The sequence below is a fragment of the Pseudomonas sp. OV226 genome (assembly GCF_003148705.1).
Classification (GTDB): domain Bacteria; phylum Pseudomonadota; class Gammaproteobacteria; order Pseudomonadales; family Pseudomonadaceae; genus Aquipseudomonas.
Map to the genome: position 1 here is coordinate 3,195 of NZ_QGGS01000020.1, position 56,017 is coordinate 59,211.

Genomic DNA, 56,017 nt, shown 5'->3' on the forward strand with positions numbered 1-56,017 from the left:
CGCCAGAAGAAAAAGCTCGCGGTATCACCATCAACACCGCGCACGTTGAGTACAACTCGAAGATCCGTCACTACGCTCACGTTGACTGCCCAGGTCACGCTGACTATGTGAAGAACATGATCACCGGTGCTGCTCAAATGGACGGCGCTATCCTGGTTTGCTCGGCCGCTGATGGTCCGATGCCGCAAACCCGTGAGCACATCCTGCTGTCTCGTCAGGTAGGCGTTCCGTACATCGTGGTTTTCCTGAACAAGGCTGACCTGGTAGACGACGCTGAGCTGCTGGAACTGGTTGAGATGGAAGTTCGCGACCTGCTGTCCACCTACGACTTCCCGGGCGATGACACTCCAATCATCATCGGTTCGGCTCGTATGGCGCTGGAAGGCAAAGACGACAACGAAATGGGCACCACTGCCGTTCGTAAATTGGTTGAAACTCTGGACAGCTACATCCCAGAACCAGTTCGTCTGACCGACAAGCCGTTCCTGATGCCAATCGAAGACGTATTCTCGATCTCCGGTCGCGGTACTGTTGTGACTGGTCGTATCGAGCGCGGTATCGTTCGCGTTCAGGATCCGCTGGAAATCGTTGGTCTGCGTGACACTACCGTCACCACTTGCACCGGCGTTGAAATGTTCCGCAAACTGCTCGACGAAGGTCGTGCTGGCGAGAACTGCGGCGTTCTGCTGCGTGGCACCAGGCGTGACGACGTTGAGCGTGGTCAGGTTCTGGTTAAGCCGGGTTCGGTTAAGCCGCACACCAAGTTCACCGCAGAAGTTTATGTTCTGAGCAAGGAAGAAGGCGGTCGTCATACTCCGTTCTTCAAAGGCTACCGTCCACAGTTCTACTTCCGTACTACTGACGTGACTGGTAACTGCGAGCTGCCAGAAGGCGTTGAAATGGTAATGCCAGGTGACAACATTCAGATGACTGTTACCCTGATCAAAACCATCGCGATGGAAGATGGTCTGCGTTTCGCTATCCGTGAGGGCGGTCGTACCGTCGGCGCTGGCGTCGTAGCCAAAATCATCGAGTAAATTGTTGTAATGTCTTTTTCGGGCCGGCATAATGGTCGGCCTGATTTTGTTTTAGGTCAGTAGCTCAATTGGCAGAGCGACGGTCTCCAAAACCGTAGGTTGGGGGTTCGATTCCCTCCTGACCTGCCAGATTCACTTGGTGTATCTGGCTTTCTTTTCACAGGATCTTCATAGATGACTCCTAAAGCTGAAGCTCAAGGCTCTCGCTTCGATCTACTTAAGTGGCTTGTAGTAGTCGCCTTGGTGGTTGTTGGCGTTGTTGGCAATCAGTATTACTCTGCTTCGCCGATCCTGTACCGCGTACTCGCATTGCTTGTCATTGCTGCTGTAGCTGCCTTTGTAGGCCTGCAGACGGTGAAGGGCAAGTCTTTCTTTGTACTGGTTAAGGAAGCTCGCACCGAGATTCGTAAAGTCGTATGGCCAACTCGCCAAGAAACCACGCAGACCACGCTGATAGTTGTGGCTGTTGTACTGGTTATGGCGTTGCTGTTGTGGGGGCTCGATTCCCTGCTCGGCTGGCTTGTTTCCTTGATTGTCGGCTAAGGGTGTCCCGTGGCTAAGCGTTGGTACGTTGTGCATGCTTACTCCGGTTACGAGAAGCATGTCATGCGCTCTTTGGTCGAGCGCGTAAAGCTGGCTGGCATGGAAGATGGCTTCGGCGAAATTCTGGTTCCCACTGAAGAAGTGGTTGAAATGCGTAATGGCCAGAAGCGCAAAAGCGAACGCAAGTTCTTCCCTGGCTATGTGCTGGTGCAGATGGATATGAATGAGGGTACTTGGCACTTGGTCAAGGACACTCCTCGGGTGATGGGCTTCATTGGCGGTACTGCTGACAAGCCTGCACCGATTACAGATAAAGAGGCAGAAGCAATTCTGCGTCGTGTTGCTGATGGTAGCGACAAGCCGAAGCCGAAGACGTTGTTCGAGCCGGGTGAGTCAGTACGTGTCAATGACGGGCCGTTTGCCGATTTTACCGGCACGGTTGAAGAGGTTAACTACGAAAAGAGCCGGATCCAAGTGGCGGTGCTCATTTTCGGTCGCTCTACTCCGGTAGAGCTAGAGTTCAGCCAGGTCGAAAAGGTCTAGCTGATCAAGCATCCCAACCCCGCAGCCCCAGGCTGTGGGGTTTTGTCGTCACTGGGATAAACGCGCAAGTAACCGGGGAGCCTTTCGAGGCGTTTGAACCCGTAATTGGAGTGCCTCATGGCCAAGAAGATTACCGCTTACATCAAGCTGCAAGTGAAGGCCGCTCAGGCTAACCCAAGCCCACCTGTTGGTCCTGCTTTGGGTCAGCACGGCGTGAACATCATGGAATTCTGCAAGGCTTTCAACGCCCGTACCCAGGGTCTTGAGCCAGGTCTGCCGACTCCAGTGATCATCACTGTCTACAGCGACCGTAGCTTCACTTTCGAAACCAAGTCCACCCCTGCTTCGGTTCTGCTGAAGAAGGCTGCTGGTCTGACTAGCGGTTCCGCTCGTCCGAACACCGTTAAGGTTGGCACCGTGACCCGTGCTCAGCTGGAAGAAATCGCGAAAACCAAAAACGCGGATCTGACTGCAGCTGATATGGAAGCAGCCGTGCGTACTATCGCCGGTTCTGCTCGTAGCATGGGCCTTAACGTGGAGGGTGTGTAATGGCTAAGCTGACCAAGCGTCAAAAGGCTATCGCCGGCAAAATCGAAGCAGGCAAGTCCTACAACTTTGTAGACGCTGCTGCCCTGCTGGCTGAGCTGTCGACTGTCAAGTTCAGCGAGTCGTTCGACGTTGCTGTGAACCTGGGCGTTGACCCGCGTAAATCTGACCAGGTTGTTCGTAGCGCTACTGTGCTGCCACACGGCACTGGCAAGACCGTTCGCGTTGCTGTGTTCACCCAGGGTCCTGCTGCTGAGGCCGCTCTGGCTGCCGGCGCTGACCGTGTAGGTATGGACGACCTGGCTGCCGAAATGAAAGGCGGCGACCTGAACTATGACGTAGTTATCGCATCCCCGGATGCAATGCGCGTTGTTGGTCAGTTGGGTCAGATCCTCGGCCCGCGCGGCCTGATGCCTAACCCTAAAGTTGGCACCGTAACTCCAGACGTAGCTACCGCGGTTAAAAACGCCAAGGCTGGTCAGGTTCGTTATCGCACCGACAAAAACGGCATCATCCACACTTCCGTTGGCAAGATTGGCTTCGACGCCGTCAAGCTGAAGGAAAACGTTGAAGCCCTGATCGCTGATCTGAAGCGTATCAAGCCAGCTTCTTCGAAAGGCATTTACGTCAAGCGCGTTACCCTGAGCACTACCATGGGCCCAGGTCTGGTTATCGACCAAAGCTCGCTCGACGCGTAAGACACAGGTTGGCGCAAGCGATTGCGTCAATTGAAAGATTGGGGTCCCTGCCTGGCGGGGGCTATCCAAGACCGTAGGCGACGCAAGTCTTAAACCTAAAGCCTACGCAGATGGTGCTCCCGGTTCCTTACCGAATCAGACACCAAAACGACATCCGACTCCGGTTGGATGAAACGGTAACAAGCAGGAGTTAAACCCGTGGCAATTAAACTCGAAGACAAGAAGGCCATCGTCGCTGAAGTCAACGAGGCTGCCAAAGTCGCTCTGTCCGCTGTCGTGGCTGATGCCCGTGGCGTAACAGTAGGCGCAATGACCGGACTCCGTAAAGAGGCTCGTGAAGCTGGCGTTTACGTACGTGTCGTACGTAACACCCTGCTCAAGCGCGCTGTTGCTGACACTGAATACAGTGTTCTCAACGACGTGTTCACCGGCCCGACCTTGATTGCGTTCTCCAAAGAACATCCGGGCGCTGCTGCTCGTATCTTCAAAGAGTTCGCCAAAGGTCAGGACAAGTTCGAGATCAAGGCAGCTGCGTTCGAGGGCAAGTTCCTCGCAGCTAATCAGATCGACGTACTGGCAACCCTGCCGACCCGTGACGAAGCAATTTCTCAGCTGATGAGCGTGATTCAAGGCGCTACCAGCAAATTGGCTCGTACTCTGGCGGCAGTTCGCGACCAAAAAGAAGCAGCTGCAGCCTAAGGCTCGTCTCCTTCTCGCGTTTTTTGTTTATTTCGATGGTCGCGTAGGCCGTCCCCAATATCAGGAATTAGATTCATGTCTATCTCTCAGAACGATATCCTTGAAGCAGTTAGCAACATGTCCGTAATGGAAGTTGTTGAGCTGATCAAAGCTTTCGAAGAAAAATTCGGTGTTACCGCTGCTGCTGCATCGGCTGGTCCAGCTGCTGCTGCCGCTGTTGTTGAAGAGCAAACTGAATTCAACGTCATGCTGACCGAAGCTGGCGAGAAGAAAGTTAACGTGATCAAGGCAGTACGTGAACTGACCGGTCTGGGCCTGAAAGAAGCCAAGGCTGTAGTTGACGGCGCTCCTGCCATGGTTCTGGAAGCTGTTTCGAAAGACGCAGCTGACAAAGCCAAAGCTACTCTGGAAGAAGCAGGCGCTAAAGTCGAGCTGAAGTAAGCATCGACTTTGCTCCTCCAGCCCAAGCGTAAAGCGAAAGGCTGATGGCTGGTGGCTCTTGCCACCGGCCTTTTTCCGTTATTGGCAGCCGACTGGGTCGGTGTTGATAACGAGCTGTAACCACCCGATGTGGTGGCGCAAACCATGGGGTTTGCACGATTTTCTGGCTGCTCCCGTCGGGAGGGGCCAAACAAGCAGGTGACCAAGCTGGGGAACGCTGATGGCTTACTCATATACTGAGAAAAAACGTATCCGCAAGGACTTTAGCAAGTTGCCGGACGTCATGGATGTGCCGTACCTCCTGGCCATCCAGCTGGATTCGTATCGTGAATTCTTGCAAGCGGGAGCGACTAAAGATCAGTTCCGCGACGTGGGCCTGCATGCGGCCTTCAAATCCGTTTTCCCGATCATCAGCTACTCCGGCAATGCTGCGCTGGAGTACGTCGGTTATCGCCTGGGCGAACCGGCATTTGATGTCAAAGAATGCGTGTTGCGCGGTGTAACTTACGCCGTACCTTTGCGGGTAAAAGTGCGCCTGATCATTTTCGACAAAGAATCGTCGAACAAAGCGATCAAGGACATTAAAGAGCAAGAAGTCTACATGGGTGAAATCCCCCTGATGACTGAGAACGGTACTTTCGTAATCAACGGTACCGAGCGTGTAATCGTTTCCCAGCTGCACCGTTCCCCGGGCGTGTTCTTCGACCACGACCGTGGCAAGACGCACAGCTCCGGTAAACTGCTGTACTCCGCGCGCATCATTCCTTACCGCGGTTCGTGGCTGGACTTCGAGTTCGACCCGAAAGATTGCGTGTTCGTGCGTATCGACCGTCGTCGCAAGCTGCCTGCATCGGTACTGCTGCGCGCGCTGGGCTATACCACTGAAGAAGTGCTCGACGCGTTCTACACCACCAACGTTTTTCACCTGAGCGGCGAAACCCTCAGTCTGGAACTGATTGCTTCGCGTCTGCGTGGTGAAATCGCTGTTCTTGATATTCAGGACGAGAAGGGCAAGGTCATCGTTGAGGCTGGTCGCCGTATTACTGCGCGCCACATCAACCAGATCGAAAAAGCCGGTCTCAAGACCCTGGAAGTGCCTCTGGACTACGTCCTGGGTCGCACTACCGCCAAGGCCATCGTGCATCCGGCAACCGGCGAAATCCTGGCAGAGTGCAACACCGAGCTGAACACCGAGATCCTGGCCAAAATCGCCAAGGCTCAGGTTGTTCGCATCGAAACTCTGTACACCAACGATATCGACTGCGGTCCGTTCGTCTCCGACACACTGAAGATCGACTCCACCAGCAACCAATTGGAAGCGCTGGTCGAGATCTATCGCATGATGCGTCCAGGCGAGCCGCCAACCAAGGATGCTGCCGAGACTCTGTTCAACAACCTGTTCTTCAGCCCTGAGCGTTATGACCTGTCTGCGGTCGGCCGGATGAAGTTCAACCGTCGTATCGGTCGTACCGAGATCGAAGGTTCGGGCGTGTTGTGCAAAGAAGACATCGTCGCGGTCCTGAAGACTCTGGTCGACATCCGTAACGGTAAAGGCATCGTCGATGATATCGACCACCTGGGTAACCGTCGTGTTCGCTGCGTAGGCGAAATGGCCGAGAACCAGTTCCGCGTTGGCCTGGTACGTGTTGAGCGTGCGGTCAAAGAGCGTCTGTCGATGGCTGAAAGCGAAGGCCTGATGCCGCAAGACCTGATCAACGCCAAGCCAGTGGCTGCGGCAGTGAAAGAGTTCTTCGGTTCCAGCCAGCTGTCCCAGTTCATGGACCAGAACAACCCGCTCTCCGAGATCACCCACAAGCGTCGTGTGTCTGCACTCGGCCCTGGCGGTTTGACTCGTGAGCGTGCAGGCTTTGAAGTTCGTGACGTACACCCGACTCACTACGGTCGTGTATGCCCGATTGAAACGCCGGAAGGTCCGAACATCGGTCTGATCAACTCCCTGGCAGCTTATGCGCGCACCAACCAGTACGGCTTCCTCGAGAGCCCGTACCGTGTGGTGAAAGACGCTCTGGTCACCGACGAGATCGTGTTCCTGTCCGCCATCGAAGAAGCTGATCACGTGATCGCTCAGGCTTCGGCCACGATGAACGACAAGAAAGTCCTGATCGACGAACTGGTAGCTGTTCGTCACTTGAACGAGTTCACCGTCAAGGCGCCGGAAGACGTCACCTTGATGGACGTTTCGCCGAAGCAGGTAGTTTCGGTTGCAGCGTCGCTGATCCCGTTCCTCGAGCACGACGACGCCAACCGTGCGTTGATGGGTTCGAACATGCAGCGTCAAGCTGTACCAACCCTGCGCGCTGACAAGCCGCTGGTCGGTACCGGCATGGAGCGTAACGTAGCTCGTGACTCCGGCGTTTGCGTCGTGGCTCGTCGTGGCGGCGTTATCGATTCCGTCGACGCCAGCCGTATCGTGGTTCGTGTTGCTGATGACGAAGTTGAAACCGGCGAAGCTGGTGTCGACATCTACAACCTGACCAAGTACACCCGCTCCAACCAGAACACCTGCATCAACCAGCGTCCGCTGGTGCGTAAAGGTGATCGGGTTCAGCGTAGCGACATCATGGCCGACGGTCCGTCCACCGATATGGGTGAGCTGGCTCTGGGTCAGAACATGCGCATCGCGTTCATGGCATGGAACGGCTTCAACTTCGAAGACTCCATCTGCCTGTCCGAGCGTGTGGTTCAGGAAGATCGTTTCACCACGATCCACATTCAGGAACTGACCTGTGTGGCTCGTGACACCAAGCTTGGGCCAGAGGAAATCACTGCAGACATCCCGAACGTGGGTGAAGCTGCACTGAACAAGCTGGACGAAGCCGGTATCGTTTACGTAGGTGCTGAGGTTGGCGCAGGCGACATTCTGGTTGGTAAGGTCACTCCGAAAGGCGAGACCCAACTGACTCCGGAAGAGAAGCTGTTGCGTGCCATCTTCGGTGAAAAAGCCAGCGACGTTAAAGACACTTCCCTGCGCGTGCCTACCGGCACCAAGGGTACTGTCATCGACGTACAAGTCTTCACTCGTGACGGCGTTGAGCGTGATGCTCGTGCACTGTCGATCGAGAAGACTCAACTCGACGAGATCCGCAAGGACCTGAACGAAGAGTTCCGTATCGTTGAAGGCGCCACTTTCGAACGTCTGCGTTCCGCTCTGGTTGGCCACAAAGCCGAAGGCGGTGCCGGTCTGAAGAAAGGTCAGGAAATCACCGACGAAGTTCTCGACGGTCTTGAGCATGGTCAGTGGTTCAAACTGCGCATGGCTGAAGATGCTCTGAACGAGCAGCTCGAGAAGGCTCAGGCCTACATCGTTGATCGCCGCCGTCTGCTGGACGACAAGTTCGAAGACAAGAAGCGCAAACTGCAGCAAGGCGATGACCTGGCTCCAGGCGTGCTGAAAATCGTCAAGGTTTACCTGGCAATCCGTCGTCGCATCCAGCCGGGCGACAAGATGGCCGGTCGTCACGGTAACAAAGGTGTGGTCTCCGTGATCATGCCGGTTGAAGACATGCCGCACGATGCCAATGGCACCCCGGTCGACGTCGTCCTCAACCCGTTGGGCGTACCTTCGCGTATGAACGTTGGTCAGATCCTTGAAACCCACCTGGGCCTCGCGGCCAAAGGTCTGGGCGAGAAGATCAACCGGATGATCGAAGAGCAGCGCAAGGTTGCTGAGCTACGCACCTTCCTGGACGAGATCTACAACCAGATCGGCGGTCGTAACGAAGATCTGGATAGCTTCTCCGACCAGGAAATCCTGGATCTGGCGAAGAACCTGCGTGGCGGCGTTCCAATGGCCACTCCAGTGTTCGACGGCGCCAAGGAAAGCGAAATCAAGGCCATGCTGAAACTGGCAGACCTGCCAGAAAGCGGCCAGATGCAGCTGACCGACGGCCGTACCGGCAACAAGTTCGAGCGCCCGGTTACTGTTGGCTACATGTACATGCTGAAGCTGAACCACTTGGTAGACGACAAGATGCACGCTCGTTCTACCGGTTCGTACAGCCTGGTTACCCAGCAGCCGCTGGGTGGTAAGGCGCAGTTCGGTGGTCAGCGTTTCGGGGAGATGGAGGTCTGGGCACTGGAAGCATACGGTGCCGCTTACACTCTGCAAGAAATGCTCACAGTGAAGTCGGACGATGTGAACGGCCGTACCAAGATGTACAAAAACATCGTGGATGGCGATCACCGTATGGAGCCGGGCATGCCCGAGTCCTTCAACGTGTTGATCAAGGAAATTCGTTCCCTCGGCATCGATATCGATCTGGAAACCGAATAACACGTGACGCGAATCGAGAGCGGGGCAGGATTGCCCGCTCTCTGCTCCGCCAGGAGGAAAGGCCTTGAAAGACCTACTGAATTTGCTGAAAAACCAGGGTCAAGTCGAAGAGTTCGACGCCATCCGTATTGGATTGGCATCGCCTGAGATGATCCGTTCGTGGTCGTTCGGTGAAGTTAAAAAGCCGGAAACCATCAACTACCGTACGTTCAAACCTGAGCGTGACGGCCTGTTCTGCGCCAAGATCTTTGGCCCGGTAAAGGATTACGAGTGCCTGTGCGGTAAGTACAAGCGCTTGAAGCACCGTGGTGTGATCTGCGAGAAGTGCGGCGTTGAAGTCGCGCTGGCTAAAGTTCGTCGTGAGCGCATGGCGCACATCGAACTGGCCTCGCCAGTTGCCCACATCTGGTTCCTGAAATCGCTGCCGTCGCGTATCGGTTTGCTGATGGACATGACCCTGCGTGATATCGAACGCGTTCTCTACTTCGAGAGCTATGTCGTTATCGATCCAGGCATGACCACCCTTGAAAAGGGTCAGCTGCTGAACGATGAGCAGTACTTCGAAGCGCTGGAAGAGTTCGGCGACGATTTCGATGCCCGCATGGGTGCCGAAGCTGTCCGTGAACTGCTGCACGCTATCGACCTGGAACACGAGATTGGCCGTCTGCGTGAAGAAATTCCGCAAACCAACTCCGAAACCAAAATCAAGAAGCTGTCCAAGCGTCTGAAGTTGATGGAAGCCTTCCAGGGTTCCGGCAACCTTCCAGAATGGATGGTGCTGACCGTTCTGCCGGTTCTGCCGCCAGATCTGCGTCCACTGGTCCCGCTGGATGGCGGTCGCTTCGCGACTTCCGATCTCAACGATCTGTATCGTCGAGTGATCAACCGTAACAACCGCTTGAAGCGCCTGCTTGATCTGTCCGCTCCGGACATCATCGTGCGCAACGAAAAGCGTATGTTGCAGGAAGCCGTCGACGCACTGCTCGACAACGGTCGTCGTGGCCGCGCTATCACCGGTTCCAACAAGCGTCCTCTGAAATCCCTGGCTGACATGATCAAGGGTAAGCAAGGTCGTTTCCGTCAGAACTTGCTCGGTAAGCGTGTTGACTACTCCGGTCGTTCGGTAATTACCGTAGGTCCGACCCTGCGTCTGCACCAGTGCGGTCTGCCGAAGAAAATGGCTCTCGAGCTGTTCAAGCCGTTCATTTTCGGCAAGCTGGAAATGCGTGGTCTCGCGACCACCATCAAGGCTGCCAAGAAGATGGTCGAGCGCGAGCTGCCGGAAGTTTGGGACGTTCTCGCTGAAGTGATTCGCGAACACCCGGTACTCCTCAACCGTGCACCGACCCTTCACCGTCTGGGTATCCAGGCGTTTGAACCGGTACTGATCGAAGGTAAGGCTATCCAGCTGCACCCGCTGGTCTGCGCCGCGTACAACGCCGACTTCGACGGCGACCAAATGGCCGTGCACGTACCGCTGACACTGGAAGCCCAGTTGGAAGCGCGCGCGTTGATGATGTCGACCAACAACATTCTGTCGCCAGCCAACGGTGAGCCAATCATCGTTCCGTCGCAGGACGTTGTATTGGGTCTGTACTACATGACTCGTGAAGCGATCAACGCCAAGGGCGAAGGTCGTGTGTTCGCGGATCTGCAAGAAGTTGACCGTGTGTTCCGTGCCGGCGAAGCCGCACTGCACGCCAAGGTCAAAGTGCGGATCAACGAAACCGTCAACGACCGTGATGGTGGCAGCGTGAGCAACACCCGTATCGTCGACACTACTGTCGGTCGTGCGCTGTTGTTCCAGGTTGTGCCAAAAGGTCTGTCGTACGACGTCGTCAACCTGCCGATGAAGAAAAAGGCGATCTCCAAGCTGATCAACCAGTGCTACCGCGTGGTTGGTTTGAAAGAGACCGTGATCTTCGCCGACCAGTTGATGTACACCGGTTTTGCTTACTCGACCATTTCCGGCGTTTCCATCGGTGTAAACGACTTCGTTATCCCGGATGAGAAAGCCCGCATCATCAGTGCAGCTACCGATGAAGTGAAAGAGATCGAAAGTCAGTACGCCTCCGGCCTGGTAACCCAGGGCGAGAAGTACAACAAAGTGATCGACCTTTGGTCCAAGGCGAACGACGAAGTTTCCAAGGCGATGATGGCCAACCTCTCGAAAGAGAAAGTCATCGACCGTCATGGTGTCGAAGTCGACCAGGAATCGTTCAACTCGATGTACATGATGGCCGACTCGGGCGCACGGGGTTCTGCTGCGCAGATCCGTCAGCTCGCCGGTATGCGTGGCCTGATGGCCAAGCCGGATGGCTCCATCATTGAAACGCCGATTACTGCGAACTTTCGTGAAGGTTTGAGCGTACTCCAGTACTTCATCTCCACTCACGGTGCTCGTAAAGGTTTGGCGGATACCGCGTTGAAAACTGCGAACTCCGGTTACCTGACTCGTCGTCTGGTAGACGTAGCGCAGGATCTGGTTGTGACCGAGATCGACTGCGGCACCGAGCATGGCCTGGTAATGACTCCGCACATTGAAGGCGGTGACGTTGTTGAGCCGCTGGGTGAGCGCGTATTGGGTCGTGTCATTGCCCGTGACGTGTTCAAGCCGGGTACTGAAGAAGTTATCGTTCCTGCCGGTACGCTGGTAGACGAGAAGTGGGTCGAGTTCATCGAGCTGAACAGCATCGACGAAGTGATCGTGCGTTCGCCGATCAGCTGCGAAACCCGCTATGGCATTTGCGCCAAGTGCTACGGCCGTGACTTGGCTCGTGGTCACCAGGTGAACATCGGTGAAGCGGTCGGCGTTATCGCTGCCCAGTCCATTGGTGAGCCAGGTACCCAGCTGACCATGCGTACGTTCCACATCGGTGGTGCGGCAAGCCGGACCTCCGCTGCTGACAGCGTTCAGGTGAAGAATGGCGGTACCGTCCGTCTGCATAACCTGAAGCACGTTGAGCGAGTGGATGGTTGCCTGGTTGCTGTGTCCCGTTCCGGTGAGCTGGCGATCGCTGACGACTTCGGTCGTGAGCGTGAGCGTTACAAGCTGCCGTACGGTGCTGTGATTTCGGTTAAAGAAGGTGACAAGGTCGACGCTGGCGCAATCGTGGCCAAGTGGGATCCGCACACTCACCCAATCGTTACCGAAATGAAAGGTACCGTGACCTACGTGGGCATGGAAGAAGGCATCACGATCAAGCGTCAGACTGACGAATTGACCGGTATGACCAACATTGAAGTACTCGACGCCAAAGACCGTCCAGCTGCCGGTAAAGATATCCGTCCTGCTGTGAAGATGGTTGATGACAACGGCAAGGATCTCTTGCTGCCGGGTACCGACGTAATTGCTCAGTACTTCCTGCCTGCTAACGCCTTGGTCGGTGTAGCGGACGGTGCGAAAATTGCGATCGGTGACGTTATCGCTCGTATTCCGCAAGAGACTTCGAAGACCCGTGACATCACCGGTGGTCTGCCGCGTGTTGCCGACTTGTTCGAAGCTCGTCGTCCGAAAGAAGCCTCGATTCTGGCTGAAGTCAGCGGCACCATCGCGTTCGGTAAAGAGACCAAAGGCAAGCGCCGTCTGGTCATTACCCCGAACGACGGTAGCGATCCGTACGAAGAGCTGATTCCGAAGTGGCGTCACCTGAACGTCTTCGAAGGCGAACAGGTAAACCGCGGCGAAGTTATCTCCGACGGCCCGAGCGATCCACACGACATCCTGCGTCTGCTGGGTGTGAGTGCGCTGGCCAAGTACATCGTGAACGAGATCCAGGACGTTTACCGTCTGCAAGGCGTGAAGATCAACGACAAGCACATCGAGACCATCCTGCGTCAGATGCTGCGTAAAGTTGAAATCGCTGAATCCGGCGATTCCAGTTTCATCAAGGGCGACCAGATGGAATTGACTCATGTTCTGGTAGAGAACGAGCGTCTGGCTGGCGACGAGAAATTCGTTTCCAAGTTCACTCGCGTACTGTTGGGTATCACCAAGGCGTCGTTGTCCACCGAATCGTTCATCTCGGCGGCTTCCTTCCAGGAAACCACTCGAGTACTGACCGAAGCGGCAGTCACCGGCAAGCGCGATTACCTGCGCGGCCTGAAAGAAAACGTAGTCGTGGGTCGCCTGATCCCGGCGGGTACCGGTCTGGCTTATCACAGCGAGCGTAAGCGCCGTCGTGATGCTGACAAACCGTTGCGCGTAAGCGCCAGTGAAGTGGAAGCTGCACTGACCGAAGCGCTGAACTCGAGCGGTAACTGAGTTCTGCGATAAATGAGCGTAAGGCCCTGGTCGCTCCGTTCATCGAATCGAGACAATTTGTCGAGGTTCGATGGGCGGGGAGGTCGGGGCCTTGCCTTGACTGGGGGCAAGATCCTCTTTAGACTCTTGTACCCCTAAATTTGGCGGGAATTCGTTCCTGCCATTTTGCTTTTCTTGCAAGACAATAGCGTCGCAAGACAACAGTGGAGCTAGTAGATGGCAACTATCAACCAGCTGGTACGTCAGCCGCGTAAGCGTATCGTCGAGAAATCCGACGTGCCTGCGCTGCAGAACTGCCCGCAACGTCGTGGCGTATGCACCCGTGTGTATACCACCACGCCGAAAAAACCTAACTCGGCACTGCGTAAAGTATGCCGTGTGCGCCTGACCAACGGTTTCGAGGTTTCCTCGTACATCGGCGGTGAAGGCCACAACCTGCAAGAGCACAGCGTGGTACTGATCCGCGGCGGTCGTGTAAAAGACTTGCCAGGTGTTCGTTACCACACCGTGCGCGGTTCTTTGGATACTTCCGGCGTTAAAGGTCGTAACCAGGGTCGTTCGAAGTACGGTACCAAGAAGCCTAAGTAGTAGCGGCTTTTTGTAAGAACTGATTTTCTATTTTTCTGAGTCGATAAGAGTAAGGTCGGAGGCGTCCCGTAAGGGCACCGATTCCGAGCGAACCTGAAGACCGTTTGAGGGCTTATCCATGCCAAGAAGACGCGTAGCAGCCAAGCGCGAAGTGCTTGACGATCCAAAATACGGCAGCCAGATCCTGGCCAAGTTCATGAACCACGTGATGGAAAGCGGCAAGAAAGCCGTTGCCGAGCGTATCGTTTATGGCGCGCTGGAAAAAGTTAAAGAACGCAAGAACAGCGATCCCCTGGAAATCTTCGAGAAAGCTCTCGACGCCATCGCTCCGCTGGTCGAAGTAAAGTCGCGCCGTGTAGGCGGTGCTACTTACCAGGTTCCGGTCGAAGTTCGTCCGTCCCGTCGTAACGCTCTGGCAATGCGCTGGTTGGTAGACTTCGCACGCAAGCGCGGCGAGAAGTCTATGGCTCTGCGTTTGGCTGGCGAACTGCTGGACGCCGCTGAAGGCAAAGGTGCTGCAGTTAAGAAGCGTGAAGACGTGCACCGTATGGCTGAAGCCAACAAGGCTTTCTCGCACTACCGCTTCTAATTTTAGCGTCACTAATTTTGCGAGGGCTTTATGGCTCGTACTACACCGATTAACCGCTACCGTAACATTGGTATCGTTGCTCACGTGGATGCTGGTAAGACCACCACCACCGAGCGCGTCCTTTTTTACACTGGCAAAAGCCACAAGATGGGCGAGGTGCATGACGGCGCCGCGACCACCGACTGGATGGTTCAGGAGCAGGAGCGTGGTATTACCATTACTTCTGCTGCTATTACCGCGTTCTGGCAGGGTTCCGAGAAGCAGCACAAGGACCAATACCGCTTTAACGTCATCGACACCCCGGGCCACGTTGACTTCACTATTGAAGTTGAGCGTTCCCTGCGTGTTCTCGACGGCGCGGTAGTTGTGTTCTGCGGCACCTCGGGTGTTGAGCCTCAGTCGGAAACCGTATGGCGTCAAGCCAACAAGTACGGCGTTCCACGTCTTGTTTACGTAAACAAGATGGACCGTGCTGGTGCGAACTTCCTGCGCGTGATCGGTCAGATCAAGCAGCGTCTGGGTCACACTCCGGTGCCAATCCAGTTGGCCATCGGTTCCGAAGACAACTTCCAGGGTCAGATCGATCTGATGTCCATGGAAGCTGTTTACTGGAATGACGCTGACAAAGGCATGACTCCACGTCGCGAGCCAATCCCTGCTGAACTGCAGGAACTGGCTAACGAGTGGCGCGGCAACATGATTGAAGCTGCAGCCGAAGCCAGCGAAGAGCTGATGAACAAGTACCTCGAAGGTGAAGAACTCACCAACGCGGAAATCAAGGCCGCTCTGCGTCAGCGTACTATCGCTGGTGAGATCGTTCTGGCTGTTTGCGGTTCTTCCTTCAAGAACAAGGGTGTTCCCCTGGTTCTCGACGCCGTTATCGACTACCTGCCGGCTCCTACCGACATTCCTGCCATCAAGGGTACTGACCCGGATGACGAGACTCGGGAAATGGAGCGTCACGCAGACGACAGCGAGCCGTTCTCGGCTCTGGCGTTCAAGATCGCTACCGACCCATTCGTGGGTACCTTGACCTTTGTTCGAGTTTACTCGGGCGTGTTGGCCTCCGGCGACGGCGTGATCAACTCGGTTAAAGGCAAGAAAGAGCGCGTGGGTCGTATGGTGCAAATGCACGCAAACGCCCGTGAAGAAATCAAGGAAGTGCGCGCTGGTGACATCGCGGCCTTGATCGGCATGAAGGACGTCACCACTGGTGAGACTTTGTGCAACGCTGACAAGCCAATCATCCTGGTTCGCATGGACTTCCCGGAGCCGGTTATTTCGGTTGCCGTAGAGCCTAAGACCAAGGATGACCAGGAAAAAATGGGTATCGCTCTGGGCAAGCTTGCTCAGGAAGATCCATCTTTCCGCGTCAAAACCGATGAAGAGACTGGTCAAACGATCATCTCTGGCATGGGCGAACTGCACCTGGACATCCTGGTTGACCGGATGCGCCGTGAGTTCAACGTCGAAGCCAACATTGGTAAGCCTCAGGTTTCCTATCGTGAGCGCATCACGAAGAACTGTGAAATCGAAGGAAAATTCGTTCGTCAATCCGGCGGTCGTGGCCAGTTCGGCCATTGCTGGATTCGTTTTGCTCCTGCTGACGAAGGTCAGGAAGGTCTGCAATTCGTGAACGAAGTCGTGGGTGGTGTGGTTCCTAAGGAATACATCCCGGCGATCCAGAAGGGTATCGAAGAGCAGATGAAGAACGGCGTTGTTGCCGGCTATCCGCTGATCGGCCTGAAGGCTACCGTGTTTGATGGTTCTTACCACGACGTCGACTCCAACGAGATGGCGTTTAAAGTGGCTGCTTCCATGGCGACCAAGCAACTGGCCCAGAAGGGTGGTGGTGAGTTGCTTGAGCCGATCATGGCGGTAGAGGTTGTTACGCCTGAAGACTATATGGGTGACGTGATGGGCGACCTTAACCGTCGTCGCGGCATGATTTTGGGTATGGAAGACACGGTCTCCGGCAAGGTAATTCGCGCCGAAGTTCCGTTGGGCGAGATGTTCGGTTATGCGACCGATGTTCGTTCCATGTCCCAGGGTCGCGCAAGCTACTCTATGGAATTCAAAAAATACAATACGGCTCCGTCGCACATCGTCGAAACCGTTACCAAAAAACAAGGCTGATTCAGTCCTTTAGGCAAGGAGTTAATTGTCGTGGCTAAAGAAAAATTTGATCGTTCCCTACCGCACGTCAACGTTGGCACCATCGGTCACGTTGACCATGGTAAAACCACTCTGACCGCTGCTCTGACTCGCGTTTGCTCCGAAGTTTTCGGTTCGGCAATCGTTGATTTCGACAAGATCGACAGCGCACCAGAAGAAAAAGCTCGCGGTATCACCATCAACACCGCGCACGTTGAGTACAACTCGAAGATCCGTCACTACGCTCACGTTGACTGCCCAGGTCACGCTGACTATGTGAAGAACATGATCACCGGTGCTGCTCAAATGGACGGCGCTATCCTGGTTTGCTCGGCCGCTGATGGTCCGATGCCACAAACCCGTGAGCACATCCTGCTGTCCCGTCAGGTAGGCGTTCCGTACATCGTGGTTTTCCTGAACAAGGCTGACCTGGTAGACGACGCTGAGCTGCTGGAACTGGTTGAGATGGAAGTTCGCGACCTGCTGTCCACCTACGACTTCCCGGGCGATGACACTCCAATCATCATCGGTTCGGCTCGTATGGCGCTGGAAGGCAAAGACGACAACGAAATGGGCACCACTGCCGTTCGTAAATTGGTTGAAACTCTGGACAGCTACATCCCAGAACCAGTTCGTCTGACCGACAAGCCGTTCCTGATGCCAATCGAAGACGTATTCTCGATCTCCGGTCGCGGTACTGTTGTGACTGGTCGTATCGAGCGCGGTATCGTTCGCGTTCAGGATCCGCTGGAAATCGTTGGTCTGCGTGACACTACCGTCACCACTTGCACTGGCGTTGAAATGTTCCGCAAACTGCTCGACGAAGGTCGTGCTGGCGAGAACTGCGGCGTTCTGCTGCGTGGCACCAAGCGTGACGACGTTGAGCGTGGCCAGGTTCTGGTTAAGCCGGGTTCGGTTAAGCCGCACACCAAGTTCACCGCAGAAGTTTACGTTCTGAGCAAGGAAGAAGGCGGTCGTCATACTCCGTTCTTCAAAGGCTACCGTCCACAGTTCTACTTCCGTACTACTGACGTGACTGGTAACTGCGAGCTGCCAGAAGGCGTTGAAATGGTAATGCCAGGTGACAACATTCAGATGACTGTTACCCTGATCAAAACCATCGCGATGGAAGATGGTCTGCGTTTCGCTATCCGTGAAGGCGGTCGTACCGTCGGCGCTGGCGTCGTAGCCAAAATCATCGAGTAAGTCTCTTTTAGAGTCGGCTTGATGAGTTGAAAAAGCCTCCGCTTAGCGGGGGCTTTTTTATTGGGTTGACACCTATCTGGGGCGTCTATAGAATTGCGCCTCCTTTTAACGGGCGTATTGCGCTCGGTGGGAATAGCAGCCGGAGTCTGAAATCCAATGCAAAATCAGCAAATCCGTATCAGGTTGAAGGCTTTTGACCATCGCCTGATCGACCAATCCACCCAGGAAATCGTGGAAACCGCGAAACGTACTGGTGCTCAAGTGCGTGGTCCAATTCCACTGCCTACCCGTAAAGAGCGGTTCACCGTTCTGGTCTCCCCGCACGTCAACAAAGACGCGCGTGACCAGTACGAGATCCGTACTCATAAGCGCGTACTGGACATCGTCCAGCCAACGGATAAAACCGTTGATGCTCTTATGAAGCTTGATCTTGCGGCCGGTGTGGAAGTGCAGATCAGCCTCGGCTAAGACTCGGTCTTAGTCGTGTAACGCTCTGAAATGGGCGGCCATAGCGGGTGAAAGCCCCGTACACTCATGAGGTTTACAACATGACTATTGGTGTAGTCGGTCGTAAATGCGGTATGACCCGTATTTTCACCGAAGAAGGTGTCTCCATTCCGGTCACGGTCATTGAGATCGAACCGAATCGCGTCACCCAGTTCAAAACTGAAGAAACCGATGGCTATCGTGCAGTGCAAGTCACTGTCGGCGAGCGTCGTGCTTCGCGTGTTACAGCTGCTCAAGCTGGCCACTTCGCTAAGGCGAACGTTGCCGCTGGTCGTACCGTAATGGAATTCCGCCTTGAAGAAGGCGAGTACCAGGCCGGCGATCTGATCAACGCTGAAATCTTCGCTGCTGGTCAACTGGTTGATGTAACCGGTCAGTCCAAAGGTAAAGGCTTCCAGGGTACGATCAAGCGTTGGAACTTCCGCGGGCAAGATAATACCCACGGTAACTCCGTGTCCCACCGCGTTCCAGGCTCTATCGGCCAGTGCCAGACTCCTGGTCGTGTATTCAAGGGCAAAAAAATGTCCGGTCATATGGGCGCTGAGCGCGTGACCGTGCAGTCCCTCGAAGTAGTGCGCGTGGACGCTGAACGCAATCTGTTGTTGGTCAAGGGCGCTGTTCCTGGCGCTACTGGCGGCAACTTGGTTGTACGTCCAGCAGCCAAGGCTCGCGGTTAAGGGGAAGCTGACATGCAATTAAATGTAAATGACGCTCAAGCGATCGAAGTTTCCGAACTGACATTTGGCGGCGAATTCAACGAGACGCTGGTTCACCAGGCAGTCGTGGCCTACATGGCTGGCGGTCGTCAGGGTTCCAAGCAGCAAAAGACCCGTTCCGACGTTCGTGGTGGCGGTAAGCGCCCATGGCGTCAGAAAGGTACTGGCCGTGCTCGTGCCGGTACTATCCGTAGCCCAATCTGGCGTGGCGGCGGTACCACTTTCGCAGCTCGTCCTCAGGATCACACCCAGAAGCTGAACAAGAAGATGTATCGCGCAGCAATGCGTTCCATCCTTGCTGAGCTGGTGCGTACTGATCGTCTGGTAGTGGTTCAGGATTTCGCTGTTGATGCACCGAAGACCAAAGATCTGCTGAACAAACTGACCGGCATGGGCTTGACTGACGTCTTGATCGTGTCTGAAGTCGTTGATCAGAACCTGTACCTGGCTGCTCGTAACCTGCCACACGTTGATGTCCGTGACGTGCAAGGTTCCGATCCAGTTAGTCTGATCGCATACGACAAGGTGTTGATCACCGTGTCGGCCGTGAAGAAATTCGAGGAGCTGCTGGGATGAACCAGGAACGCGTATTTAAAGTTCTGCTTGGCCCGCACGTTTCCGAGAAGGCTACGGTTCTGGCTGACAAGAAAGGCCAGTTCGTTTTCAAGGTTGCAACTGACGCAACCAAGCTGGAAATCAAGAAGGCCGTCGAAAGCCTGTTCAGCGTGAAAGTAGAGCGTGTTACTACCCTGAATGTTCTGGGTAAGAGCAAGCGCACTGCTCGCGGTCTGGGCAAGCGTAATGACTGGAAGAAGGCAGTTATCTCCCTTCAGCCAGGCCAAGATCTCGATTTCAGCAGCAGTGCTGAGTAAGGAAGGGGTGCATCATGGCAATCGTTAAATGCAAACCGACTTCCCCTGGCCGCCGTTTTGTGGTCAAGGTGGTCAACCAGGAGCTGCATAAAGGCGCTCCTCACGCACCGCTGCTCGAGAAAAAATCGAAGACTGGTGGTCGTAACAACAATGGTCGTATTACCACTCGTCACATCGGTGGTGGCCATAAGCAGCATTATCGTCTGGTCGATTTCCGTCGCAACGACAAAGATGGCATCTCTGCCACTGTCGAGCGTATTGAATACGATCCAAACCGTACTGCTCACATCGCTCTGCTGCTGTACGCAGATGGCGAGCGTCGCTACATCATCGCCCCTAAAGGCGTGAGTGCTGGTGACCAGCTGATCGCAGGTGCTCTGGCACCGATCAAGCCGGGCAACGCTCTGCAACTGCGTAACATTCCAGTTGGTAGCACCGTACACGGCATCGAATTGAAGCCAGGTAAAGGCGCCCAAATCGCTCGTTCCGCTGGTGCTTCGGCTCAGCTGATCGCTCGTGAAGGTGTCTACGTGACCCTGCGTCTGCGTTCTGGTGAGATGCGTAAAGTGCTGGCTGAATGCCGCGCGACCCTGGGTGAAGTCTCGAACTCCGAGCACAGCCTGCGTTCGCTGGGTAAAGCTGGTGCCAAACGCTGGCGTGGCGTTCGCCCAACCGTTCGTGGTGTTGCCATGAACCCGGTTGACCACCCACATGGTGGTGGTGAAGGTCGTACCTCTGGTGGTCGTCATCCGGTATCGCCATGGGGCTTCCCGACTAAGGGCGCGAAGACTCGTGGTAATAAGCGTACCGACAAAATGATCGTCCGTCGTCGCAAGTAAATAGAGGGATACGACAGTGCCACGTTCTCTGAAAAAAGGTCCTTTTATCGATCTTCACCTACTGAAGAAGATCGAAGTGGCGGCGGAAAAGAACGATCGCAAACCGGTGAAAACCTGGTCGCGTCGTTCGATGATCCTGCCACAAATGGTCGGTTTGACCATCGCAGTACACAACGGTCGTCAACACGTCCCGGTTCTCGTTAACGAAGACATGGTCGGCCACAAACTGGGCGAGTTCGCCGGTACCCGCACTTATCGTGGGCACGTGGCAGACAAGAAAGCCAAGCGTTAAGGGGTTAGGAAATGGAAGTAGCCGCTAAGTTGTCGGGCGCTCGAATCTCCGCCCAGAAAGCCCGCTTGGTCGCCGACCAGATCCGCGGGAAGAAGGTGGGCGAAGCGCTCAACTTGTTGGCTTTCAGCAGTAAGAAAGCCGCCGAGATCATGAAGAAAGTGCTGGAGTCGGCCGTAGCCAACGCCGAGCATAACGAAGGCGCAGACGTTGATGACCTTAAAGTCAGCACCGTTTTCGTCAACGAAGGGCGTTCGCTGAAGCGCATCATGCCGCGTGCCAAAGGCCGTGCTGATCGCATCGTCAAGCGGTCTTGCCATATCACTGTCAAGGTTGCTGACAAGTAACGGAGTCGAAGAGATGGGTCAGAAAGTACATCCCATTGGCATTCGCCTGGGAATCGTCAAGGAGCACACCTCCGTCTGGTACGCAGACGGTCGGACTTATGCGGACTATTTGTTCGCTGATCTGAAGGTGCGTGAGTATCTCCAAGACAAACTAAAAAGCGCGTCCGTAAGCCGTATCGATATCCATCGTCCGGCTCAGACTGCACGTATCACCATCCACACCGCTCGTCCAGGTATTGTTATCGGGAAGAAAGGTGAAGATGTTGAGAAACTGCGTCAGGACCTGACCAAGCAAATGGGTGTGCCTGTGCACATCAATATCGAAGAGATCCGCAAGCCGGAGCTCGACGGTATGCTGGTTGCGCAGAGCGTAGCTCAGCAGCTGGAGCGTCGCGTAATGTTCCGTCGCGCTATGAAGCGCGCTGTTCAGAACGCCATGCGCATTGGTGCCAAAGGCATCAAAATCCAAGTGAGCGGTCGTCTCGGCGGTGCTGAAATCGCACGTACTGAATGGTATCGCGAAGGTCGTGTGCCACTGCACACCCTGCGTGCCGACATCGACTATGCCAACTACGAAGCTCACACCACTTACGGTGTGATCGGTGTAAAGGTTTGGATCTTCAAAGGCGAAGTAATTGGTGGTCGCCAAGAAGAACTGAAACCACAAGCACCAGCGCCTCGTAAAAAAGCTGCTAAGTAAGGGGTACGCCAAATGTTGCAACCAAAGCGTACGAAGTTCCGCAAGCAGATGACAGGCCACAACCGTGGTCTGGCTCAGCGCGGTAGCAAAGTCAGCTTCGGCGAATATGCGCTGAAGTCTGTAGCTCGTGGTCGTCTCACCGCTCGTCAGATTGAGTCAGCGCGTCGTGCTCTGACCCGTCACGTTAAACGTGGCGGCAAGATCTGGATCCGTGTATTCCCGGACAAGCCTATTTCCAAAAAGCCCCTCGAAGTTCGGATGGGTAAAGGTAAGGGTAGTGTGGAGTACTGGGTTGCCCAGATTCAGCCAGGCAAAGTCCTGTATGAAATCGAGGGTGTTTCTGAAGAGCTGGCGCGTGAGGCTTTTGCCCTGGCTGCTGCAAAGCTGCCGCTCGCCACCGCCTTTGTTAAACGGACGGTGATGTGATGAAAGCGAATGAACTTCGTGAAAAATCCGCACAGCAGCTGAACGAGCAACTGCTCGGCTTGCTGCGCGACCAGTTCAATCTGCGTATGCAGAAAGCAACTGGCCAGTTGGGGCAGTCTCATCTGCTCTCGCAAGTTAAGCGTGACATCGCTCGCGTGAAGACTGTGCTCAACCAGCAGGCAGGTAAGTAATCATGGCTGAAGCCGAAAAAACTGTCCGTACGCTGACTGGCCGTGTTGTCAGCGACAAGATGGACAAAACCATCACCGTACTGATCGAGCGTCGCGTTAAGCACCCGATCTACGGTAAATACGTTAAGCGTTCGACTAAGCTGCACGCGCACGACGAAACCAATCAGTGCCACATCGGCGACAAAGTCACTATTCGTGAAACTCGTCCTTTGGCCAAGACCAAGTCTTGGGCGCTGGTTGATGTTCTCGAACGCGCTGTGGAAGTCTAAGGACTAGGGGTCGGAGAAATTATATGATTCAGACTCAATCCATGCTCGATGTGGCCGATAACAGCGGCGCTCGCCGTGTTATGTGCATCAAGGTGCTGGGTGGCTCCCATCGTCGTTACGCTGGTATCGGTGACATCATCAAAGTTACCGTGAAGGAAGCAATTCCTCGCGGTAAAGTGAAAAAAGGCCAAGTGATGACTGCTGTTGTAGTCCGCACTCGTCACGGCGTACGTCGTGCTGATGGCTCCATTATCCGCTTTGATGGCAACGCTGCTGTTCTTCTGAACAACAAGCAAGAGCCGATCGGCACCCGTATCTTTGGGCCAGTGACCCGTGAACTTCGTACTGAGAAGTTCATGAAGATCGTCTCGCTCGCCCCAGAAGTGCTGTAAGGAGATCCGACATGCAAAAGATTCGTCGTGACGACGAGATCATCGTGATCGCCGGCAAAGACAAAGGTAAGCGCGGTAAGGTGCTTAAGGTTCTCGCTAATAACCGTCTGGTTATTGGCGGTCTGAACCTGGTTAAGCGTCATACCAAGCCTAACCCGATGTCGGGCGTACAAGGCGGTATCGTCGAAAAAGAAGCTCCACTGGACGCTTCTAACGTCGCCATTTTCAACGGCGAAACCAACAAGGCTGACCGCGTTGGTTTCAAAGTAGAAGACGGCAAGAAAATTCGTGTCTTCAAGTCGACCCAAAAAGCGGTTGATGCTTGAACACTGCTAGGTAGAAGACCATGGCACGACTAAAAGAGATTTACTGGAAGGAAATCGCACCGAAACTTAAGGAAGAACTTAAGCTTTCGAACGTGATGGAAGTTCCACGCGTTACAAAAATCACCCTGAACATGGGTCTGGGCGAAGCGGTCGGTGACAAAAAAGTCATCGAGCACGCTGTTGCCGACCTGGAAAAGATCACCGGCCAGAAAGTCGTTGTGACCTACGCTCGGAAATCCATCGCTGGCTTTAAAGTCCGTGAAGGTTGGCCGATCGGCGTCAAAGTGACCCTGCGCCGTGAGCGTATGTACGAGTTCCTGGATCGTCTGCTGTCGATCTCCCTGCCTCGGGTTCGCGACTTCCGCGGCCTGAATGCCAAGTCCTTCGATGGTCGTGGTAACTACAGCATGGGCGTTAAAGAGCAGATCATCTTCCCGGAAATCGACTACGACAAGATCGATGCTCTCCGCGGTCTGGACATTACCCTGACCACCACTGCCAAGAACGATGATGAAGGTCGCGCCCTGTTGCGTGCTTTCAAATTCCCGTTCCGCAACTGATTGGAGTAGGAAAATGGCCAAGATGAGCATGAAAAACCGCGAGCTGAAGCGTCAGCTCACGGTTGCCAAGTACGCCAAAAAGCGTGCAGCACTGAAAGCTATCATCGTTGATCTGAACGCAAGTCCAGAAGCACGCTGGGAAGCTACAGTAGCTCTGCAGAAGCAGCCACGTGACGCAAGCGCCTCGCGCATGCGTAACCGCTGCCGCCTGACCGGTCGTCCACACGGCGTTTACCGCAAGTTCGGCCTCGGCCGTAACAAACTGCGTGAAGCTGCAATGCGTGGTGACGTACCTGGTCTGGTTAAAGCCAGCTGGTAAGCACTATCAAAGTCTCGGTGTTCGGGTTCGCAAGATCCTGACCGCCGGTGACCTTGAACTTGAATCAAGCCCCTTTTGGGGCTTGATTCATTTGTGGGGTGTGTCTAGAATACCCGGCTCGCCTGAGCCCGTGCTTTTTCCGCATGGATGAGCTCGGCGACACGTAGTAGCCGCAAGGCTAATTTTTTTGTATTAGGAGCGTCTAGCCCATGAGTATGCAGGACCCGTTAGCGGACATGCTAACTCGAATCCGTAATGCCCAGATGGCTGAAAAGTCCGTCGTAAGCATGCCATCTTCTACTTTGAAGGTAGCTGTTGCCAAAGTCCTGAAGGACGAAGGTTACATTGCGGGTTATCAGATCAGCAGCGAAATCAAACCACTGCTGTCCATCGAGCTGAAGTACTTCGAAGGCCGTCCGGTCATCGAGGAAGTGAAGCGCGTTAGCCGTCCAGGCCTGCGTCAGTACAAGTCCGTCGATGATCTGCCAAAAGTTCGTGGCGGTCTCGGTGTGTCTATCGTCTCCACCAACAAAGGTGTGATGACGGATCGTGCTGCGCGCGCTGCCGGTGTCGGCGGCGAAGTTCTTTGCACTGTGTTCTAAGGGGGGATAAGCATGTCACGCGTCGCTAAGAACCCCGTTAAGCTGCCAGCCGGTGTCGAAGTCAAATTCGCAGGCCAACAGCTTTCGGTGAAGGGTGCCAAGGGCACTCTCGAACTGAACATCCATTCGTCCGTTGAGATCGTTGAAGAAGCTGGTGAGCTGCGTTTCGCTGCTCGCAATGGCGATCAACAAACTCGCGCAATGGCTGGTACCACTCGTGCGTTGGTAAACAACATGGTCCAAGGCGTAAGCCAAGGCTTCGAGCGCAAGCTCCAGCTGGTCGGTGTTGGTTACAAAGCGCAAGCAAAAGGCACAGTGCTGAACCTGGCTCTTGGCTTCTCGCACCCAGTGGATTATGAACTGCCGGAAGGCATCACCGCTGAGACTCCTAGCCAGACCGATATCCTGATCAAGGGCATCGATAAGCAGCTGGTAGGTCAAGTGGCCGCCGAGATCCGCGACTTCCGTCCACCAGAGCCGTACAAAGGCAAAGGTGTGCGCTACGCGGACGAAGTCGTCCGTCGTAAAGAAGCCAAGAAGAAGTAGGGCATAGCAAATGACCGACAAAAAAGTTACTCGACTGCGTCGCGCTCGCAAAGCACGCCTGAAAATGCACGAACTCGAAGTCGTGCGTCTCTGCGTGTTCCGCTCGTCGCAGCACATCTACGCCCAGGTCATTTCGGCCGACGGCAACAAAGTCCTGGCATCTGCCTCGACTTTGGATAAAGAACTGCGTGATGGCGCCACTGGCAACATCGACGCGGCCACTAAGGTTGGCCAGCTGGTCGCTACGCGTGCTAAAGCCGCTGGCGTCTCGCAGGTGGCTTTCGACCGCTCTGGCTTCAAGTACCACGGTCGCGTCAAGGCGCTGGCTGATGCTGCTCGTGAAGCTGGGCTGGAGTTCTAAGTTATGTCAAATAACGACCAAAAGCGCGACGAAGGCTACATCGAGAAGCTGGTTCAAGTTAACCGCGTAGCCAAAACCGTTAAAGGCGGCCGTATCTTCACTTTCACCGCGTTGACCGTGGTTGGTGATGGTAAAGGGCGTGTTGGCTTCGGCCGTGGCAAGTCGCGTGAAGTGCCTGCTGCGATCCAGAAGGCAATGGAAGCTGCTCGCCGCAACATGATCCAAGTTGATCTGAACGGCACCACTCTGCAGTACGCAATGAAGTCCGGTCACGGCGCTTCGAAGGTGTACATGCAGCCTGCTTCTGAAGGTACCGGTATCATCGCTGGCGGCGCTATGCGTGCTGTCCTCGAAGTTGCTGGCGTTCAGAACGTTCTGGCCAAGTGCTACGGCTCGACTAACCCGGTAAACGTGGTTCACGCCACTTTCAAAGGTTTGAAAGCTATGCAGTCTCCTGAATCCATTGCCGCCAAGCGTGGCAAAAGCGTCAAGGAGATCTTCTGATCATGGCTACCGTTAAAGTTACGCTGATCAAAAGCATGACCGGCCGTATCCCTAACCACAAACTGTGCGTTAAGGGTCTTGGTCTGCGTCGCATCGGTCACACTGTAGAAGTCCAGGATACTCCCGAGAATCGCGGGATGATCAACAAGGCTTACTACATGCTGCGTGTCGAGGGTTAATCGATGAAACTCAATGATCTGAGTCCAGCGCCGGGTTCCCGTCGCGAAAAGCATCGTCCGGGCCGTGGTATCGGTAGTGGTTTGGGCAAGACCGGTGGCCGTGGCCACAAAGGTCAGTCCTCCCGCTCCGGTGGCACCATTGCTCCAGGCTTTGAAGGCGGTCAACAGCCGCTGCATCGTCGCCTGCCGAAGTTCGGTTTCGTTTCCCTGAAAGCCATGGATCGCGCAGAAGTGCGTTTGTCCGAGCTGGCTAAAGTGGAAGGCGACATCGTCACCGTGCAGTCCCTGAAAGATGCCAACGTGATCAACGTCAACGTACAGCGTGTGAAAATCATGCTGTCCGGCGAAGTTACTCGCGCTGTCACCATCGGAAAGGGAATCGGCGCCACCAAAGGTGCGCGTGCGGCTATCGAAGCAGCTGGCGGCAAGTTCGAGGAATAAATGGCTAAGCAAGGTGCTCTCTCTGCGCTCGGCAAAGGCGGTATGTCTGAACTCTGGGCTCGTCTGCGTTTTCTGTTCCTGGCGATTATCGTCTACCGAATAGGCGCACACATCCCGGTTCCAGGTATCAACCCGGACCGACTCGCGGACCTGTTTCGACAGAATGAGGGGACCATTCTTAGCTTGTTCAACATGTTTTCCGGCGGCGCGCTGGAACGGATGAGCATCTTTGCACTGGGGATCATGCCGTACATTTCGGCATCGATCATCATGCAGCTGATGACCGCCGTCAGCCCGCAGCTGGAGCAGTTGAAGAAGGAAGGTGAAGCTGGCCGTCGCAAGATCAGCCAGTACACCCGCTACGGCACTGTCGTCCTCGCTCTCGTTCAGGCAATTGGCATGTCCATTGGTCTGGCAGGGCAGGGCGTTGCGTTCACTGGTGACTTTGGCTTCCATTTCGTCGCGGTATCCACTTTTGTGGCTGGTGCGATGTTCATGATGTGGCTGGGTGAGCAGATTACTGAGCGTGGTGTTGGCAACGGTATCTCGATGTTGATTTTTTCGGGTATCGTCGCCGGTCTTCCGAGAGCGATCGGGCAGTCTTTCGAGTCTGCACGTCAGGGCGATATCAACATCTTCGCCTTGGTTGCCATCGGTTTGCTGGCAGTAGCGATTATCGGTTTCGTGGTGTTCATTGAGCGTGGTCAGCGTCGTATTGCTGTTCACTACGCCAAGCGTCAGCAGGGCCGTAAGGTCTTTGCTGCGCAGACTAGCCACTTGCCGCTGAAGGTGAACATGGCCGGTGTTATTCCGGCCATTTTCGCGAGCAGCATTTTGCTGTTCCCGGCTTCGTTGGGTGCCTGGTTCGGTCAGTCTGAAGGTATGGGCTGGTTGCAGGACATCTCGCAGTCGATCGCTCCTGGTCAGCCGTTGAATATTCTGCTGTTTAGTGCAGGGATTATTTTCTTCTGCTTCTTCTATACGGCGTTGATGTTCAATCCGAAAGACGTAGCGGAAAACCTGAAGAAGTCCGGTGCCTTTATTCCGGGCATCCGTCCAGGTGAGCAGTCTGCGCGCTACATTGATGGCGTTCTGACTCGCTTGACCATGTTCGGTGCTCTTTACATGACGGCCGTGTGCCTGTTGCCCCAGTTCCTGGTGGTTGCAGCAAACGTACCGTTCTACCTTGGCGGGACCTCGTTGCTGATCGTCGTCGTGGTTGTGATGGACTTCATGTCCCAAGTACAATCGCACCTCGTTTCGCACCAGTACGAATCCCTGATGAAGAAAGCCAACCTGAAGGGTTACGGCAGCGGCATGTTGCGCTGAGTACCCATAAGGTTCGAGGAGTTGGTGATGAAAGTTCGTGCATCGGTGAAAAAGCTGTGCCGTAACTGCAAGATTATTCGCCGCGAAGGTGTTGTTCGAGTAATTTGCAGCGCGGAACCGCGTCACAAACAGCGCCAAGGCTGAGTGTGATTGTGCTTCAAGCCCGGTAGCTAGTGCGCTACCGGGTTGATTATTTGTTATTACAGCGATATTATCTCGCGCCCTATTTCTTGGCTTCCGGGGCGTAGGTAGCTGTCAATTGGAGTCCCACTGAATGGCCCGTATTGCAGGCGTTAACATTCCAGATAACAAGCATACTGTTATCTCGCTGACCTACATCTATGGTGTTGGTCGCACTACTGCACAGAAGATCTGTGCAGTGACTGGGGTAAACCCAGCCGCAAAGATCAAAGATCTGAGCGACGAGCAGATTGAACAGCTGCGTGGCGAAGTGGCGAAGTTCACCACTGAAGGTGACCTGCGTCGCGAAATCAACATGAAAATCAAGCGTTTGATGGACCTCGGTTGCTATCGCGGTCTGCGTCATCGTCGTGGTCTTCCAGTACGCGGTCAGCGTACCAAGACTAACGCGCGTACCCGTAAAGGTCCGCGTAAGCCGATCCGCAAGTAATCGCCCCAGCGAATCGACAGGAAATTAATCATGGCTAAACCTGCTGCTCGTCCTCGTAAAAAAGTTAAAAAGACAGTGGTTGATGGCATCGCCCACATCCATGCATCTTTTAACAACACAATCGTGACCATCACCGACCGTCAAGGCAACGCTCTTTCCTGGGCTACCTCCGGTGGTTCGGGTTTCCGCGGTTCCCGCAAGTCCACCCCGTTTGCTGCTCAAGTAGCTGCTGAACGTGCTGGCCAAGCTGCGCTGGAATACGGTCTGAAAAACCTCGACGTTAACGTCAAAGGTCCAGGCCCAGGTCGTGAATCCGCAGTCCGCGCTTTGAACGGCTGTGGCTACAAGATCGCCAGCATCACCGACGTGACGCCAATCCCGCACAACGGGTGCCGTCCGCCGAAGAAGCGCCGCGTGTAATCCAGGAGATTGTAAAGAATGGCTCGTTACATTGGTCCAAAATGCAAACTCGCTCGTCGCGAAGGCACCGATCTCTTTCTGAAGAGCGGCGTGCGCGCGATCGAATCGAAGTGCAACATTGAAGCAGCACCTGGTATCCACGGCCAACGCCGCGGTCGCCAGTCCGATTACGGCACCCAACTGCGTGAAAAGCAGAAGGTCCGTCGTATCTACGGCGTTCTCGAGCGTCAATTCAGCGGCTACTATAAAGAAGCTGCTGGCAAGAAAGGTGCAACCGGTGAAAACCTGCTGCAACTGCTCGAATGCCGTTTGGACAACGTTGTATACCGTATGGGTTTTGGCTCTACTCGTGCCGAATCCCGTCAGCTGGTATCGCACAAATCCGTCAGCGTTAACGGTCAGACCGTAAACGTACCGTCTTACCAGGTTCGTGCTGGTGACGTGGTCGCGATTCGCGAGAAAGCAAAGAACCAACTTCGCATTGTCCAAGCTCTCGATCTGTGTGCCCAACGTGGCCGCGTAGAATGGGTAGAAGTAGACACTGAGAAGAAGTCGGGCGTTTTCAAGAACGTTCCAGCTCGCAGTGATCTGTCCGCCGACATCAACGAAAGCCTGATTGTCGAGCTCTACTCCAAGTAAGGGCTAGAAAATAGGTGCATCCATGCAGATTTCGGTAAATGAGTTCCTGACACCCCGCCACATTGATGTGCAGGTTGTCAGTCCAACCCGCGCCAAGATCACTCTCGAGCCTCTCGAGCGTGGTTTCGGCCACACCCTGGGCAACGCGCTGCGCCGCATCCTGTTGTCCTCAATGCCCGGCTGTGCAGTAGTCGAGGCCGAGATTGACGGTGTACTCCATGAGTACAGCGCCATCGAAGGCGTACAGGAAGACGTAATTGAAATCCTGTTGAACCTTAAAGGTCTGGCTATCAAGCTGCACGGTCGTGACGAAGTTACGCTGACCTTGTCGAAGAAGGGTTCGGGGGTGGTTACCGCTGCCGATATTCAGCTGGATCATGATGTCGAGATCGTTAACCCCGATCACGTAATCGCTAACCTGGCGTCTAACGGCGCCCTGAACATGAAGCTCACCGTAGCTCGTGGTCGTGGTTATGAACCGGCAGACTCGCGTCAGAGCGATGAAGACGAAAGCCGCAGCATCGGTCGCTTGCAGCTTGACTCTTCGTTCAGCCCGGTTCGCCGTATCGCATACGTGGTGGAAAACGCCCGTGTCGAGCAGCGTACTAACCTGGACAAGCTGGTTATTGATCTGGAAACCAACGGTACTCTGGATCCTGAAGAGGCTATCCGCCGCGCTGCAACCATTCTGCAACAGCAGTTGGCTGCGTTCGTCGACCTCAAAGGTGACAGTGAGCCAGTGGTTGTTGAGCAGGAAGACGAGATCGATCCGATCCTGCTTCGCCCGGTTGACGATCTGGAACTGACTGTACGTTCGGCTAACTGCCTTAAGGCGGAAAACATCTACTACATCGGTGACCTGATTCAGCGTACCGAAGTAGAGCTGTTGAAGACTCCGAACCTTGGCAAGAAATCCTTGACTGAAATCAAGGACGTTCTGGCCTCCCGCGGTCTGTCCCTCGGCATGCGCCTCGACAACTGGCCGCCTGCAAGTCTTAAGAAGGACGACAAGGCGACTGCCTGATCGTCGTAATCACCGAACGTCGTGTTTGGTAAGGAATGAACCATGCGTCATCGTAAAAGTGGTCGTCACCTGAGCCGCACTAGCTCGCACCGCAAGGCCATGTTTCAAAACATGGCAGTGTCGCTGTTCGAGCACGAGCTGATCAAAACTACACTGCCGAAAGCTAAAGAACTGCGTCGCGTTGCTGAGCCGCTGATCACTTTGGCCAAGACAGACAGCCTGGCTAACCGCCGTCTGGCTTTCGACCGTACTCGTTCGAAAGCTATCGTTGGTAAGCTCTTCAACGACCTGGGCAAGCGTTACGCTACCCGTGAGGGTGGCTACCTGCGCATCCTCAAGTGCGGCTTCCGCGCTGGCGACAACGCGCCTATGGCGTACGTCGAGTTGGTTGATCGTGCTACTGCTGGCGAAGCTGTATCCGCCGAGTAAGACGTCAGTCTGAAACAAAGAACCGGGCCTAGTGCCCGGTTTTTTGTGTGCGGTCGAAAGTATCTTAGAAATTTTCTATCGATTACAAAATGTTAATGAATTTGTAGGTGTAACGTGGGTGAGCAATACTCCTTTTCAGCCGATTAGCCGGCAGTGAAAGACTGACAAAGGAAGAGATCGCATGAGCCAAAGTAAAACGCTTACCACCGCCAGTGGCGCTCCTGTCGCCGATAACCAGAATTCTCGCTCCGCCGGCCCTCGTGGCCCGCTGCTGCTCGACGATTTTCACCTGATCGAGAAGCTCGCCCATTTCAACCGTGAAAACATCCCTGAGCGTCGCGTGCACGCTAAAGGTTCGGGCGCCTACGGAACGTTCACCGTAACGCGTGATATCACCCAATACACCAGCGCTAAACTGTTCGAGTCCGTGGGCAAGCAAACCCCGACGTTCCTGCGGTTTTCCATTGTTGGTGGTGAGCGTGGTTCGGCCGACACTGAGCGCGATCCACGTGGCTTCGCCCTGAAGTTCTATACCGAGGAAGGCAACTGGGACATCGTCGGCAACAACACGCCCGTTTTCTTCATTCGCGATCCTTTGAAATTCCCCGACTTTATTCACACTCAAAAACGCTTGCCGCAAAGCAATCTGAAAAGTGCGCAGATGATGTGGGATTTCTGGTCGCACTCACCCGAGGCGTTGCACCAGGTCACGATCCTGTTCTCGGATCGCGGCATTCCTGACGGTTACCGTCACATGCATGGCTTCGGCAGTCACACCTACAGCCTGATCAACGCCAGCGGCGAGCGGCATTGGGTGAAGTGGCACTACAAGACTCAGCAAGGGATCAAGAACCTCGCTCCGGCAGATGCTGCACGCCTGGCGGGCACTGATCCGGATTACGCCCAGCGTGACCTGTTTGGTGCAATCGAGCGCGGAGACTTCCCCAAATGGCGTGTTTGCATCCAGATTATGTCTGAGGCTCAGGCAGCAGAGCATTACGAGAACCCGTTCGATGTGACCAAGACCTGGTCGCAGAAAGAGTTTCCACTGATTGAAGTAGGCGAATTGGAGCTCAATCGCAATCCGCAGAACTACTTTGCTGAGGTCGAGCAAGCGGCGTTTGGTCCGAGCAACATGGTGCCGGGTGTCGGTCTGTCGCCTGATCGCATGCTGCAAGGTCGCGTATTCGCCTACGCGGATGCTCACCGCTACCGTGTTGGCACCAATCACCAGCAACTGCCGGTGAATGCGCCTCGCAGTCCGGTGAACAGCTACCAGCGTGATGGTTCGATGGCGTTTGGCAGCAACGGCGGTGCAACGCCTAACTATGAGCCGAACAGCTATGTCGCTTCGCCGAAGCAAGCGCCTCATTATGCAGAGCCGCCGTTGGTGCTGAGCGGGGCGGCTGATCGCTACGATCACCGCGAAGATACCGACTACTACAGCCATGCCGGTGCGTTGTTCCGTTTAATGAGCGATGAGCAGAAAAGGCTGCTGGTCAGCAATATTGCCGGCGCAATGGCTGGGGTTTCCAGCGATGTGGTTGACCGTCAATTGCAGCATTTCTACAAAGCCGATCCTGCGTATGGAGAAGCAATCGCAAAGCTGCTCAACGTACAGCTTAACGAAGTCTAAATGAGAAGCAGAACCGCCCTCGATTGGGCGGTTTTTGCGTTATTTAAACCACTTTTCTCAGAATATCTTCGCTTTTATCGCGCAAACGGAGTGACCAATCAGTCGTCGTGGTTCAAACTACAGACTTTCAAGCAGGGAGATGTAGGGCGATGCAAGGCCACCCAGACGTAATCGATTACCTCAACACGTTGCTGACTGGCGAACTGGCGGCACGTGATCAATATTTCGTCCATTCGCGGATGTATGAGGACTGGGGTTTCACCAAGCTCTACGAACGTATCAATCACGAGATGGAGGAAGAGGCGGGGCATGCGGATTCCCTGATGCGCCGTATCCTGATGCTCGAAGGCACGCCGCGCATGCGTCCCGACGACCTTGATGTCGGCACCACCGTGCCGGAGATGCTCGCCGCTGACCTGCGCCTGGAATACAAAGTCCGCGCCGCACTCTGCAAGGGCATCAAGCTCTGCGAGCAGCACAAGGACTATGTCAGCCGCGAGATGCTGCGGATCCAGTTACATGACACCGAAGAAGATCACACCTACTGGCTTGAAAAGCAGATGGGTCTGATCAAGTTGATCGGTCTCGAGAACTACCTGCAATCCCACGCCTGATTGCACCGATATAAAAAAGCCCCTGTCACTGAGTCAGTGACAGGGGCTTTTTTTCGAGCCGGATTCAGGCTCGATCACGCTCCAGCAGCGGTTTGAGGTAGAAGCCGGTATGCGACTGCTTCATCTCGGAGACTTCTTCCGGCGTACCGACGGCAATGATCTGCCCGCCCTTGGAACCGCCCTCCGGGCCCAGGTCCACCAGCCAGTCAGCGGTCTTGATCACGTCGAGGTTATGCTCGATTACCACCACGGTGTTGCCGTGGTCGCGAAGGCGGTGCAGCACATCCAGCAATTGCTGAATGTCCGCGAAGTGCAGACCGGTCGTAGGCTCATCGAGGATATACAGCGTCTTGCCGGTATCGCGCTTGGACAGTTCACGGGACAGTTTCACCCGTTGCGCTTCACCGCCGGACAGTGTGGTCGCCGATTGCCCCAGTTTGATGTACGACAAACCCACATCCATCAGCGTCTGAAGTTTGCGTGCCAGGGCTGGAACCGCATCGAAGAACACCCGGGCTTCCTCGATGGTCATCTCGAGGGTTTCGTGGATGCTCTTGCCCTTGTACTTGATCTCCAGTGTTTCACGGTTGTAGCGCTTGCTTTTGCAGACGTCGCACGGGACATAGATGTCTGGCAGGAAGTGCATTTCCACCTTGATCAAACCGTCGCCCTGGCAGGCCTCGCAACGCCCGCCTTTCACGTTGAAGGAGAAGCGTCCCGGGCCGTAACCCCGTGAACGCGACTCCGGCACGCCGGCAAACAGCTCACGAATCGGCGTGAACAGACCGGTGTAAGTCGCCGGGTTGGAGCGTGGTGTACGACCGATTGGGCTTTGGTCGATGTCGACGACCTTATCCAGATGCTCCAGGCCCTTGATGCTGTCGTGAGCGGCAGCTTCAAGCGTTGTTGCGCCGTTGAGCGCCGTTGCGCTCAACGGGAAGAGTGTGTTGTTGATCAGTGTCGATTTGCCAGAGCCCGATACACCGGTCACGCAGGTCAACAGGCCAATCGGAATTTCCAGGTCAACGTCGCGCAAGTTGTTACCGCGAGCGCCCTTGAGCGACAACGACAATTTCTTGTTACGCGGTGTGCGTTTGGCCGGAACAGCAATCTTCACCCGACCCGACAAGTACTTGCCAGTCAATGAATCCGGGTGAGCCATGACCTCGGCCGGTGTACCTTCGGCGACAATATGGCCACCGTGTACGCCAGCGCCCGGACCGATGTCCACCACGTAGTCGGCCAGGCGAATCGCATCTTCATCGTGCTCGACCACGATCACCGTGTTGCCGATGTCGCGCAGGTGCTTGAGCGTCCCGAGCAACCGATCGTTATCGCGTTGGTGCAGGCCAATCGACGGTTCATCGAGGATGTACAGAACCCCCACCAGGCCGGCACCAATCTGGCTGGCCAGGCGAATCCGCTGGGCCTCGCCGCCGGACAATGTGTCCGCACTGCGATCCAGCGAAAGATAGTCGAGGCCCACGTTCACCAGAAACTGCAGGCGTTCGCGGATTTCCTTGAGGATCTTGTCGGCAATTTCGCCGCGACGGCCTGTCAGCTTCAGAACCTCGAAATACTCGCAGGCATCCCCGATCGGCAGATTGGTCACTGCGGGCAGCGTCTTCTCGCCTACCCACACGTGCCGGGCTTCACGCCGCAGGCGCGTGCCCCGGCAGTCCGGGCACGACTGGGTGCTGAGGAATTTGGCCAGCTCTTCACGCACCGAAGCAGACTCGGTTTCGCGATAGCGGCGCTCAAGGTTCGGCACGATGCCTTCAAACGGATGAGAGCGTTTGACGATGTCGCCACGGTCGTTCAGGTATTTGAAGTCGACGTTTTGCGAGCCGCTACCATGCAGGATGAATTTCTGTTGGTCGGCCGGCAGTTCGTTGAATGGCACTTCCAGGCTGAATTTGTAGTGGGACGCCAACGACCCGAGCATCTGGAAGTAATAGACGTTGCGCCTGTCCCAGCCGCGAATCGCGCCTTCTGCCAGTGTCAGCTCGCCGTTCACCAATCGCTTGATGTCGAAAAACTGCTTCACACCCAGGCCGTCGCAGGTCGGGCAAGCGCCGGCCGGGTTGTTGAAGGAGAACAGCTTGGGTTCGAGCTCACTGATGGCGTGGCCGCAAATCGGGCAGGCGAAGCGCGCGGAGAAGATCATTTCTTCACCCGGTTCGTCGTCCATCGGCGCAACCAGCGCAATGCCGTCAGCCAGTTTCAGTGCGGTTTCGAACGATTCGGCCAGGCGCTGTTGCAGATCGGCGCGAACCTTGAAACGGTCGACCACGACATCGATCGAATGCTTCTTCTGTTTATCCAGCTTGGGCAATTCGTCCAGCTCGCAGAGCCGGCCATTGACCCGGGCCCGGACAAAACCCTGGGCGCGCAGTTCTTCGAAGACCGACAGATGCTCGCCTTTGCGCTCGCGGATGACCGGGGCCAGCAGCATCAGTTTGCTGCCCTCCGGTTGGGCGAGGACCAGGTCGACCATCTGGCTGACAGTTTGTGCTTCCAGTGGAATGTCGTGATCCGGGCAGCGCGGAATACCCACGCGCGCATACAGCAGACGCAGGTAGTCGTAGATTTCGGTGATGGTGCCGACCGTCGAGCGCGGGTTGTGCGAGGTCGACTTCTGTTCGATGGAAATGGCCGGCGACAAACCTTCGATGGTGTCGACGTCAGGCTTTTCCATCATCGACAAAAACTGCCGGGCATAGGCCGACAGCGATTCGACATAGCGACGCTGGCCTTCGGCGTACAGCGTGTCGAATGCCAGGGACGATTTGCCCGACCCGGACAGGCCGGTGATGACGATCAGCTTGTCCCGTGGCAGGGTCAGGTCGATGTTCTTCAGGTTGTGGGTCCGGGCCCCACGAATCAGGATCTTGTCCAAAAGTGGCCTCGCTTGGCGGGCGTCGAAAACGTAGGAGTATACGGCCAAATACTGGATGGATGCACACTATCAAACGAGTGGATGATTGTCTTAGATGAAGAGTCTGTCAGCAGAACGCGTCAAAGCGTCGCGATATACCCTGTCAATCGATGGGACTGGTAGAATCGCGGCCGGTTCACATGAGGTTTTTCCATGCACGATCCCCACAGCGAACGCATGAGTGGCAGTGAGACCCGCGCAGCAAGCGGTCTGGCCCTGGTGTTCGCCTTCCGTATGCTTGGCATGTTCATGGTGTTGCCGGTACTGGCGACCTATGGGATGGATCTGGCAGGTGCAACACCGGCCCTCATCGGGTTGGCGATTGGCGCTTACGGCCTGACCCAGGCGATCTTTCAGATTCCATTCGGCATCATTTCCGACCGCATTGGCCGCCGCCCGGTGATTTACCTGGGGCTGATCGTCTTCGCGCTCGGCAGTGTGCTGGCGGCCAATGCCGATTCGATCTGGGGCGTCATCGCCGGACGAGTCCTGCAGGGCGCGGGGGCGATTTCTGCCGCCGTCATGGCCTTGCTGTCAGACCTGACCCGCGAGCAGCATCGGACCAAAGCCATGGCCATGATCGGCATGACGATCGGTTTGTCGTTCGCGGTCGCCATGGTCGTAGGACCGTTGCTGACCCGTGCCTTCGGCCTGTCCGGATTGTTCCTCGCCACGGGTGGCATGGCGCTGTTCGGTATCGTGATCGTGATGTTCATGGTGCCAAAGTCCACCGGCCCGTTGCAGCACCGAGAGTCGGGTGTCGCGCGTCAGGCGCTGTTACCGACGCTCAAACATCCGGACCTGTTGCGCCTGGACCTGGGCATTTTTGTGTTGCACGCGATGTTGATGTCGAGCTTCGTCGCGTTGCCTTTGGCGCTGGTTGAAAAAGCCGGTTTGCCTAAAGAGCAGCACTGGTGGGTCTACCTGACAGCTCTGCTGATTTCTTTCTTCGCCATGATCCCGTTCATTATCTACGGCGAGAAGAAACGCAAAATGAAACGAGTTTTATTGGGCGCAGTGCTGACGCTGATGCTCACTGAGCTATTCTTCTGGCAGTTTGGCGATAGCCTGCGGGCTCTGGTGATCGGGACGGTGGTGTTTTTCACCGCGTTCAATCTGCTGGAAGCTTCGTTGCCATCGCTGATCAGCAAGGTTTCACCAGCAGGCGGCAAGGGCACGGCGATGGGGGTTTATTCCACCAGTCAGTTCCTCGGTTCGGCACTGGGCGGTATCCTCGGCGGCTGGATGTTTCAGCATGGCGGTTTGTCGGTTGTATTCCTGGGATGTGCCGGGCTGGCTGCACTTTGGTTGGCCTTTGCTGTTACCATGCGTGAACCTCCCTATGTGACGAGCCTGCGCTTGCCGTTGTCGCCCGAAGCGATTCGTGAAGCTGGCCTGATCGAGCGCCTGAAGGCCGTTACAGGGGTTACCGATGCAATTGTCGTTGCCGATGAAGCCGCCATTTACATCAAATTGGACACAGAATTATTGGATCGCAACACGCTTGAGCGTCTGGTGAACAACCCGGCCGCGACAGCGTGCGAAGCCTAGGAGAACGCAATGGCCCGTGGGGTTAACAAAGTCATATTGGTCGGTACTTGCGGCCAGGATCCTGAAGTTCGTTACCTGCCAAATGGCAACGCCGTGACCAACCTGAGTCTGGCGACCAGCGAACAATGGACCGACAAGCAAACCGGTCAGAAGGTCGAGAAGACCGAATGGCACCGTGTGTCGATGTTCGGCAAGGTTGCCGAAATCGCCGGCGAATACCTGCGTAAAGGTTCGCAGGTATACATCGAAGGCAAGCTGCAGACCCGCGAGTGGGAAAAAGACGGTATCAAGCGTTACACCACTGAAATCGTGGTCGACATGCAAGGCACCATGCAACTGCTGGGCGGCCGTCCACAACAGGGCGACCAACAAGGCGGTGGCAACAACTACCAGCAATCCGCTCCGGCCCCACGCCAACAGGCACCACGTCCGCAGCAGTCGGCGCCACAACAGTCGCGTCCGGCTCCACAGCAAGCCGCACCGCAACCGGCTCCGGATTTCGACAGCTTTGATGACGATATCCCGTTCTGATCCGTAGCTTTTTCAGAACCGTAAACAAAAAAAAGCGAAGCCATTGATCTGGCTTCGCTTTTTTGTGGGCGCTGTTAACGGGATAACGTGGTCACAACGGCCCGCGCCGAGTGCAGTTTCTTGTAGCTATCGATCAACCGCAGGTGCCTGTCGAGCCCCTCCAGTTTCATGCTGGTCGGCGTCAAGCCATGGAAACGCACGCTGCCGTCCACCGAGCCGATCGCTGCATCCGTGCGCTCGTTGCCAAACATCCGGCGGAAATTGGCCTCGTAGTCTTCCAGTTCCAGGTCTTCGTCCAGCTTCATTTCCAGCACCACATTGACGGCCTGGTAGAACAAGCCGCGCTCAACCGTGTTGTCGTTGTACTGCAGGAACATTTCCACTGCCTCTTTCGCCTCTTCGAATTGCTGCAAGGCGAGATAAATCAGCAGCTTCAACTCAAGAATCGTCAGTTGGCCCCACGCCGTGTTGTCGTCAAATTCGATGCCGATCAAGCTGGTGATGTCGGTGTAGTCGTCCAGCTCACTTTCCACCAGACGCTCAACCAGCGATAGCAGTTCTTCTTCGTCCAGACGATGCAGGTTGAGGATATCGGCGCGGAAGAACAGCGCTTTGTTGGTGTTATCCCAGATCAGATCGTCCGCGGGATAGATTTCCGAGTAGTCCGGCACCAGGATGCGGCACGCCTTGGCGCCGATGTGCTCGTAGACCGCCATGTACACTTGCTTGCCCATGCCTTCGAGAATGCCGAACAGGGTCGCGGCTTCCTCGGCATTCGAGTTTTCACCCTGGCCGGAAAAGTCCCACTCCACGAATTCGTAGTCTGATTTGGCACTGAAGAAGCGCCACGACACCACGCCGCTGGAATCGATGAAGTGCTCGACGAAGTTATTCGGCTCGGTCACCGCATGACCTTCAAACGTCGGCTGAGGCAGATCGTTGAGGCCTTCGAAGCTACGGCCCTGCAACAATTCGGTCAGGCTGCGCTCCAGTGCCACTTCCAGGCTTGGGTGCGCGCCGAACGAGGCGAACACACCGCCGGTGCGCGGGTTCATCAGCGTGACGCACATCACCGGGAATTCGCCGCCCAGGGACGCATCCTTCACCAGCACGGGGAACCCTTGCTCTTCCAGCGCCTGAATCCCGGCGAGAATCCCCGGGTACTTCGCCAACACATCGGCTGGCACATCCGGCAGGGCAAACTCACCTTCGATGATTTCGCGTTTGACCGCGCGTTCGAAGATCTCCGACAGGCACTGCACCTGGGCTTCGGCCAGCGTGTTGCCGGCGCTCATGCCATTGCTGAGGAACAGGTTTTCAATCAGGTTGGACGGGAAATACACCACCTCGCCGTCCGACTGACGCACGAATGGCAGCGAGCAAATGCCACGCTCTTCATTGCCCGAGTTGGTGTCGATCAGATGGGAACCACGCAGCTCGCCGTCCCGGTTGTAAATCTTCAGGCAGTGTTCGTCGAGAATTTCAGTCGGCAGCGCATCATTGCGACCAGGCTTGAACCAGCGTTCGTCCGGGTAATGCACAAACGGCGCGTTGGCGATGTCTTCGCCCCAGAACTGGTCGTTGTAGAAGAAGTTGCAGTTGAGTCGCTCGATAAACTCGCCCAGCGCCGACGCCAACGCGCCTTCTTTGGTCGTGCCCTTGCCATTGGTGAAACACATTGGCGAGTGCGCATCGCGGATGTGCAGCGACCACACGTTGGGAACGATATTGCGCCACGAAGCGATTTCAATCTTCATGCCCAGGTCAGCGAGGATGGCCGACATGTTGGCGATGGTCTGCTCCAGCGGCAGGTCCTTGCCGGCAATATAAGTGCTCGCCTCTGAGTTAGAAGCAGGCATCAGCAACGCCTGGGCATCGGCGTCGAGGTTTTCCACTTCTTCGATCACAAACTCAGGCCCGGCTTGCACCACTTTTTTCACGGTGCAACGGTCGATGGAGCGCAGGATGCCCTGGCGGTCCTTGTCGGAGATGTCTGCCGGCAACTCGACCTGAATCTTGAAAATCTGGTTGTAGCGGTTTTCCGGATCAACAATGTTGTTCTGCGACAGGCGGATGTTATCGGTGGGAATACTGCGAGTGTCGCAGTACAACTTCACGAAATAAGCCGCACACAACGCCGACGAAGCCAGAAAGTAATCGAACGGACCCGGTGCCGAGCCATCGCCCTTGTAGCGAATAGGCTGGTCGGCCACCACCGTGAAGTCATCGAACTTTGCTTCAAGCCGAAGGTTGTCGAGAAAGTTGACCTTGATTTCCATGGGGGATTACCAGAATAACGGGCTAGACGAATTGGCCGCCATTATCCGGCTTTTCGGGCGTAAGTCTTGTCGTTGTCTCGTCTTGACCTTGGTTTAGCCCTGTTTTCACCCGAACGCCCGATGCACGGCACCGGGGTTTCTTATGCACGACGTATTGCTCAGTCGAGTATCAGGTGCGGCAAAAACCGGCTCGAATCCTTGGTGATCAAACTGTTGTCTTCCCGCACGCCAATACCGGCGGCCTGATCGCCAATCACCCAAGAGCCAATCAGCGTATAGCTGTCGCCAAACTTCGGCAGCGGGGCGAACTCCTGGAGGATAAACGGCGCATCCGTGTAGGGCCCATCTTCTTTGACGATCAGGCCATCGGCCGTTTGCAGCTCGATGTTGGCGCCTTCACGGGAGAAGAACGGTTTACGCACCCAGCCCTTGGGCACCGCTTTGTTCGGATCCGTGTCCAGGTGAGCGGCGAGCAGGTTCGGGTGACCTTTGTTGAACTCCCACAGCAACGGCAGGATGCCCTTGTTGGAGATGATGGATTTCCACGCCGGCTCGAAAAACTGGGTGTCACTCTGGGCAATCGCGGCGCCGAAGGGCTCGTGGAAAATGAATTCCCAGGCATGCAGCTTGAACAAGTGCGGGATCCAGCGATCTTCGAGATCGACGAATCGTCCGTCGCTGGTGAGGCCGATGTCTTCGATATCGATGTGCCGGGATTCTATGCCGACCTTTTCCGCGACCAGTCGCAAATAGTCGGTGGTGCCCTTGTCTTCGACCGAGTGTTTCATCGAGGCGAAATAGAAGGGCTGTTTGAGCTGCAGTTGAGCAAAGGCCTGATGGAGTTTGGTGTCGATGCTATTGAACTGGTCGGCATGCTTGGGCAGCAAACCGCGTTCGATGCATTGCTCCAGCCAGCCCCATTGAAACGCCGCCGCCTCATATAAGCTGGTCGGCGTGTCGTAGTTGAGTTCCAGCAACTTGGCCGGCCCGGTGCCGTTGTAGGAGAAGTCCATGCGCCCATACAGGTGCGGGTGACCTTCAAGCCATGATGTGCGAATCATGTCGTAGAACGCCGACGGAATACTCAGGCGTTCCAGCAACTCCTCGCTCTGAACCACGCGGGCCACCAGGTCCATGCACATCTCATGGATCTCGGTGGTCGGGTCCTCCAGATCGTTTTCGATTTGCTTGAGCGTGAACTGGTAATACGCGCTCTCGTCCCAATAGGGTTCGCCATCGATGGTGTGAAACAGAAAGCCGAGACCTTCGGCGGTCTGTTTCCAGTCATGACGCTCTGCGCAATGGATCTTCTTCATGGCCCGGTTTCCTTAACTGCTCGACCCGCCGCCCCAGCCGCTGCGTGCGCTGGCCTTGCTGCCGAAACCGCCACGCGACGTCGACGAGGCAACGGAAGAAACCGGCTTGCTTGCCGATTTGCTGATGGTGTTGCTGTAGCTGCCGCTGCCGCTGCCGCCGTACTTCGCCTGGTTGGACCGGTTGAACGTCGAACCGTTGGCAATGCGCTGGTTGAGGGTTGAGGAGCCATAGTTGCCGCGATCATCGCGGTAGCGGTAGACCGGTTGGGAGTAATAGCTGTTGCGGTTGTTGCTCAGCATGTTGCCGATCAACAGCCCGGTCAGCAGGCTGCTGGTGGAAAACCCCGAGCCGCCGGTGTTGGCTTCCGAGGCCGGCAGTTGTGCCTTGGCGGCGTCCACCTGGGATTGCGTCACCTGGCCATCAGCGGTCAGCTCGAAGCCGCCCAGCCTGGGGATGAACTTGCCGGTCGAGTCCTGCTGGCACCAGTCGGCGACAAAATCGGCATCGCAATCGGCCTGGTTGTCGTACACCGGGGCAATGCGACGATGCTCGGCCATGGCGCTCATGTAGGCATCGGAGCAGACGTCCACCGGGAGTTTTTCATCGGCGCATTGCTGGACGGACTGGAAGTTATACTTCTTCTGCACCGCATAGGTTTTTTCCGTTGGCCCGCAACCGGATATCGCCATGGCGACCGATGCGGCCAGCGAGAGCTGAACGTACTTGCTTCGTTTCATCGAAATCTCCGCTGCGCGATCAGTTCTGGGAAGGGGTCATGCACGCGGCGTTGAGCATGCCGACGCTGATGGCCACTGCCGCCACATAAATGCCCGCGGCGATTTCACCTTTTTTGATGCGCTCCGAGGTGCCTTTGAGTACCAGGCTGGTCATCAAGAACGCCAGCAGTTGCACGAATGCGGCGATGACGGCCCAGACAACGAAGTCGAGCAGGCTGATCGAATAGGCAATCACATTGCTGGCCGGGATGGCGAAACCAATGATGGCACCACCGAGGGCGATGGCGGCCGCCACGTTGCCCGAGCGGATCAGTTCGAACTCTTTGTGCGGCGTGATGCGGGTGTAGATGAACTGGAACAGCGCGAACAACACAGCGGCGCCGAGGATGTATGAAACAAACCCGAGCACAGCCGCCGGGTTCAGAGAGATGGAGAGTGCTTCTAGCATGGACGTCTTCCTTGTTAAAAAGTGTTCAGGTCGGTGGTGTACAGCGAGACACCCAGCGACGTGCTCAAACTGATGGTGCCTTCAGCGTCTTCTTCGACGGAGAACAGCAGGAATTCCCGGCGATCGGTCAGGCCGGTTTCGCGGGCGTACAGCATTGAACGGTGCTCGATGCTGTAGGCGTCCTCCGGGTTTTTCAGCTGTTCGCTCAGCGCCACCAATTCGGTCTGGCCATTTTCGGTGCCCCATTCGCGGGTGTATTCGACGCCGTTGTGGGTGTAGGTCGGCAAGCCGATCAGGCTTTGCGGGCCGGCCAGTCGGCGCAATTCCGCCTCGCTGCTGATGGTGATGTAGCTGAGGTAGTTGAACAGGATCACCGACTCGACCTGCCCGGCGATATCGCCGGTGGTGTGCACCTGCAGCCAGTATTCTTCGTCGTTCATGTAGTAGCGCGAGAGCCAGGTCGACTGCCCGAGATCGATGGTGCCGTTGCTCCAGATCTGCTGGGAACCCGGAATCGTCACGGTGGTGTTGCCGTCGAGCAACAATTTCAGGCTGGTGTCGAACATCACGCCTTTGCCCAACCCCAGGCCCAGTGGGCCCGCTGCCGGCAGGGTTTCACTGGCGGTCCATTTCGAATCGGTATTCGCGTTCGGGGCCTCAAGCCCCATCAACTGTTTAAACCATCCCATGGGAGATCTCCTTGAGGCGAGTGGAGGCGATGTAGAAGAGTTCGCCGCCCTCAACGCGTGTCGCGTTGGGCGGGTTGATCGAAGGGTGTTGGGCGCCTATGGCGCGATAGCCGATGAGGGTGGCGTTATGGCGTTCTTTCATCTGCGCGTACAGGTCACCAAAGGTGGCCTCATACGTTTCGGGCAGTTTCATCAGGTATTGGGTCGCGCCTTCACCCACGCACAACAACTCATTGATGACCATGGACGAGCCCGGGTCCTGAGAGGCGCGCACCAGCATCTCGATGGCCATGCTTGAGGTGCATTCGAGGGTGGGGGCGTAGGCGCTGGCGAGTGCGGCGATTTCGCTTTCATTGAAATGCGCGACCACGTGCCCGATGGGGTTCAGTTGATTGACCGCCAGCACGGTGGCCAGGGTCAAATCGTCTGACGGGGTTCGCACCAGCACGCGCTCGGCACCCGGAACACCGGCGCGCAGTAATAACGCCGCCGAGGACAGGCTGTCACCTTTGATGAAGCTGGCCTTGCCCGGCATGGGGTTTTCTTCAAGGGTGCAATCGCAAATCACGATCAGGTTGTCGTTGGAGGTTTCGTCCTGCAACAACAATTCAATGACCCGTTCGCTGCACGCGCCTTCCCAGCCGATGAGAACCGTATGGCCGACCTTGCCGGTGAAATCTCCTTTGCCCTTCATGCCTTTTCTCCATGCATCGATAACACTGCTGGTGGTTTTGCCAATCGCCGCTGTCAGCAGCGCAATGCCGCCGAGCATGACCCAGGTCGCCACGAAAATCCGCCCGGCCGAGGTCTGCGGCGCGAGGTCGCCATAGCCGACGGTCAACGTGGTGGTGAGATAGAAGTAGGTAAACGTGGCGGGGGTGGTGAGCTGATGTTCGCCCAGCAACACCAGCCCCAGCCAGGCGGTGGTCAGGTGGATGCCCAACGCAATCACCAGGCCCGCCCAGCCGAAACGGTGGAACAGGGACGAGGCATACAGGCGTAATAAAAGGAATATCGACATTTCGTCCCTGACTCTGTGGGGCACGCGTTCCTGGCGAAGTCATCGCCTCGGTGTCGGTGTGCCCGAATGCGTTAACGGGCGGCATTAAACCTGCTGCGTGGCGCAGATAGAAGTACCTTGGCTGCAATAAAACCGGCGAATGCCCCGAACAGATGCCCTTCGAATGAAATGCCCCGACGAGGCAGGAAGCCAAAGACCAATCCGCCATACAACAAGGCAACGAGGCCTGCCGTCATAACGTTGCCCCAGCTCTTCTGGAACCAGGCGCGCGACAGAATGTACGCCCACAGCCCGAAAACCCAACCGCTGGCGCCAATGTGTACGCCGGTAAAACCGAACAGCCAGACCAGCGAGCCGCCCAGCAGAATAATGATGGCGCTGACGGCCATGAACCGATTGAGCCCATCGACGATCACCAGCGTACCCAGTACCAAAAAGGCAATCAGGTTGGCGCTCAGGTGCGAGAAGGACGCGTGCAAAAAAGGTGAAGTGACGATGCCCATCAGTCCATGCACGGTTCTGGGAACCAGGCCGAACGCCATAAGGCTGTAACCGGTGGCGAAATTGATCACTTGCAGCGCGACCATGACGATGGCCAGGCCGGCGATAATCTTGAAACCCTTCAGGGTGTCCATCGTTGCCCTCGACTCAAAAAAAGAAGGGCAATCAATGCCCTTCTTTTCGGGGTGTTGCCGGGTCGATTACTCGGCCGACTTTTGCTTCAGGCGTTCCAGGATCGCGTTGGCGCTGCCTTCGTTCGGCGTGATGCCGGCTTCGCGCAGTTTGCGTTCCAGATCGGTGCCAGTCGAGGCGTCGGCCAGTTGGTCCTGTGCTTCCAGTTCTGCAGCGCGTTGCTGCTGCTTGGCCTGCAAACGGTTCAGGGTGCCGACGGCGGTTTCCAGCTTGCCGTTGGCGCCGCCGCTGGCGATGGAGGCGCTGATCTGGGCTTTCTGCACGCTTTCGCGGGCCTTGGCCATGTCCACTTGCTGGCGCAGGCTCTTGATGCGGTTTTCGGCCTTGGTGATGTCTTTACGCATGTTGTCCGCGTAACCGCCGAATTCGGTGGCCTGCTTTTGCTCGACATCGAGTTCGTTGGTCAGGGTCGAAATCGCTTCGGCCACTTCCATCGCCAGGTCTTCGCGGTTGGCCTGGATCGCGGCCATGGCCTTGGATTCCAGGTCCTTGATTTTGGCGTGGTACTCGCTGACGCGGTCGGCCGACAGTTTGTGCTTGGCCATGATGGTGACCAGCTCGCGCTTGGCATTGGCCAGCGCGCTGTCAGCATCGCGAATTTCCTGGTCGAGGATGCGCAGGGCCTGTTGGTCGACGATTGCTTCGCCAACTTCGCTGGCACCGCCACGCAGCGCGGTGAACAGTTTGCTCCAGATGGACTGAGTCATTGGATCTTCCTTTCCTGATAATTACTTGAAGAAGCGTTCGAAGGCTTCGCTGGCACGCTGGACGTTGTCGACCAGGGTTTTCACCTCGGTCACCACGTTGGTCAGGCTGGAGTCGGAACTCAGCGCGCCGAACATGTTGTAAACGACCTGGCCGTTGGGCATGGACTCGATACCGATGGAGGACAGCGGGAACATTTCCCGGCTGCGCAACACGGCGTCGTTGAAGGCCGGCACGTCGTGGATGGATTCAACGTCGACCAGCACGGTATCCACGATGATCTGATCGCCCACCACCGCGATGTAAATCGGCAAGCCACCGAAATCGTTCATTTCCAGCTTGATGCTGGACTCGGAGCCTTGAACAAGGGAAAGGGTGATGTCCTTCGAAACCACTTCGTCGAGGGCCTTCAGGGCGTTGAAGAGGCTATCGATGTTCCAGTTGTTGCCTGCGCTCATGTAATTCTCCGACATGAATGAGCCAGCCAGAATCGGTTGGCGTAGCTGTTGCTCCATCTGCTTGAGCAAGCTTCGGTTTTCGGGAAGCACCCAAGTCTCGTGTTTCACATAACCGGCGGCTGCCAGGCCCGCGCGCATCTGCTTCATGTAGAAGCTCGATGGTTTTTTCGCGGACGGTTTCGAGCGCTCACCCTTGGGGCTCTTTGATGCAGCAGGCTCGACAGGCGAACCTGACGGGGAGCGGCTTTGCATGGCAGTGACTCCGTTGTGAACATCTCACGCGTGAGAAACCCTACGCCCAAAGCACAGCGTCTTCAATGGCTCACGCGTGAGTTTTTTCGGCCATACGCCAAAAGGCCCGCAGCATGGCGGGCCCTGTGGTATTTCAAAGTATTTCTCAGCCTTTGGCGAAGGCCAGCATGTCCGCGTTCACTTGCTCTTTATGGGTATCCGTCAGCCCATGCGGCGCTCCCGGATACACAATCAGCTCGGCATGCTCGATCAATCGCTTGCTCTCAAGCCCCGCCGCTTGAATCGGCACAATCTGGTCGTCATCGCCGTGGATGATCAAGGTCGGCACATCAAACTTTTTCAGGTCGTCACGGAAATCCGTTTCCGAGAAGGCCTTGATGCTGTCCAGGGTGTTCTTGTGACCGCCCATCATGCCTTGCATCCAGAACGAGTCGATCAACCCTTGCGATGACGTGGCGCCGGGGCGGTTGAAGCCAAAGAATGGCCCGCTGGCAACATCCTTGTAGAGCTGCGACCGGTCGGCGATAGACGCCGCACGGATGCCGTCAAACACTTCAATTGGCAGGCCTTTGGGATTGCTCTCGGTTTTCAGCATCAGCGGCGGTACGGCGGAAATCAGCCCGGCCTTGGCCAGACGGCGTGTGCCGTGGCGACCGATGTAGCGTGCAACTTCACCGCCGCCGGTAGAAAAGCCGAAAAGAATCACGTCCTTCAAATCCAGGTGTTCGATCAACTCGGCCAGGTCATCGGCATAGTGATCCATGTCGTTGCCGTCCCACGGCTGGCTCGACCGGCCATGGCCCCGACGATCATGCGCGATGGCACGGAAACCGTTGTTGGCGAAGTGCAGCATCTGCGATTCCCAACTGTCGGCGCTCAGAGGCCAGCCGTGGCTGAACACCACCGGTTGTCCGCTGCCCCAGTCCTTGTAGTAAAGGGTGTTGCCTTCGCGAGTCGTCAGAGTAGCCATGTCGATGATCTCCAAATGAAGTACGTGAGTCGGGCGTTTACATTTAGAAGCTGGCGGCGAGGAACTCGTCGGTGGACACTACCTTGGCATAGGCAAAACCCAGCGCCGACATGAAGGCGGCGTGTACGTGGGCAGCCGGTACGGTCACACCGTTGAACTCCAGGTCCCGGGAGGCGCAGGCGTCGTGGATGACCGTGACAGCGTAGCCGAAGTCATTGGCAGCGCGAGTGATGCCGTCGACGCACATGTGGCTCATGCTGCCGACCACCACCAGCTCCTTGACCCCCTGCTCATCGAGGATCGATTTCAGGTCGGTTTCGCGGAACGAGTTGACGAAGTGCTTGAGGACCACCGGCTCATTGGCCTGGTTGAGGACCTTGGGGTGCAGCTTTGCGCCTTCGGAGCCCGGGGTGAAGAACGGTGCTTCTTCGGAGGTGAATTCGTGGCGGATGTGCACCACCGAATCACCGGCCTCACGAAAGGCCTTGAGCAGGCGAACGGCGTTATCGGCAGCGGCGTCGGCGCCGACCAGCGGCCATTTGCCTTGTGGGAAGTAGTCGTTTTGGATATCAACTACGATGAGTGCTTGCTTGGCCATGACTGTTTCCTCGAAGTGCTTGTTGGGTGTGGGATGAAGTATTGGGTTTAGCAGGCCGTCCGAGGATTGGCCGCACCGACAATAGAAGGGGGAAAACTGACAATGGATGCAAAAAGGGCAATCGCCGAGCTGGGTGTGCTGATTTATCCCGGTGCGCAGATGGCGGCGGTGCATGGGCTGACGGATTTGTTCGACGTGGCCAACCGGATCGCCACCGAGCATCAGTCTGCGCAGTTGCCGCTGTTGCGGGTCAGCCATTGGCGGATTGATGGCGATCAGGCGCCCGTTCGGGTCTACGACAGTCATCCCGCGCCGGACTCGGCCTTGGTGGCTGTGTTGATCCCGCCGTCGATTGCCAGTTTTTACGCAGGCCAGGTGCCACCGGCATTGCTCGACTGGGTTCGCCAGCAACACGCGGGCGGCGCGACGCTCGGTGGCGTCTGCGTAGGCTCCATTCTATTGGCCGAAAGCGGCCTGCTCGACGGCCGCAGCGCCACCACGCACTGGACCTCGGCCAAAGGCTTCGCGGAGCGTTACCCAGCGATCAAACTCAAGGCTGACACGCCCATCGTCGATGACGGCGACCTGATTACCACGGCCGGGCTGATGGCCTGGTCCGAGTTGGGGTTGCGCCTGGTCGACCGTTTGCTGGGGCCGAGTATTGCGACCGGCGCGGCGCGGTTTCTGGTGGTGGAACACAGCGACAGTGCCAGCGAGTGCGGGAGCAATTTTTCACCGATTCTCAGTCATGGCGATGCGTCGATTCTCAAGGTCCAGCATTGGCTGCAAAGCACCGGCGCGACCGATGTGTCACTGACGGCCATGGCTGAGCGGGCGGGACTGGAAGAGCGCACGTTCCTGCGCCGATTCCGCGCAGCCACCGGGCTCAAGCCAACCGAGTATTGCCAGCACCTGCGGGTCGGCAAGGCCCGGGAGATGCTCGAATTCACCAACGGCACCATCGATCACATCGCCTGGACCGTGGGTTATCAGGACCCCGGTGCGTTTCGCTCGACCTTCAAGAAGATCACCGGGCTGGCGCCGAGCGATTACCGGACACGGTTTGGTGTCTCACCGACGGCAGCAACCCCACGGTAGCCAGATCATTACATAGCCCATGTGGGAGCCGAGCTTGCTCGCGATTGCGCCATAACATTCAACAATGATGTGTCTGATACATCGCCATCGCGAGCAAGCTCGGCTCCCACAGGATCATGCGCCAGGTATGAGTCGTGCAAAATGCAGGCTGTCGTGCAGAATAAAACAGGCCTGGTGCCATTACCCTTTGCGCAACTATCTGATTTAAAAGTTGTTGGCGGCGCCCGCCGCTTGGCCTGATCTCTGCACCTCTCCCTATACACTCATCAAGCGCCGATTGAAGGGGGACGCATGACCCCAACAAACCGCAGGAAACTGGTGGTCGCCCATTCCGTGCACCCGGATGCACCCTTGCACGAAGTTGAAACCAATCGTGCACTGGCCCGTTGGCTGGCGCAGATTCTGGGCCTCAAGTACGGGGGCAGTTTCGATCGGGAACTGCACAACGGTCGTGACCTGTATCTGCTGCCGACGCAAACCCTGGTCGGCTCCGATGCCGCCCGGCAAGTCGGCGTCAAAGGGCCGCAAGATTTGTGGGGCGGTTACGTCGATCACGATTTCATCTGCACCAAAGCCATCAGCCACGGCTTGCTCAATAAAAATGCCTACGCCCCGCCAGGTTGGTCACCGCTGTTTTCCGAGCGCGTGCGCAGCGTGGTGCTGGACGGCCTCAGCGTGTTCTCGTTCGACGATGCGCGGCCCGCCGCCGAACACTTGCTCCACAACGGCCCGATCCGCCTCAAGCCTGTACATGCCTGCGCCGGACGTGGCCAGGAGGTAATTGAAAGCCTCGATCAGTTCGACGAAGTCCTCGCCAGGCCCGATGCCAGCAAGTTGTTCACCGAAGGTGTGGTGCTGGAACAGGATCTGGACAACGTGATCACCCACAGCGTCGGCCAGAGTTTCATCGGCAACACCGTGCTGAGTTACTGCGGTGATCAATACTTGACTGAGGATGCTCAAGGCGAGCAGGTGTATGGCGGTTCCAACCTGTTGGTGGTGCCGGGTGACTACGAGGACTTGCTCAAGCTGCCGTTGCCTGACGATGTGCGGTTGGCGATCCGGCAGGCGCAGGTGTTCGACCGCGCTGCGGACGAGGCCTATCCCGGTTTCTACGCCTCACGGCGCAATTACGACATCGCCCAGGGCCTGGACTGTAACGGCCAACAACGCAGCGGCGTGCTGGAACAATCCTGGCGCATGGGCGGCGCCAGCAGCGCGGAAGTGGCGGCGTTGCAGAGCTTCGTCAACGATCCGGGGATGCGCGCGATTCGCGTGTCGTCTGTCGAAACCTACATCGACCAGCCGCTGCCGGCGGACGCCATCGAGGTGTATCGCGGGCCAGCGCAAACCAGTGACTTTCTACTCAAGTACGTAACGGTCAAATCCTATGACGGCTAGAAGCGAAACCATTCAGATCGACATCGACGATGAACAGATGAGCGGGACTTTTCTGAGCCCCAAATCGAAGGTTCCCGGCGTGCTGTTTGTGCACGGGTGGGGTGGCAGCCAGGAACGGGACCTGGAACGGGCCAAAGGCATCGCCGGTCTTGGGTGCGTGTGCCTGACGTTCGACTTGCGCGGCCACACCGGGGGCACCGGTATTCCGCTGACGCGCGTCACCCGCGAAGACAACTTGCGCGACCTGCTGGCAGCGTATGACCGCCTGCTCGCGCACCCGGCGCTCGACACGTCGGCCATCGCTGTGGTGGGCACCAGTTATGGCGGTTACCTGGCCGCGATCCTGACGTCGTTGCGACCGGTGCGCTGGCTGGCGCTACGGGTGCCGGCGCTGTATCGCGACGATCAATGGCACACACCCAAACGTGACCTGGACAAGACCGACCTGCGTGATTATCGCGGCACCCTGATTCGCGCCGACAGCAACCGCGCGCTGCATGCCTGTTCGCAATTCACCGGTGATGTGCTGCTGGTGGAGTCCGAGACGGACGACTATGTGCCGCACGCAACCATCATGAGTTACCGCGCGGCCTGTCAGCAGACTCACTCGCTGACCCACCGGATTATCGACGGTGCCGATCACGCGTTGAGCGACCCTGTTTCGCAGCAGGCGTACACCTCGATCCTGGTGGACTGGATTACCGAAATGGTGGTGGGCGAACGGTTGAGCATTATTCAGTCCCGCTGAAAAATCTTCGGTGTTTTGGAGACCATCGCGGGCAAGCTCGCTCCCACATTTGGAACGCATTCCCCTGTGGGAGCGAGCTTGCTCGCGATGGCGGCCTTCGACTCACCACATACTCAAGAAGGTTTCTTCGATATCCGCAACGACTTGGCCTTGGCCTCCACCACCAGATACATCACCAGCGTAATCAACAGCGGCAGGATGAAATAGATCGCCCGGTACGCCAGCAACCCGGCCACCAGGCTTCCCCGCGAAACCTCATGTTGCAGCAGCGCCACAAACACCGCCTCCAGCACGCCAAGCCCTGCTGGAATATGGGTGATGACCCCGGCGATGGCGCTGATCAGCAACACACCCAGCACCAGTGGGTAGTCGAGCTTGCTCGGCAACAAGGTAAAAATCACCGCCGCCATCAACGACCAGTTCAGCGCGCCGAGGGCCAGTTGCAGCACGGCCATGCGCAATGACGGCAGATCAATTTCTATCCCGCGAATGGCCCATTCACGCCGCTTGGAAAACCGGCAGGCCGCCAGATAACCCGCGCTCACAATCAGCAACAACACGCCTACGCCTTGTAATGCGCCACTGCTCAGTTTCCAGCCGGGCGGCATGCGCACCAGCCCACTGCTGAACACCGCGCCGGCAATGACCATGTAACCGAACCAGTTGGTCGCCAGGCTCAAGCCGAGGATTTTCGCGATATTGCCCTTGCTCACGCCCAACCGTGAATACAAGCGATAGCGCATGGCGATGCCACCCACCCATGCACTCAGATTGAGGTTGAAGGCATAGCTGATAATCCCCACCGGCAGGATCTGTTTCCACGTCAGGTCCTGGCGAATGTAGGTTCGCCCGATCAGGTCGAAACTGGCGTACACCAGAAAACTCAGCAGCGTCAGTCCTGAAGCGATGACCAGCGTTCGCACCTTGAAATCGGCCAGGGTGTTGAACACTTCGTCCCATTCGAGGCGCTCGGCCAGCATCGTCAACAAGACAATCAGCGCCAGGAAAAACAACATCGTCAACGGCCGTTTCCAGCGGCTCCAGCGAGACTTGCCGGGGTGCTCGGTGTGACTGCCCGAATGCGCTTCAGCGTGGCTCATGATGATCGCTCCCGGTCGGCTGGGTGAAGGGCTTGAGGCGCGGCTTGTGTGCCGGCAGCCAACCCGCCCAGGCCGGGAAGTGCCGCAGGAAGTGGAACACCAGAAAGCCGACCGTCATGTGCCAGATGCGGCCGCGCGGCGCAGTGTCGACGGACATGGCTTTGCAGTGGTTGTCGCTCAGGTGTTCAAGGCGTTCAAACAACGTGCGATTGAACGCGCGGTCGCGGATCAACACGTTGGCTTCCAGGTTCATCGACAAGCTCAGTGGGTCGAGGTTGCTTGAGCCGACGGTGCTCCAATCCTCATCGACCAGCGCGACTTTGCCGTGCAGCGGCCGTTGGCAATACTCATGAATCTGTACACCGGACTTGAGCAAATAGTCGTAGGTCATGCGTGCGGCGAGTTTGGCCACCAGCATGTCTGGTTGACCTTGCAGAATCAGCCGCACGTCGACGCCCCGGCGCGCCGCGTTACGGATCTCGCGCAGCAAGCGGTAACCGGGAAAGAAGTAGGCGTTGGCGATCACCACGCGGCGTTTGGCACTGCGCAGCACCAGCCGATACACCTCTTCGATGTCGGTGCTGTGGTCGCCATTGTCGCGGTACACCAGGCGAACCTGGCCGTCATGATCGTCCAGGGCCAGTTCCGATCGCCGTTGGCGACGGCGCTGCCACCAGTATTTGGCCCGGGCCGGGCGACCGCATTGCAACAGCGCGAAATGATGGATGTCGGCCACCGCCGGGCCTTGCACTTCAACGGAATAATCCTGTTTGGCTTCGGGGCCGAAGTCGCCCAGATGGTCGGCGGAAAAGTTGATCCCGCCGATAAAGGCCACCGCTCCGTCGACCACGACAATCTTGCGGTGCAGGCGACGGAACCAGTTGGTGCGAATGCCCAGACGCTTGGGCGCCGGGTCGAATATCTGGATGTGTACGCCGGCCTCGCTCAATGCGGCCAGAAACCCGGTGCTCAATTCGCCACAGCCAAAACCGTCGAGGCTGGCCGTGACCCGCACACCGCGCCGAGCCGCGTCGATCAGCACTTGCTGCATTTCATTGCCGACCTTGTCCTCGAACACGATGAAAGTTTCCAAGAGGATTTCCGTCTTGGCCTGGCGCATGGCCTCGAACACCCTGGGGAAATACTCCTCACCGTTTTCCAGCAACTCGACGCGGTTGTTGCCTTGCCAGCCATAGTCGACATCGACCACGGCGGGCTCTCGGGTTTTCGGGGGAGTGGACACGTGTTCCACGCGGGCTTCTTCCATCGATGGGCTGCTCATAGCTCGATCTCCACCGACAGCGGTGCATGGTCGGAAAGGTGTGACCAGGGACGCGCCGCCAGCACTTGCGGACGGTGGGCCTTGAGGTTGCGCACGTAGATGCGGTCTAGTCGAAGTGCCGGCATTCGCGCAGGAAAACTGCGCGCCGGTTTGCCGTGATGTTCGGCGAACACTTCGCGCAAGCCACAGGGTTTGAGCAACGCATCGGCGCGTTGGCGCCAGTCATTGAAGTCGCCGGCCACGATCACCGCCGCATCATCCGGCAACTGCGCCAGGCGTCGGCTCAATAGCTTGAGCTGTTCGGTGCGATGGGTTTCGCGCAGCCCCAGGTGCACGCAAATGGCGTGAACCTCCTGACCGTCACCGGGCAGGCGTAACACGCAATGCAGGATGCCGCGGTTTTCATGGCCGCTGATCGAGACGTCGAGGTTGTCATGGCGAATGATCTGGAATTTCGACAGCAGCGCATTGCCGTGATCGCCCGCCGGGTAAACCGCATTGCGGCCATAGGCAAACTGCGGCCACAGGGTGTCGGCGAGGAATTCGTATTGCGGCATCGTCGGCCAATCGCTGTAGCGCTGCGGATGCTGTTCATGGGTGCCGTGGACTTCCTGCAAAAACACCACGTCGGCGGACACGCTGCGCACCGCTTCACGCAACTCCGGGAGGATGAAACGCCGGTTGAGCGCGGTAAACCCTTTGTGCGTGTTGACCGTCAGCACGGTGAAGCTGCGCACGGCGGTGAGGATAGGCGATGGCTCGTCGGCGGCGCCAAGCGGCTCGGAAGCGTTCATGGCAGCACGCCTTCGGCCACCGGTTTGCCGGGGACGCTGTAGCTCCAGCCTGAACTACCCATATGAATCGCCGCCATGCCGCCTCCCGCCTGATGGTCTTCGAACAACCCTGTCTTTTGATGACTGCGGGGCGAGCGAGAAAGTTTCGACGGAGCTACGGACGGTACAGGCCCACAAAATAACCAACGTGGGGGCGATGTACGGCAGCAATCGGGCTGGCCCCGCATACACCGCCAGGTCTGAAGCTTCCTGCCGGTCTACGCTTGTAGGCGCGGCCGAAGGCTGCGATCTTTCGTGTTCATTTCGACTCACTAAAAGGAGCACCGCGTTTTGCATCCGTTCAAGACTGCGATATGGCTGGCGCTACTTCTGTTCACCACCAGCGTCGGGCTGCAAGCGGCAGCGCTGCCGGGCATGCCGGCCAGCAGCGCCGCGACACCACCGGCTCACCCGGAACCGCTGGTCCAGGGTGGTTTGCTGGGGGCCATCAGTTCGAGCATTGATGAAGTCCAGGGCAAACTCGATCTCAACGAAGGCCTGGTCGACGCCTGGCGTCTGCGCGCAGACCGCGCGGCGGATGAAGTGGATCAACTGGTCAATCATCCATCGGCGCGTTCCAGCTGGAGTGTGGCGGGGGATTTCCTGCTGTTGTCCGGCGTGTGGGTGGGCGTCTTTGCGTTGCTCTGGCTGCTCGGCG

64 protein-coding genes and 1 tRNA gene (1 of these 65 running past the window's edge) are annotated in these 56,017 nt (G+C 56.6%); 50 read left to right on the top strand and 15 right to left on the bottom strand.

The genetic code is table 11. The annotated features are described in order from the left end of the window. The 44 genes from tuf (C7534_RS24360) to bfr form a co-directional block, all read left to right on the top strand. On the top strand, positions 1–1,037 hold a 1,037-nt coding region (gene tuf / locus C7534_RS24360; RefSeq protein ID WP_109787304.1), incomplete at its 5' end, for an elongation factor Tu. A gap of 53 nt (positions 1,038–1,090) precedes the next feature. Beyond that, positions 1,091–1,166, top strand: a tRNA-Trp gene (locus C7534_RS24365). Between the two features lie 45 nt (positions 1,167–1,211). Next, complete coding sequence (gene secE / locus C7534_RS24370) at positions 1,212–1,580, top strand: preprotein translocase subunit SecE (protein WP_007896620.1); 369 nt, start codon at positions 1,212–1,214, stop codon at positions 1,578–1,580. 9 nt (positions 1,581–1,589) lie between these two features. Next, complete coding sequence (gene nusG, locus C7534_RS24375) at positions 1,590–2,123, top strand: transcription termination/antitermination protein NusG (protein ID WP_007896622.1); 534 nt, start codon at positions 1,590–1,592, stop codon at positions 2,121–2,123. A gap of 117 nt (positions 2,124–2,240) precedes the next feature. Next, entirely contained in the window at positions 2,241–2,672 is a 432-nt protein-coding gene (gene rplK, locus C7534_RS24380; RefSeq protein WP_007933726.1) for a 50S ribosomal protein L11, read from the top strand. Continuing rightward, on the top strand, positions 2,672–3,367 hold the full coding sequence (rplA, locus tag C7534_RS24385) for a 50S ribosomal protein L1 (RefSeq protein WP_008041297.1): 696 nt from the start codon (positions 2,672–2,674) through the stop codon (positions 3,365–3,367). Before rplK ends, rplA begins: the two co-directional genes overlap by 1 nt. Positions 3,368–3,565: 198 nt before the next feature. Further along, complete coding sequence (gene rplJ, locus C7534_RS24390; RefSeq protein ID WP_046033385.1) at positions 3,566–4,066, top strand: 50S ribosomal protein L10; 501 nt, start codon at positions 3,566–3,568, stop codon at positions 4,064–4,066. Positions 4,067–4,141: 75 nt separating this feature from the next. Further along, positions 4,142–4,507 carry a 50S ribosomal protein L7/L12 gene (rplL, locus tag C7534_RS24395; protein ID WP_046033384.1) on the top strand — a complete coding sequence of 122 codons (366 nt, stop codon included), beginning with the start codon at positions 4,142–4,144 and terminating at the stop codon, positions 4,505–4,507. A gap of 220 nt (positions 4,508–4,727) precedes the next feature. Then, positions 4,728–8,801, top strand: coding sequence for a DNA-directed RNA polymerase subunit beta (gene rpoB, locus C7534_RS24400; RefSeq protein ID WP_046033383.1), 4,074 nt, complete (start codon positions 4,728–4,730; stop codon positions 8,799–8,801). A gap of 64 nt (positions 8,802–8,865) precedes the next feature. Beyond that, positions 8,866–13,065: a DNA-directed RNA polymerase subunit beta' gene (gene rpoC / locus C7534_RS24405; RefSeq protein WP_046033382.1), complete on the top strand. Its 4,200-nt coding sequence runs from the start codon at positions 8,866–8,868 to the stop codon at positions 13,063–13,065. Between the two features lie 216 nt (positions 13,066–13,281). Then, complete coding sequence (gene rpsL, locus C7534_RS24410; RefSeq protein ID WP_002555494.1) at positions 13,282–13,653, top strand: 30S ribosomal protein S12; 372 nt, start codon at positions 13,282–13,284, stop codon at positions 13,651–13,653. Between the two features lie 118 nt (positions 13,654–13,771). Beyond that, entirely contained in the window at positions 13,772–14,242 is a 471-nt protein-coding gene (gene rpsG / locus C7534_RS24415; RefSeq protein ID WP_002555493.1) for a 30S ribosomal protein S7, read from the top strand. 30 nt (positions 14,243–14,272) lie between these two features. Then, a complete protein-coding gene (fusA, locus tag C7534_RS24420) occupies positions 14,273–16,378 on the top strand; it encodes an elongation factor G (RefSeq protein ID WP_046033381.1) in 2,106 nt (701 codons plus the stop codon). A gap of 30 nt (positions 16,379–16,408) precedes the next feature. Beyond that, positions 16,409–17,602: an elongation factor Tu gene (gene tuf, locus C7534_RS24425; RefSeq protein ID WP_027924378.1), complete on the top strand. Its 1,194-nt coding sequence runs from the start codon at positions 16,409–16,411 to the stop codon at positions 17,600–17,602. A 156-nt stretch (positions 17,603–17,758) separates the two neighbouring features. Next, positions 17,759–18,070 carry a 30S ribosomal protein S10 gene (gene rpsJ, locus C7534_RS24430; protein WP_003186070.1) on the top strand — a complete coding sequence of 104 codons (312 nt, stop codon included), beginning with the start codon at positions 17,759–17,761 and terminating at the stop codon, positions 18,068–18,070. An 80-nt stretch (positions 18,071–18,150) separates the two neighbouring features. Then, entirely contained in the window at positions 18,151–18,786 is a 636-nt protein-coding gene (rplC, locus tag C7534_RS24435; protein ID WP_003186059.1) for a 50S ribosomal protein L3, read from the top strand. 12 nt (positions 18,787–18,798) lie between these two features. Further along, entirely contained in the window at positions 18,799–19,401 is a 603-nt protein-coding gene (gene rplD, locus C7534_RS24440) for a 50S ribosomal protein L4 (protein ID WP_007896707.1), read from the top strand. Continuing rightward, positions 19,398–19,697, top strand: a complete 300-nt coding sequence (gene rplW, locus C7534_RS24445; RefSeq protein ID WP_002555488.1) for a 50S ribosomal protein L23 — start codon at positions 19,398–19,400, stop codon at positions 19,695–19,697. Before rplD ends, rplW begins: the two co-directional genes overlap by 4 nt. Positions 19,698–19,711: 14 nt before the next feature. Continuing rightward, complete coding sequence (rplB, locus tag C7534_RS24450) at positions 19,712–20,536, top strand: 50S ribosomal protein L2 (RefSeq protein ID WP_003176423.1); 825 nt, start codon at positions 19,712–19,714, stop codon at positions 20,534–20,536. 16 nt (positions 20,537–20,552) lie between these two features. After that, positions 20,553–20,828, top strand: coding sequence for a 30S ribosomal protein S19 (gene rpsS, locus C7534_RS24455; RefSeq protein ID WP_002555486.1), 276 nt, complete (start codon positions 20,553–20,555; stop codon positions 20,826–20,828). A gap of 11 nt (positions 20,829–20,839) precedes the next feature. Next, complete coding sequence (gene rplV / locus C7534_RS24460) at positions 20,840–21,172, top strand: 50S ribosomal protein L22 (protein WP_003103908.1); 333 nt, start codon at positions 20,840–20,842, stop codon at positions 21,170–21,172. A 13-nt stretch (positions 21,173–21,185) separates the two neighbouring features. After that, on the top strand, positions 21,186–21,872 hold the full coding sequence (gene rpsC, locus C7534_RS24465) for a 30S ribosomal protein S3 (RefSeq protein ID WP_003176422.1): 687 nt from the start codon (positions 21,186–21,188) through the stop codon (positions 21,870–21,872). Between the two features lie 12 nt (positions 21,873–21,884). After that, entirely contained in the window at positions 21,885–22,298 is a 414-nt protein-coding gene (gene rplP, locus C7534_RS24470; RefSeq protein WP_007943783.1) for a 50S ribosomal protein L16, read from the top strand. After that, positions 22,298–22,489 carry a 50S ribosomal protein L29 gene (rpmC, locus tag C7534_RS24475; RefSeq protein ID WP_002555481.1) on the top strand — a complete coding sequence of 64 codons (192 nt, stop codon included), beginning with the start codon at positions 22,298–22,300 and terminating at the stop codon, positions 22,487–22,489. The genes rplP and rpmC overlap by 1 nt, the downstream gene beginning before the upstream one ends. Positions 22,490–22,491: 2 nt before the next feature. Next, on the top strand, positions 22,492–22,758 hold the full coding sequence (gene rpsQ, locus C7534_RS24480; RefSeq protein WP_003176419.1) for a 30S ribosomal protein S17: 267 nt from the start codon (positions 22,492–22,494) through the stop codon (positions 22,756–22,758). Between the two features lie 23 nt (positions 22,759–22,781). Further along, entirely contained in the window at positions 22,782–23,150 is a 369-nt protein-coding gene (gene rplN, locus C7534_RS24485; protein WP_002555479.1) for a 50S ribosomal protein L14, read from the top strand. A gap of 11 nt (positions 23,151–23,161) precedes the next feature. Continuing rightward, positions 23,162–23,476, top strand: coding sequence for a 50S ribosomal protein L24 (gene rplX, locus C7534_RS24490; protein ID WP_003176416.1), 315 nt, complete (start codon positions 23,162–23,164; stop codon positions 23,474–23,476). Between the two features lie 20 nt (positions 23,477–23,496). Beyond that, a complete protein-coding gene (gene rplE / locus C7534_RS24495) occupies positions 23,497–24,036 on the top strand; it encodes a 50S ribosomal protein L5 (RefSeq protein ID WP_003176415.1) in 540 nt (179 codons plus the stop codon). A gap of 13 nt (positions 24,037–24,049) precedes the next feature. Next, positions 24,050–24,355 (top strand): 30S ribosomal protein S14, encoded by a 306-nt coding sequence (gene rpsN, locus C7534_RS24500; RefSeq protein WP_003176414.1) that lies wholly within the window; start codon positions 24,050–24,052, stop codon positions 24,353–24,355. A 209-nt stretch (positions 24,356–24,564) separates the two neighbouring features. Continuing rightward, positions 24,565–24,957, top strand: a complete 393-nt coding sequence (gene rpsH, locus C7534_RS24505; RefSeq protein WP_003186040.1) for a 30S ribosomal protein S8 — start codon at positions 24,565–24,567, stop codon at positions 24,955–24,957. A gap of 12 nt (positions 24,958–24,969) precedes the next feature. After that, complete coding sequence (gene rplF / locus C7534_RS24510; protein WP_003176412.1) at positions 24,970–25,503, top strand: 50S ribosomal protein L6; 534 nt, start codon at positions 24,970–24,972, stop codon at positions 25,501–25,503. 10 nt (positions 25,504–25,513) lie between these two features. Further along, the gene (gene rplR, locus C7534_RS24515) at positions 25,514–25,864 is read left to right on the top strand and encodes a 50S ribosomal protein L18 (protein ID WP_003186037.1); all 351 of its coding nucleotides are present in this window, start codon (positions 25,514–25,516) and stop codon (positions 25,862–25,864) included. 3 nt (positions 25,865–25,867) lie between these two features. Continuing rightward, positions 25,868–26,368, top strand: coding sequence for a 30S ribosomal protein S5 (rpsE, locus tag C7534_RS24520; RefSeq protein ID WP_007943782.1), 501 nt, complete (start codon positions 25,868–25,870; stop codon positions 26,366–26,368). Between the two features lie 2 nt (positions 26,369–26,370). Further along, positions 26,371–26,547: a 50S ribosomal protein L30 gene (gene rpmD / locus C7534_RS24525; RefSeq protein WP_003176408.1), complete on the top strand. Its 177-nt coding sequence runs from the start codon at positions 26,371–26,373 to the stop codon at positions 26,545–26,547. A 3-nt stretch (positions 26,548–26,550) separates the two neighbouring features. Then, positions 26,551–26,988, top strand: coding sequence for a 50S ribosomal protein L15 (gene rplO, locus C7534_RS24530; protein ID WP_007896782.1), 438 nt, complete (start codon positions 26,551–26,553; stop codon positions 26,986–26,988). Further along, on the top strand, positions 26,989–28,317 hold the full coding sequence (secY, locus tag C7534_RS24535) for a preprotein translocase subunit SecY (RefSeq protein ID WP_003228718.1): 1,329 nt from the start codon (positions 26,989–26,991) through the stop codon (positions 28,315–28,317). A gap of 27 nt (positions 28,318–28,344) precedes the next feature. Then, complete coding sequence (rpmJ, locus tag C7534_RS24540; RefSeq protein ID WP_002555468.1) at positions 28,345–28,461, top strand: 50S ribosomal protein L36; 117 nt, start codon at positions 28,345–28,347, stop codon at positions 28,459–28,461. 130 nt (positions 28,462–28,591) lie between these two features. Further along, positions 28,592–28,948 carry a 30S ribosomal protein S13 gene (gene rpsM / locus C7534_RS24545; RefSeq protein ID WP_003186020.1) on the top strand — a complete coding sequence of 119 codons (357 nt, stop codon included), beginning with the start codon at positions 28,592–28,594 and terminating at the stop codon, positions 28,946–28,948. 30 nt (positions 28,949–28,978) lie between these two features. Then, a complete protein-coding gene (gene rpsK / locus C7534_RS24550) occupies positions 28,979–29,368 on the top strand; it encodes a 30S ribosomal protein S11 (RefSeq protein ID WP_002555466.1) in 390 nt (129 codons plus the stop codon). Between the two features lie 18 nt (positions 29,369–29,386). Beyond that, positions 29,387–30,007 (top strand): 30S ribosomal protein S4, encoded by a 621-nt coding sequence (gene rpsD, locus C7534_RS24555; protein ID WP_003210056.1) that lies wholly within the window; start codon positions 29,387–29,389, stop codon positions 30,005–30,007. 22 nt (positions 30,008–30,029) lie between these two features. Then, positions 30,030–31,031, top strand: coding sequence for a DNA-directed RNA polymerase subunit alpha (locus tag C7534_RS24560; protein WP_003186012.1), 1,002 nt, complete (start codon positions 30,030–30,032; stop codon positions 31,029–31,031). A gap of 42 nt (positions 31,032–31,073) precedes the next feature. Then, positions 31,074–31,460, top strand: a complete 387-nt coding sequence (gene rplQ, locus C7534_RS24565; protein ID WP_003176402.1) for a 50S ribosomal protein L17 — start codon at positions 31,074–31,076, stop codon at positions 31,458–31,460. Positions 31,461–31,641: 181 nt separating this feature from the next. Next, a complete protein-coding gene (locus C7534_RS24570) occupies positions 31,642–33,096 on the top strand; it encodes a catalase (RefSeq protein WP_109787305.1) in 1,455 nt (484 codons plus the stop codon). 149 nt (positions 33,097–33,245) lie between these two features. Further along, positions 33,246–33,710 (top strand): bacterioferritin, encoded by a 465-nt coding sequence (bfr, locus tag C7534_RS24575; protein ID WP_109787306.1) that lies wholly within the window; start codon positions 33,246–33,248, stop codon positions 33,708–33,710. A gap of 64 nt (positions 33,711–33,774) precedes the next feature. On the opposite strand, the gene uvrA is transcribed toward bfr, so the two are convergent. Continuing rightward, complete coding sequence (gene uvrA / locus C7534_RS24580; RefSeq protein ID WP_109787307.1) at positions 33,775–36,609, bottom strand: excinuclease ABC subunit UvrA; 2,835 nt, start codon at positions 36,607–36,609, stop codon at positions 33,775–33,777. 192 nt (positions 36,610–36,801) lie between these two features. On the opposite strand from uvrA, the gene C7534_RS24585 reads away from it, so the two are divergent. Beyond that, positions 36,802–38,199 carry an MFS transporter gene (locus tag C7534_RS24585; protein WP_109787308.1) on the top strand — a complete coding sequence of 466 codons (1,398 nt, stop codon included), beginning with the start codon at positions 36,802–36,804 and terminating at the stop codon, positions 38,197–38,199. 9 nt (positions 38,200–38,208) lie between these two features. Then, on the top strand, positions 38,209–38,730 hold the full coding sequence (locus tag C7534_RS24590) for a single-stranded DNA-binding protein (protein WP_046028847.1): 522 nt from the start codon (positions 38,209–38,211) through the stop codon (positions 38,728–38,730). A 74-nt stretch (positions 38,731–38,804) separates the two neighbouring features. Here the strand turns inward: C7534_RS24590 and C7534_RS24595 are convergent, their stop codons facing one another. The 11 genes from C7534_RS24595 to C7534_RS24645 form a co-directional block, all read right to left on the bottom strand. Then, entirely contained in the window at positions 38,805–41,009 is a 2,205-nt protein-coding gene (locus C7534_RS24595) for an OsmC domain/YcaO domain-containing protein (protein WP_109787309.1), read from the bottom strand. Positions 41,010–41,167: 158 nt separating this feature from the next. Continuing rightward, entirely contained in the window at positions 41,168–42,325 is a 1,158-nt protein-coding gene (locus tag C7534_RS24600; protein ID WP_109787310.1) for a glutathionylspermidine synthase family protein, read from the bottom strand. A gap of 12 nt (positions 42,326–42,337) precedes the next feature. Next, a complete protein-coding gene (locus C7534_RS24605) occupies positions 42,338–43,063 on the bottom strand; it encodes a DUF1190 domain-containing protein (RefSeq protein WP_109787311.1) in 726 nt (241 codons plus the stop codon). A gap of 19 nt (positions 43,064–43,082) precedes the next feature. After that, on the bottom strand, positions 43,083–43,511 hold the full coding sequence (locus tag C7534_RS24610) for a DUF350 domain-containing protein (RefSeq protein ID WP_027924370.1): 429 nt from the start codon (positions 43,509–43,511) through the stop codon (positions 43,083–43,085). Positions 43,512–43,525: 14 nt separating this feature from the next. Next, entirely contained in the window at positions 43,526–44,200 is a 675-nt protein-coding gene (locus C7534_RS24615) for a DUF2491 family protein (protein ID WP_046028840.1), read from the bottom strand. After that, a complete protein-coding gene (locus tag C7534_RS24620; protein ID WP_109787312.1) occupies positions 44,187–45,221 on the bottom strand; it encodes an ion channel in 1,035 nt (344 codons plus the stop codon). The genes C7534_RS24615 and C7534_RS24620 overlap by 14 nt, the downstream gene beginning before the upstream one ends. A gap of 71 nt (positions 45,222–45,292) precedes the next feature. Then, the gene (locus C7534_RS24625; RefSeq protein ID WP_109787313.1) at positions 45,293–45,856 is read right to left on the bottom strand and encodes a rhomboid family intramembrane serine protease; all 564 of its coding nucleotides are present in this window, start codon (positions 45,854–45,856) and stop codon (positions 45,293–45,295) included. 66 nt (positions 45,857–45,922) lie between these two features. Beyond that, positions 45,923–46,621, bottom strand: a complete 699-nt coding sequence (locus tag C7534_RS24630) for a PspA/IM30 family protein (protein ID WP_109787314.1) — start codon at positions 46,619–46,621, stop codon at positions 45,923–45,925. Between the two features lie 21 nt (positions 46,622–46,642). Continuing rightward, positions 46,643–47,329 (bottom strand): YjfI family protein, encoded by a 687-nt coding sequence (locus C7534_RS24635; RefSeq protein ID WP_109787315.1) that lies wholly within the window; start codon positions 47,327–47,329, stop codon positions 46,643–46,645. Between the two features lie 145 nt (positions 47,330–47,474). Further along, entirely contained in the window at positions 47,475–48,299 is an 825-nt protein-coding gene (locus C7534_RS24640) for an alpha/beta fold hydrolase (RefSeq protein ID WP_046028829.1), read from the bottom strand. Between the two features lie 43 nt (positions 48,300–48,342). Beyond that, positions 48,343–48,897 carry a cysteine hydrolase family protein gene (locus C7534_RS24645; RefSeq protein WP_046028827.1) on the bottom strand — a complete coding sequence of 185 codons (555 nt, stop codon included), beginning with the start codon at positions 48,895–48,897 and terminating at the stop codon, positions 48,343–48,345. Between the two features lie 102 nt (positions 48,898–48,999). Here C7534_RS24645 and C7534_RS24650 point away from each other — a divergent pair, with 102 nt between their 5' ends. The 3 genes from C7534_RS24650 to C7534_RS24660 all read left to right on the top strand — a co-directional run bounded on the left by C7534_RS24650 (position 49,000) and on the right by C7534_RS24660 (position 52,144). Then, positions 49,000–49,995, top strand: coding sequence for a GlxA family transcriptional regulator (locus tag C7534_RS24650; protein ID WP_109787316.1), 996 nt, complete (start codon positions 49,000–49,002; stop codon positions 49,993–49,995). Between the two features lie 291 nt (positions 49,996–50,286). Next, entirely contained in the window at positions 50,287–51,396 is a 1,110-nt protein-coding gene (locus tag C7534_RS24655; RefSeq protein WP_109787317.1) for a DUF3182 family protein, read from the top strand. Continuing rightward, positions 51,386–52,144, top strand: a complete 759-nt coding sequence (locus C7534_RS24660; protein ID WP_109787318.1) for an alpha/beta hydrolase family protein — start codon at positions 51,386–51,388, stop codon at positions 52,142–52,144. Before C7534_RS24655 ends, C7534_RS24660 begins: the two co-directional genes overlap by 11 nt. 113 nt (positions 52,145–52,257) lie before the next feature. Here the strand turns inward: C7534_RS24660 and C7534_RS24665 are convergent, their stop codons facing one another. From C7534_RS24665 to C7534_RS24675, 3 genes are read right to left on the bottom strand one after another with little or no spacing between them, the layout of a single operon-like run. Then, positions 52,258–53,244, bottom strand: a complete 987-nt coding sequence (locus tag C7534_RS24665) for a lysylphosphatidylglycerol synthase domain-containing protein (protein ID WP_109787319.1) — start codon at positions 53,242–53,244, stop codon at positions 52,258–52,260. Further along, positions 53,231–54,526, bottom strand: a complete 1,296-nt coding sequence (gene clsB / locus C7534_RS24670) for a cardiolipin synthase ClsB (protein ID WP_109787320.1) — start codon at positions 54,524–54,526, stop codon at positions 53,231–53,233. Before clsB ends, C7534_RS24665 begins: the two co-directional genes overlap by 14 nt. Beyond that, positions 54,523–55,320 (bottom strand): endonuclease/exonuclease/phosphatase family protein, encoded by a 798-nt coding sequence (locus C7534_RS24675; RefSeq protein WP_109787321.1) that lies wholly within the window; start codon positions 55,318–55,320, stop codon positions 54,523–54,525. Before C7534_RS24675 ends, clsB begins: the two co-directional genes overlap by 4 nt. A gap of 330 nt (positions 55,321–55,650) precedes the next feature. On the opposite strand from C7534_RS24675, the gene C7534_RS24680 reads away from it, so the two are divergent. Further along, positions 55,651–56,017 carry the 5' end (the start) of a mechanosensitive ion channel family protein gene (locus tag C7534_RS24680; RefSeq protein ID WP_109787322.1) on the top strand. It continues 1,757 nt past the right edge of the window, so the window shows 367 of its 2,124 coding nt (coding positions 1–367); it begins with the start codon at positions 55,651–55,653; its stop codon lies beyond the right edge, outside the window.

Coding starts and splice junctions, on each gene's coding strand:
- rplD (WP_007896707.1), top strand. CDS start 18,799: ATGCAATTAAATGTAAATGACGCTCAAGCGATCGAAGTTTCCGAACTG.
- secY (WP_003228718.1), top strand. CDS start 26,989: ATGGCTAAGCAAGGTGCTCTCTCTGCGCTCGGCAAAGGCGGTATGTCT.
- fusA (WP_046033381.1), top strand. CDS start 14,273: ATGGCTCGTACTACACCGATTAACCGCTACCGTAACATTGGTATCGTT.
- bfr (WP_109787306.1), top strand. CDS start 33,246: ATGCAAGGCCACCCAGACGTAATCGATTACCTCAACACGTTGCTGACT.
- rpsE (WP_007943782.1), top strand. CDS start 25,868: ATGTCAAATAACGACCAAAAGCGCGACGAAGGCTACATCGAGAAGCTG.
- rplP (WP_007943783.1), top strand. CDS start 21,885: ATGTTGCAACCAAAGCGTACGAAGTTCCGCAAGCAGATGACAGGCCAC.
- C7534_RS24640 (WP_046028829.1), bottom strand. CDS start 48,299: ATGGCTACTCTGACGACTCGCGAAGGCAACACCCTTTACTACAAGGAC.
- C7534_RS24660 (WP_109787318.1), top strand. CDS start 51,386: ATGACGGCTAGAAGCGAAACCATTCAGATCGACATCGACGATGAACAG.
- C7534_RS24675 (WP_109787321.1), bottom strand. CDS start 55,320: ATGAACGCTTCCGAGCCGCTTGGCGCCGCCGACGAGCCATCGCCTATC.
- C7534_RS24570 (WP_109787305.1), top strand. CDS start 31,642: ATGAGCCAAAGTAAAACGCTTACCACCGCCAGTGGCGCTCCTGTCGCC.
- rplF (WP_003176412.1), top strand. CDS start 24,970: ATGTCACGCGTCGCTAAGAACCCCGTTAAGCTGCCAGCCGGTGTCGAA.
- rpsQ (WP_003176419.1), top strand. CDS start 22,492: ATGGCTGAAGCCGAAAAAACTGTCCGTACGCTGACTGGCCGTGTTGTC.
- C7534_RS24595 (WP_109787309.1), bottom strand. CDS start 41,009: ATGGAAATCAAGGTCAACTTTCTCGACAACCTTCGGCTTGAAGCAAAG.
- clsB (WP_109787320.1), bottom strand. CDS start 54,526: ATGAGCAGCCCATCGATGGAAGAAGCCCGCGTGGAACACGTGTCCACT.
- C7534_RS24560 (WP_003186012.1), top strand. CDS start 30,030: ATGCAGATTTCGGTAAATGAGTTCCTGACACCCCGCCACATTGATGTG.
- C7534_RS24610 (WP_027924370.1), bottom strand. CDS start 43,511: ATGCTAGAAGCACTCTCCATCTCTCTGAACCCGGCGGCTGTGCTCGGG.
- C7534_RS24615 (WP_046028840.1), bottom strand. CDS start 44,200: ATGGGATGGTTTAAACAGTTGATGGGGCTTGAGGCCCCGAACGCGAAT.
- C7534_RS24585 (WP_109787308.1), top strand. CDS start 36,802: ATGCACGATCCCCACAGCGAACGCATGAGTGGCAGTGAGACCCGCGCA.
- rpsN (WP_003176414.1), top strand. CDS start 24,050: ATGGCCAAGATGAGCATGAAAAACCGCGAGCTGAAGCGTCAGCTCACG.
- rplE (WP_003176415.1), top strand. CDS start 23,497: ATGGCACGACTAAAAGAGATTTACTGGAAGGAAATCGCACCGAAACTT.
- rpsJ (WP_003186070.1), top strand. CDS start 17,759: ATGCAAAATCAGCAAATCCGTATCAGGTTGAAGGCTTTTGACCATCGC.
- rpsD (WP_003210056.1), top strand. CDS start 29,387: ATGGCTCGTTACATTGGTCCAAAATGCAAACTCGCTCGTCGCGAAGGC.
- rpsH (WP_003186040.1), top strand. CDS start 24,565: ATGAGTATGCAGGACCCGTTAGCGGACATGCTAACTCGAATCCGTAAT.
- C7534_RS24590 (WP_046028847.1), top strand. CDS start 38,209: ATGGCCCGTGGGGTTAACAAAGTCATATTGGTCGGTACTTGCGGCCAG.
- rpsG (WP_002555493.1), top strand. CDS start 13,772: ATGCCAAGAAGACGCGTAGCAGCCAAGCGCGAAGTGCTTGACGATCCA.
- C7534_RS24665 (WP_109787319.1), bottom strand. CDS start 53,244: ATGAGCCACGCTGAAGCGCATTCGGGCAGTCACACCGAGCACCCCGGC.
- rpmJ (WP_002555468.1), top strand. CDS start 28,345: ATGAAAGTTCGTGCATCGGTGAAAAAGCTGTGCCGTAACTGCAAGATT.
- C7534_RS24605 (WP_109787311.1), bottom strand. CDS start 43,063: ATGAAACGAAGCAAGTACGTTCAGCTCTCGCTGGCCGCATCGGTCGCC.
- rplX (WP_003176416.1), top strand. CDS start 23,162: ATGCAAAAGATTCGTCGTGACGACGAGATCATCGTGATCGCCGGCAAA.
- C7534_RS24645 (WP_046028827.1), bottom strand. CDS start 48,897: ATGGCCAAGCAAGCACTCATCGTAGTTGATATCCAAAACGACTACTTC.
- rplQ (WP_003176402.1), top strand. CDS start 31,074: ATGCGTCATCGTAAAAGTGGTCGTCACCTGAGCCGCACTAGCTCGCAC.
- C7534_RS24650 (WP_109787316.1), top strand. CDS start 49,000: ATGGATGCAAAAAGGGCAATCGCCGAGCTGGGTGTGCTGATTTATCCC.
- rpsL (WP_002555494.1), top strand. CDS start 13,282: ATGGCAACTATCAACCAGCTGGTACGTCAGCCGCGTAAGCGTATCGTC.
- rplW (WP_002555488.1), top strand. CDS start 19,398: ATGAACCAGGAACGCGTATTTAAAGTTCTGCTTGGCCCGCACGTTTCC.
- C7534_RS24625 (WP_109787313.1), bottom strand. CDS start 45,856: ATGGACACCCTGAAGGGTTTCAAGATTATCGCCGGCCTGGCCATCGTC.
- rpoB (WP_046033383.1), top strand. CDS start 4,728: ATGGCTTACTCATATACTGAGAAAAAACGTATCCGCAAGGACTTTAGC.
- C7534_RS24630 (WP_109787314.1), bottom strand. CDS start 46,621: ATGACTCAGTCCATCTGGAGCAAACTGTTCACCGCGCTGCGTGGCGGT.
- rpsM (WP_003186020.1), top strand. CDS start 28,592: ATGGCCCGTATTGCAGGCGTTAACATTCCAGATAACAAGCATACTGTT.
- C7534_RS24600 (WP_109787310.1), bottom strand. CDS start 42,325: ATGAAGAAGATCCATTGCGCAGAGCGTCATGACTGGAAACAGACCGCC.
- rplB (WP_003176423.1), top strand. CDS start 19,712: ATGGCAATCGTTAAATGCAAACCGACTTCCCCTGGCCGCCGTTTTGTG.
- rplA (WP_008041297.1), top strand. CDS start 2,672: ATGGCTAAGCTGACCAAGCGTCAAAAGGCTATCGCCGGCAAAATCGAA.
- rpmD (WP_003176408.1), top strand. CDS start 26,371: ATGGCTACCGTTAAAGTTACGCTGATCAAAAGCATGACCGGCCGTATC.
- rplO (WP_007896782.1), top strand. CDS start 26,551: ATGAAACTCAATGATCTGAGTCCAGCGCCGGGTTCCCGTCGCGAAAAG.
- C7534_RS24620 (WP_109787312.1), bottom strand. CDS start 45,221: ATGTCGATATTCCTTTTATTACGCCTGTATGCCTCGTCCCTGTTCCAC.
- C7534_RS24655 (WP_109787317.1), top strand. CDS start 50,287: ATGACCCCAACAAACCGCAGGAAACTGGTGGTCGCCCATTCCGTGCAC.
- rpsC (WP_003176422.1), top strand. CDS start 21,186: ATGGGTCAGAAAGTACATCCCATTGGCATTCGCCTGGGAATCGTCAAG.
- rpsK (WP_002555466.1), top strand. CDS start 28,979: ATGGCTAAACCTGCTGCTCGTCCTCGTAAAAAAGTTAAAAAGACAGTG.
- rplK (WP_007933726.1), top strand. CDS start 2,241: ATGGCCAAGAAGATTACCGCTTACATCAAGCTGCAAGTGAAGGCCGCT.
- rplC (WP_003186059.1), top strand. CDS start 18,151: ATGACTATTGGTGTAGTCGGTCGTAAATGCGGTATGACCCGTATTTTC.
- rplR (WP_003186037.1), top strand. CDS start 25,514: ATGACCGACAAAAAAGTTACTCGACTGCGTCGCGCTCGCAAAGCACGC.
- rplL (WP_046033384.1), top strand. CDS start 4,142: ATGTCTATCTCTCAGAACGATATCCTTGAAGCAGTTAGCAACATGTCC.
- rpmC (WP_002555481.1), top strand. CDS start 22,298: ATGAAAGCGAATGAACTTCGTGAAAAATCCGCACAGCAGCTGAACGAG.
- C7534_RS24635 (WP_109787315.1), bottom strand. CDS start 47,329: ATGCAAAGCCGCTCCCCGTCAGGTTCGCCTGTCGAGCCTGCTGCATCA.
- rplV (WP_003103908.1), top strand. CDS start 20,840: ATGGAAGTAGCCGCTAAGTTGTCGGGCGCTCGAATCTCCGCCCAGAAA.
- rplN (WP_002555479.1), top strand. CDS start 22,782: ATGATTCAGACTCAATCCATGCTCGATGTGGCCGATAACAGCGGCGCT.
- secE (WP_007896620.1), top strand. CDS start 1,212: ATGACTCCTAAAGCTGAAGCTCAAGGCTCTCGCTTCGATCTACTTAAG.